The sequence below is a fragment of the Acinetobacter sp. CIP 64.2 genome, assembly GCF_000369645.1.
Lineage (GTDB): Bacteria > Pseudomonadota > Gammaproteobacteria > Pseudomonadales > Moraxellaceae > Acinetobacter.
In genome coordinates, this window is record NZ_KB850122.1 from 1,732,256 (window position 1) to 1,789,926 (window position 57,671).

The window sequence follows — 57,671 nt, forward strand, 5'->3', positions numbered from 1 at the left end:
TGTCCAAACCTCAACTCTCACTCAGTGACTATCTATCAACCGTACAAGAAGTCATTCGCCTGTCTTTTGATGAGCCTGTTTGGGTTAAAGCTGAGATACGCAACCTGAGTATCAAGGGTGGGCATTACTATCTTGAGCTGGCTGAAAAAGAAGAGGATACCGACAAGGTCATCGCAAGCTGCAAGGCAACAATTTGGAAATTCACCGCCGTAAAAATTGTGCTCAAGTTTGAGCGTGAAAGTGGCATTGAGCTTTCAAAAGACTTAAATGTTCTCATTAAAATCAAAGCCCGTTTTGATCCTCAGTACGGGTTTTCTGTCAACATAGAAGAAATCGACTCTAGTTTCACACTAGGTGATATTGCCAAACGCTACCAACAGATTCTTGCTCGTCTAAGCTCTGAGGGTTTGGTGAATCTGAACAAGTCACTTCCTGTCCCTTTTGATATTGAAAATGTTATGGTGATTGCACCAGAAAAGGCTGCTGGTCTGGGTGACTTTAGGAAAGATGCCGATGCCTTGGACAAGGCTGGCGTATGCCACTTTGTATATCACACAGCTACTTTTCAGGGTAATACTGCTGCAAATAGTATTATGGAATCTGTAAGTTCAGGACTACGCCAGTGGGCCAAGGATTATGTTATGCCGCCTGACTTGATTGTGGTGATTCGTGGCGGTGGTGCAGTAAATGATTTGGCTTATTTAAATGACTATGATCTCGCTGCCCTGCTATGCAAACGGAAAGTGCCGATTTGGGTGGGCATTGGTCATGAAAAAGATCGAACCATTCTGGATGAAATCGCTCATCGTTCCTTTGACACACCGAGCAAAGTGATTGCAGGTATTCGCAATGTGATTTCAGAACGTTCTCAGGATGTTATGGATTTTCTGCAAACTATCAAGCTACTGTCACAGCATCAAATCACAGCGTATCAAAGCCAGAATGAACAGTTGATGAATGCCATCAAGACTCATGCCCAGAATCAGGTGAATACAGCCAACAGAAACCTTGACCTAGCTAAATCAACAACGCAGTATTTTGCCCAGCAGCAGCTTAAGCTTGCCATTACACAGGTTGAGTCTTTAATGCGTGAGACTTTATTACAGAATCCAAGGAATGTGCTTGCCAAGGGCTATGCTATTGTACGGAGTCAAAACAAGGCGATTCGATCTGTACAACAGGTCGGTTCAACTGTTTCAATTGAGATGCAGGATGGCTATATTAATGCCAGTGTAAGTGAGGTAACGGATCATGAGTAAAAGTAAAAATGAGTTAAGCTTTAAAGACGGTTATGAACTGCTGAAGAAGAATGCCGCCCTGCTGGAATCTCAGGAAGAGCCTGACATCGACAACCTGATGAAGATTGTGGAAGAGTCAATGATCGCTTACAAGGCATGTAAGTCACGAGTGGATGCAGTACAACAAGCATTGAATGAAACTTTTAAAGAAAACTAACCTTCATCGTTATGATTCAAATATCCCAACTTACTACGGAACAATTACCTAAAGCACTCATGCTAGCCATGCGGCATAAAACGACTCCCACTATTGATTGGGAGCTATGTGGCAATATACTCGAACATGAAAAGATTAGTTTAGTATTCTTTGGAACACATTGGGTTGCCATGGAAATTAATCCGTTTGGTAACCATCCCAAAGCAACTCAGAAATCTGTCTCTGCATTAGATGCAGTTATCAAATGCTATATACAGATTAAACTTGGTGACGCTATCAATTTAAACTTGAATGAATAATTTTCTCATGATCCATATACTGAATTGATTTTTACTAACACAACAGAATATAAATCTTTAATAACCAATAAAATCAATATATTGAAAAATAAAACTGCTACTTTGTTATTGATTAATTCCCTTTAATATTTCTTTTGATATAAGAAATCATTTCTTTGTATTTGTCCTTTTAATTTTTAAATGTAATATATTAAACAAATAAGTTGATTATATTACATGAAAATATCCTTACTCATATCTTCACTGCCTACGCAGAACACAACCACACGTATGAGAGTCTGGCGATCACTCAAAGCAAGTGGTGCAGCAATTCTAAGAGATGGCGTTTATCTACTTCCTATTTCTCATAGCGAGAAATTTGATCCTATTGCAAATGATGTTATTTCAGAGCAAGGAACTGCTTATGTGTTTCACGCTGAGCAACCCTTAAATCTTGAACTTGTTCATTTTTTCAGTCGGAAAGAAGAATACGACGCTCTCTATAAACAACTTACTGAATTAAGAGAGCGTCAAACTAAAGATAAAAAGAAGGAACTACTCAAGCAAGTCCGTAAATTAAGAAAAAGTATCGATGCACTTGTAGAAATTGACTATTACCCTGATGAAACTCAAGCACAAGTTTTAAATGAGCTTTCCTCTTTAGAACTTTCAATTGCACGTCTGGGCGAAGCAAATGAACCTCAAGCAATACAAGCTCATATTCAACTTCTAAATAAAAGTAATTATCAAAACAAAATATGGGCAACTCGTAAAAGACCTTGGATTGATCGTCTAGCCTCTGCGTGGTTAATCAAGACATTTATTGATACCTCACCAACATTCATTTGGTTAGAAACACCAAGTGATTGTCCTAAAGACGCATTGGGATTTGATTTTGATGATGCAACTTTCAGCCACATCAATCACTGGGTAACTTTCGAAGTTCTTTTACATAGCTTTAATTTAGAAACGCCCGCTTTAAAGAAAATCGCTGAAATTGTTCATTACCTTGATATAGGTGGTATTGAACCTCCCGAAGCGATTGGGATTGAGAAAATTATTCAAGGCATTCGAAGCCAAATTAGCAATGATAATCAACTATTTGAATTATCCAACCATATTTTTGATGGCTTATATGCCAACCTCTCAAGAGAATAATCATGGAACAAGAACTGATTACACCGCCAGAACCTGAGATACAGCCTGTTTCATTTTGGCAGGCTTTTCTATTCTGGCTTAAACTAGGATTTATTAGTTTTGGTGGGCCAGCAGGTCAAATCGCTGTCATGCACCAAGAACTGGTTGAACAAAAGCGTTGGATTTCTGAGAAGCGTTTTTTACATGCTCTAAACTATTGCATGTTGTTGCCAGGACCTGAAGCCCAACAATTAGCAACATATATTGGCTGGTTAATGCATAGGACAGTCGGCGGATTAGTAGCAGGGATTCTTTTTGTACTACCATCCCTTTTTATTCTGATTGCCCTTTCATGGATCTATGTAAAATTTGGTGATGTTCCTATTATTGCAGGGCTTTTTTATGGGATTAAACCAGCCGTTGTTGCTATCGTTTTCCATGCAACACACCGTATTGGTAGTAGATCATTAAAGAATAAATTTTTATGGGCAATTGCCGCTCTTGCATTTATTGCTATCTTTTTCTTCAATTTGCCTTTTCCTTTAATTGTTCTCTCCGCTGCTATTATTGGATATCTAACCAGTAAAAAATATCCGACCCTGTTTTCTGGTGGAAATTCACATAAACAAAGTAAAAAGGATTATGGTCGGGCTTTAATCGACGATGATACACCTACACCAGAACATGCAATATTTAGTTGGAAACGATTAGGCAGTATTTTACTCATCGGTGGTCTACTATGGTTTATTCCTATCATTAGTTTAAGTTTAACTCTTGGATGGGATCACTCGTATACACAAATGGCTTGGTTCTTTACTAAAGCGGCTCTTCTAACATTTGGTGGTGCTTATGCAGTATTACCTTATGTTTATCAGGGTGCTGTAAATTTTTATGGTTGGTTGAGTCCAACACAAATGATTGATGGTTTAGCCCTTGGGGAAAGTACCCCAGGTCCTCTAATCATGGTTGTAGCATTTGTTGGCTTTCTAGGTGCTTTTAATCAGGCATTATTAGGCTCAGAACATCTCTTCTTAGCAGGGGCTATTGGGGCAACGATAGTTACATGGTTTACATTTTTATTTTCTTTCATATTTATTCTGGCTGGCGCGCCTATCATTGAATCAACTCATAATGAATTAAAATTTACTGCCCCATTAACTGCAATCACTGCTGCCGTTGTTGGTGTAATTCTTAATCTCGCACTGTTCTTTAGCTATCACGTATTATGGCCAAATGGGTTTAGTCATCCCTTCAACTATGAAGCTGCTTTAATCGCAATTGCTGCCTTTATTGCTTTATTTCATTTTGAAGTCAAAGTGATGTATGTCATTTTTGCTTCTGCACTATGCGGTCTGATCTTGCACACAGTCATATAACGATTTTATATTTTGAAAAATTAAAGAGTAAGCTTAGGCTTACTCTTTTTTATTAGTGGCAGTGACGATCCTCTGTTTTTACTATTGGTCTGACAGCCTGAATAATCTGTACTGCCTAAATGAACGAAAGCATTAAACACTCTAAGCCATTAGTCGAAAAGAATTATTTAGGCCATTTTTGATGGTAGTCATCAATCACATATGCATGCACATGCACACCATCAATCTGATGTTGAACTAAATGCTCATGATCTGCGGGCAAGTCATCATGACTATGCGGTAGAAAATCTTCATCATTTTTTGGCCATAAGCGTAATGCAAGGGTTAAAGCAATCATTGCTATTACAGCCATAGGAATAAAAGTCTGTAAAGTTCCGATGTTGGTGCTTAGCCATCCAACCAATGGATAAGTGATCAACCAACAGGCATGAGAGAAAGCAAATTGAGCAGCAAACAATGACGTTCTATTCTCACTTGATGCAGACTTGCGAATCAAACGACCTGTAGGTGTTTGTGAAACTGAATATCCAATGCCAAGGACAAACCAAAGTGCTAACAAACCATTATAAGATGCAATCAAAGAACCACTGAATAATCCAATGACAAGAATTGTAGTTCCCGTCAACATAACAGAACGATCAGAAAACTTATCCAAGATTCTTGGCAAAACAAAAGCGGATAACATTGACCCAAGCCCAAATAAACCAAATGCCCATGTCGTAGCATTTTCAGTAAGTTTAAATGTCGATTGAACCAATACAACAGTATTTACAATCACAACCGCACTCGCCGAAGCAATGGCTAGATTGAGAGCAAGCAATGCTTTAAGTCTTGGTGTATTAAAATAAATTTTAGCTCCCTGCTTTATACGACTATAAACACCTCTAAACTCAGGCACTTTGGCAACTGGTAATTTTGCACTCACCACAAACAAAGCAGAACCGATAAAACCTAATACTGTTCCTAAAAACAGATTATGGTAGCTCATCACAGTAAGTAAGAAACCTGCCAGCATTGGACTGATAATATTTTCCAAATCATAGGCTAAGCGAGACAATGACAAAGCATTCGTATAGTCTTTTTCTTCAGGAAGAACATCTGGAATCATTGCTTGAAATGTTGGCGTAAATGCAGCAGAAGCAGATTGCAAAATAAAAATAAGAATATAAATTTGCCAAATTTGCGTCACAAACGGTAGACACAATGCTGTTAATGCTCGAATAACATCTAGTCCAACCAATACTTGTTTTCTTGGTAATCGCTCTGCGAATGCCGATGCTATAGGTGCCACTCCAATATAAGCAATCATCTTAATTGCCAATGCAATACCGAGAACTTGGGCTGCTTCCCCCTTTGCAATATCGTATGCCTGTAAAGCTAGGGCAATTGTGATTAACCCCGTTCCGATTAGTGCTATTACTTGGGCTAAAAACAAATGCCGATATGTTGTGTTTTTTAGTACTTCTAGCATCTTATGGATTCCTTTTAGAACCTGACTTCTTTAGCAATTGAATCTCCTTGGAATAATATTCCAAGGAGATTGATCAAAACTTAAAAGACTTTCTTCATTTCACTAAACTGCCCTTCTACAAGTAGAGTTACAGTTACGGGATTTTCCGTACGGTTACGCCAGAACCAACCATGTTTGCCATCAAAAGCTGCCTTTAAGACACCCTGCTGAGTTGTCTCATTCTTTCCTTTTCCATAGCCATGATAGAACCCTTTAGGAGCATTCACTGGATCACCATGAGTATCATAGTTAAGACCACCTCCCACAGCTTTCCAATCAAAGTTGACACTTGCACTTTGCGGCATCGTCAGTTTCACTTCCGTTGCTTGATCTGGTTTAAGCTCAATACTAATACTTTCTTTATTAATAGCAGGCATAACCATTTGAGTATTATCAGTTGCCGTTTGAGTCGAAGTTTTTACTGATATTTGTTCAACACTATTCACTGTCTGTTCAGCATTGATACCATTTTCTGATTCTTGAGCGAGTGATTGTTTGATTTCACCCATTTTCGTTAGGCCAAGCACTTTACCCATACCTGTCAGATCAATGGCATACTCCGCAGGCATGACACAGGTAACTAGCACAACAACGGCACTTACGGCAGCAATTGCTGTTGATTTAATTAACTTTTTTGATGAAGGTAATTCGATATCTTTTGGAATTTCAGCGTTATACATAATTTAGATCCTTATTGAGTAATGAAGCCAGTGAGTTGATAGCCAACAAGTAAAAAACCGAGGAACATGAGGAAGACATTGCTTTGATAAGCTGTTTTAAAGAAATAAGGTGTCTTTCTCCAAAACGTCATTAATAACAAGATAATGCACAGAGCCATAAACTGACCTAATTCAACCCCAATATTGAAAGAGATTAAATTTGCCAACAGTCCATCACTCGGAACTTCATATTCCTGAATTTTTACTGCGAGTCCAAAACCATGAATCAGACCAAAAATTAAAGTCGCGATTTTCGTGTTTGGTTGAAAACCAAACCAACGCTGATAAGCCCCCAAGTTATCTAGAGCCTTATAAACAATCGAAAAACCAATGATTGCATCAATGATGTAGGTGTTTATCGAGATATTGTAATAAACACCCACCAGCATCGTAATCGAATGCCCAAGTGCAAATAGGCTAACGTACAAGCCGATATCTTTCATTCGGTATAAGAAGAAGATAATGCCAACAAGAAATAGTAAATGGTCATATCCAGTGACCATATGCTTCGCACCCAAATAGATGAATGGAATCACATGAATGCCATAAATTTCTTGAATATAGCCCTTATCACCTTCTGCTACTCCATGAGCAAAAAGTGTAGGACTTACCAATGTAATCAATAAAGCAAGTAGTAGCTTTATGTAAGCACTTAATTTCACAATGTGTGAAGCAATAATTTGCATGTATATCAAACTCCAAAATTTAAAATGAATTGAAAATCCATTAACTTTTTTGGCGGTTTAAAAATACGACTCACCATCAGATAAACATATTCTTTTGATCTATCTAGAATCGATATCCCCTTGAAGAGATGTGCTAAAGCGGTCGATTTAAGTACGTCATAGCCAACAAAATGTTCATAGTAATTATCTTGGTGACTATGTGAATGTTGTTGACTTATCTCATGATGGTGAGAGTGAATTGAATCAATTGAAACGTGTCTCTGAAATTCATTTACAGTTACATGCTCATTAAAGTGCAAACATAAAGCGAGACTGATCATGCAGACTAGCCACATCATCACAAATTTGCTTTGTTTATCTCGCAATATATTTGTCATTAAAGATGCCCCTAAACCACCTGTTCAGCAGCATCGTTTGATTTTCTTGACCTACCTTGGTTAAACCACACATATAAGGTTGGCAAAATAATCAAAGTCAGTAAGGTTGATGAAATAATCCCACCAATAACGACAGTTGCAATTGGGCGCTGAACTTCAGAGCCAATGCCTACGTTTAAGGCCATCGGAATAAAACCTAATGAAGCGACCAAAGCTGTAATCAACACGGGACGGAGTCTTTCCATTGCACCATGTCTCACCGCATCAATGACACTTTCCCCTTGCACTCGAAGCCTTTGAATGGCAGAAACAAGAACTAAGCCATTCAGCACAGCCACACCTGACAAGGCGATAAAGCCGACGGCAGCAGAAATTGAGAATGGAATATCACGTAGTGCTAAAGCAATCACACCACCTGTTAGTGCAAATGGTACACCTGTGAATACCAAGACACTGTTTCTAACATTACCTAAAGCCATGTAGATCATGGCAAAGATCAGAATTAAAGCGATTGGAACAACAACCATGAGTCGATTCGATGCAGACTCCATTTGTTCAAACGTACCGCCCCAAGTCAGCCAATAACCATCTGGTAATTTAAAATCAGCATTCAACTTAGATTGTGCTTCTGAAATGTAACTACCAATATCTGTACCTCGGACATTTGCTGTGATGACAATACGACGCTTACCATTCTCACGAGAAATTTGGTTTGGTCCTTGAACATTTTTTAACTCGATCAATTCTGATAAAAGTACACTTGAACCATCAGGCAGATTCACAGGAACTTGATAGAGTTTTTCTAAATCTGTGACAGAGTTTTGATCCATTCGAACAACAATATCGAACTTTCGATCACCTTCAAATACCTTACCTGCTGTCTCACCAGTAATGAGGCTAGAAACCTGTTGCTGTACATCCTCAGCATCAAGTCCATAATTGGCAATCATGTCTTTTTTCAGCTCGACAGATACCATTGGTAAACCCGTCATCTGTTCAACTTTCAAGTCAGCAGTACCATTAACCCCCTCTAAAATTTTAGCGGCAGCGTTTGCTGATTCGAGTAACTGATCGAGATCATCGCCATATATTTTCACAGCGACATCGGTACGAACACCTGAAATAAGTTCGTTAAAGCGCATTTGAATCGGCTGGGTGAACTCGTAATTATTTCCATAAACACCTTTAGCTACTCGTTCAATATCTGCAACGACTTCAGCTTTTGGTTTCTTTGGATTTGGCCATTCACTACGTGGTTTCAACATGACAAAATTGTCAGCTACATTAGGTGGAACTGGATCAGTGGCGATTTCTGCTGTTCCGACTTTGGCAAACATGGTCTGGACTTCAGGAATTTTCACAATTTCTTTTTCAAGCGTGTATTGCATTTCAACGGCTTGAGTTAATGAAGTGCCTGGGATACGCAAAGCATGTAATGCCACATCCCCCTCATCTAAAGAAGGTATAAATTCTGAACCTAAACGAGTTGAAAGACCTGCACTGAATATAAAAAATATTGAGACAAAGGCGATCAGTAAATATCTGTGATTTAAAGACCAATCTAAAATTGGGCTATAAAACTTCTTAATAAAATAAACAATCTTTGACTCTTCTTCTTTAATTTCGCCTGTAGTAACTAATGCCACCATTGCAGGGACAAAGGTAATTGACAGAATCATTGCACCAACTAAAGCCATAACTACCGTTGCAGCCATTGGTGTAAACATCTTGCCTTCAACACCAGTCAAAGTCATCACAGGCAGATAAACCAAAATAATGATCAATTGACCATAAAGAATCGCTTTTCGAGATTCCTTTGTTGCTTCAAACACAGTCGTAAAGCGTTCTTTTTGAGTCAGAATACGTCCTAACTCTTTTTGCTTCATGGCTAATTTAGCGAGAGATGCCTCGACAATAACCACAGCACCATCAACAATAATTCCGAAATCGAGTGCACCTAAACTCATTAAATTGGCACTGATCTTTTGGTTCACCATACCTGTGATTGTCATCAACATGGATAATGGAATCACTATCGCAGTAATCAGAGCTGCACGGAAATGTCCAAGAAAAAGAAAAAGTACAACAATGACTAGAATTGCACCTTCAAATAAATTCTTCTTCACTGTTTGAATCGTTGCATCAACCAAAGTTGTTCGGTTATAGACTGCTTTTGCTTCAACACCTTCAGGTAGCGACTTTTGAACCTGTTGTAGCTTTTGATCTACAGCATGAGCAACATTTCGAGAGTTTTCCCCAATAAGCATGAACGCTGTACCCAGTACAATTTCTTGCCCATCTTTGGTCGCAGCACCTGTTCGTAATTCATGACCAATCGATATTTTTGCAACATCTTTCAATCTGAGGATATAACCATTGCTCGTTGTGATCGGAATATTCTGGATCTGCTCAATCGAGTTAATTTGAGAATCAGAACGGATTAAATACTGCTCACCATTTTTCTCAATGTACCCTGAACCTTTGTTCATGCTGTTCTTAGAGATCGCCTCTAAAATCGCCTTCTGATCCAGCCCTATGCTACGCAAATAAGCATAATCAGGTTGAACAACAAATTGTTTTAGATAACCACCAATGGTATTGATTTCATTCACACCCTCTACATTTCGAAGCTGAGGTTTAATGACCCAATCCTGTAAAGTTCTTAATTCAGTGGGTGAAAGTGGGTTTAGACTATTCTTGGCATTTTCAACGGTATACATGAAGATTTCGCCAAGCCCTGTAGAAACAGGTCCCATTGAAGTCGATATGCCGCTTGGTAGTGTTGGTGTCACGCCTTGCAATTTTTCATTGACAATTTGACGGGCAAAATAGATGTCCGTCCCCTCCTTGAATATCGCCGTGACCTGAGATAAACCGTATCTCGACACTGAACGTGTATATTCAAGATTAGGGATACCTGCCAAAGCTGTTTCAATCGGGTAAGTGACTTGTGACTCCATCTCCATAGGAGACAAGCCTTGTGCTTCACTGTTGATTTGGACTTGTACATTGGTGATATCAGGAACAGCATCAATAGGTAGTTTAAAATAGTTATAAACACCCAATGCACCTACGAATAGAAAGACGATCAGTACAAGCCAACGATTCTTAATCGAAAGCTTAACAATTTGATCAAACATGGTGCTACCCCTTAATGATCATGAGTAGCGCCAGATTTACCTAGCTCTGCTTTTAATAAATAAGAATTGCCTGCCGCATAAACCTGACCTGCTTTTAAGCCTGACTTAACTTCAACAAACCCATTATATTTTTCACCCAACTCTAAAGGACGTGCTTCAAAGTCATTACCTACACGAATGAACACCACATCCCAATCACGGAAGTTCTGTAAAGCATCTTCACGAACCACCATCGGCTTCAAGCTTTGATTTTCAAAAATATGTGCGGTGATCAATTGACCTGAACGCCATTTAAATTGGTTGGCAATTTCAACAAAGACTTGAGCAGTACGTGTTTTTGGATCAATGACATCACTGATGTATTTGATCGTCCCCAATGCTTCTTCTGTGCCTGATTGAATTTGAGGTTTTACAGTCACCTTAGCATTCGGGTTAATTGTATTCAGCTTATCCGCAGGAACGTTGACTACTGCAAGTAATTGAGATGTATTGGCAATTTTAAATAATGGTGTAACTGGTGTAACGTTTGATCCAACAGCCGCTAGCACTTGTAAGACTGTGCCAGACATCGCAGCCCGAACTTCAATTGTACCGTTGCCTGAACCACCATAAGAGCTGATTAAATTGTTCAATTCATTGGCACGAATCTGAGCATCATCAAATTCACGTTTTGCATTAATGTAGTCAATTTCAGGCGATACTCGTTTTTGAAATAGCGTTCGCTCTTGCTCCATTTTTTTACGTGCAAATTGCAAATTATCCACTGCAATAGAACGCTCAGCATTTAAGCGGATCAAGTCTTGGCTTTGTACTGTAGCTAATAAATCACCTTGACTTACTTTATCGCCAATCGTGCGATATGTTTTGATGAGTGTTCCACTTGCTTTCGGTGTGATAAAACTTTCAAAATTATCAGGGAACTTCAATTCTCCTTTTAACTCTAAAGCATTTTCAAACATCATGGATTCAACTTTTAAAAGCTCTAAACCGCTGCTCTTGATACTACTGTCCAACATGGTGACACGACCTTCTTTGGTGTCCCATTTCCACGTATGTTTTTTACCTTGATAATCAACGTTGATAATCATTAAAAATGAATGTGGTTCATAGACAATTTCTTTACCGATCAAGTAGTCACTCTCTGGTTTAAATTGAATATTTTGCTCAGCATCCAAACGTTTGATGTAAACATTTGCCGTTAATGCTTCAGGTTTAAGCGGTTTATCTTTGAAATACCCATAAACACGGAGATGTGGTTCTACGCCCTGCTCAAAGATTTTTACTTCTGCTGAGAAATCCCCATCACGATATAAACGTCCACCATAAGGTCCTTTCTCGTCACCTGCTACTGCAACTTTTTCTGCTATTGCTTCCCCATGTGCTGAAGAAGACTGAGTTTTTTGACCTGTCTTGTACCATGCGACAGCGCATAACACGACAAGCAAGGCAATAATGCCCGTAGCAATTAAAGTATTGGTTGGTTTATTCATATTCTTGCCCTTATTCTTGGTCTAAATGAGTAATGTAGTTGCGCTCGACTTCTGCAATTTCAGTCTGCAAAGCCAACCACAAATCGAATCGAGCAAGATGTTTGTCTAACCAAATTTGCTTAATGCTATTGAATTCAAGTAACGAGTTTTTCCCTGCTTGGTATCCCATCTCTGCAATGCGAAGACTTTCATTGGTTGCGGGCAAAACGGTTTGATCATATTGATGGATTACATCAATTAAGTTAGAAACCTCAATAGATTTGTTTTCCAATTCAATTTTAGAGTTACGACTCACAAGCACAGACTGCGTTTCAGCTTTCATCTGTTCCGCTTGGGCAATCGCAATATTGCCTTTATTTCGGTTGAAGATATTGAGTGGTATTGAGGTTGAAACTTGGAAGACTTTGTCATTGGTTTCTTGATAGTTTTTGACCCCAACACCCAAAGTGATATCAGGTATTGCCTCTTTACGAGCGAGTTCAAATTGTGTCTTTTTCAATTGTGAATTCAGTATCGCTTCTTGCTCAGCCAAACTAATTTTGTCTGTGAAATTAAAACTTAGAGGAACTTCTAAGGCGTTACTTGGTAGATTTGATGTGAACTTAGAGCACAGATTTTTTTGAAACTGCCCCTTTTTCACTTCATTTTGATAACGTAGTTTTGATTCAGATGAAAGTGCTGCACTGAGCTGAGCATCCGAAGGAATGACTCGCCCAAACTTGAGCCTTCCCGAAAGAACGTTGGCTTGTCTTGCATTCAACTTGCTTTCTGTTGAATAAACTTCAGCACGTTGAGTTGCCACATACCAGTTCGCCATACAGATTCTTAAATCTGCTTTGAGTTCAGCCTGTCGCTTTGCTATTTCGAACTGATTACGATCACCTTGAAAATGCGCAACTTGTTTTCTCAAGGAGAGTTTATTACTGAGAGGAATCTCTTGTGACAACCCCAATAAGGCTGTTGGACCATCCAAATCCTTCAATTTGGAATTACCAAGATTATCCAACTCCACATTGAAAGTCGGATTATTTAATTTGCCAGCAAACTTTTGGTTGATTTCATAAGCTTGCTCGGACTGCTGTAGGCTATTGAGTACAGCATCACTTGCGATAACCTGCTTTTGTAGTTCAGCATAATTCGTTTCTGCAAATGCGTTTGCTGCCGTTACTACAAAACCACAGGTCAGAAATATCTGATATTTTTTAGACATGACTTTACCTATACAAAAAAATGAAAAATTATTTTTTGTATAGAAAGATCAATTACGCAGAACGATTAAGTCTTTGGAGTAAGTATAAGAGTTACTAAATACGAGAGGGGGTCGCCGTTTTAAGAAAGCTCGATAAACGGGCTTCTCAAAAAAATGAAAAAAGAATAAAACGAGTGGAAGTGCAAAACTAAGAATAAAGACAGGATCTATGCTTAGATCGCTATCAGAAGAAATAGGCTTCACCGAATGATGATAAATTGGCTCATCAAAATTCTTCCAAGTATGTGTTTCTACATCATGATCAGTCGTACTTGTAAAAGAATCATCTAAGTGCAGCAAAGACCAATGACTAGATGCATCATCTTCCACAACAATACTCAGTTCATGTTGATGTTCAATATTTTCAAGTAAGACAGGCGCCCACGCATGAATCCCCGTAATTGTTATTGTAAACAAAAACAGGATAAATGCGAGTATAAGCTTGGTCGTCCCACTTGAATGCATATCAAAGAACATACATCTAACTTGCCAACAAAATACTAAAAAGCTCTATTAAAGTAAATCTAATTTAGCCTCACATTTACACATGAATCAATTTCAAACCTCCTACCCCAAATTTGCAAAAAAAAAGAGTACAAATACTCTTTTCTAATTAAATTCATTTTAATTCAAAGCCTGAACCGACTGCTGCAACCCTTTCTGAATATCCTGAACATGAGTGAGATCATGCGTTTGCTGATGCTCTGATTTGGAATCCTCCGTGTAAAATTCCTCCACAATTTCCAAGCCCTCTTCCCCACCGACCTCAAAGCAGGCATTGCCATAGCCCTGCCGTGCCACATGATCTAAAGCTTCCTGATTAAAACCACACAACTTACTCTTCTGATTAATCTCCTTAGCAGTTTGAATCGCTTCTTGTAAATGAATGTCCTCACGTAAAGTTAAATCTACGTAATAGATCGGAGTACGATAACTCTGAGTAGTACTTTTGCCTCGTAAAGTCAGTTGCAATGGTAGACATGAAAGTAAGCCACCCGATGCAGCAATGTAATAACGTAGCCGTGCTGCTAAGGTGCGAATGCTATTAAAGCCAGTGGTTCTAAAGATAAATGTGCCAAACTCATCCGATTCATCTAAATTCATATATAGCCTGCCATAAGGCTTACAGAGTCCTCCTTGAGCAAGTGAGCATAAATCAGGGGATGGACAGGGATGATGCTCAACCCCTTGATTAGTCAGTCGCTGACAGGTTTCACCATTACCTGAGCAGATTAATCGTCCAGTTTGGCGGTCAAATAAGCTGTACTCTGCCCGTAGGTTCAGTTCAGGATCATTGAAGATCATACGGACTGGTATGGTTCTGAGTTTTTGGTTTTGGTTCGGTGCTTTAGCTCTAAGTTGTTCATCGAGTGGATGTTTGACCCATCCATCCTTATTTTGGATTTGGCTAGTAATGGTAAATTGATCATCTTTTTCAGGCAGACGTTTGCCATTCTTTTCGACAATTTTTCCAATACTGATACGACCGAGTACAGGTGGTGTAATGGCTAAACCTTTAATCATGGTGATGTCCTCTATATAGATGTATAAATAAAAATTGAATAGGTTCAATAAAATTTTGGGCATAAAAAAATCCCAGACCTGTTGCGGTATGGGATCGGTTGGGTTGGGTTGGGTGCTGGTTAAATCGAAATGGGTTGCTTGAGTATCAGCCTTATCCACCATTGGGATAAATCTGAAATCTTCGTGTTCCTGCTTTGGTTTGTGGAAATTGCTGTAAATATTCAGGGTATTGTTTAAGCAGTGATTTACTGAACCGTACCGGGTTTGTCGGAGACTTTTTTATTTAAGTTAGGCCACCTGACCTAACGGGTTAATCTTATCATAGTACATTGCTTCAAACTCAAAAGGCGATACATAACCCAGTGCACTGTGTACACGCTTTTTATTGAACCAATCTACCCAGTTTAGTGTCGCAAGTTGTACATCTGCTAAACCTTGCCAATCTGCTTTTAAATATTCAATCACCTCTGTTTTGTATAAGCCATTCACCGTTTCAGCCAGAGCATTATCGTATGAATCACCTGTCGTACCGACTGATGCTCGTAAATTTGCAGCATCTAAACGATTGGTATAGCGAATAGAAAGATATTGAACACCTCTATCGGAATGATGAATCACATTCTTTGGCATGCCTCGATCGTGCAATGCTTGCTCCAATGCATCGAGCACCATATCTGTATTCATCCGTGTAGATACTTTCCATCCAACAATTGCTCGTGAGAACACATCAATAATAAAGGCGGTATAGACCCAGCCTGAATGTGTTTGAATATACGTAAAGTCACTGACCCATAATTGGTCAGGTCGATCAGCACTAAAATTCCGTTTCACTAAATCATCTGCTCGTTTTTGATCATCTCGGCTACGGGTGGTTTGTTTATTCTTACCACGCCAAACACCTTGTATACCTAGCTTTTGCATCAATCGAGCAACTGTACAACGTGCAATAACATAACCCTCACGTTTCAATTTTTGCCAAACTTTACGTACACCATATCGACCTGAACTTTCTTTCCAAATACGTTTGATTTGCTCTGCATGATGTAAATCATGCAGAGCACGTTTCGCTCGATGTTCTGGGTTATCAACGAAATCTAAAGCCCGATAATAGGTCGAAGCTGCAATCGGTAAAATTCTACAAATCGCTTCAACACCATATAACGCCTTATTGTTATGGATAAAATCCACCATTATTTGTGTGGGCGGTCGAGCTCCGCCTGGGCGAAAAAAGCGGCTGCTTTACGTAGAATTTCATTGGCACGTTTTAATTCTTTAATTTCACGTTCCATTTGCTTCATTTTTTCTTGGTCAGATACCTGTTGTACTTTGGCGGGATTTTGTTGATCTAAGTATTTTTGATACCAAACACGAAGTGTTTCAGGAGTACAGCCAATTTTAGGAGCAATTGCGGAAACTGCTGCCCAATTCGATGGATAATCTTTTTCAGATTCAATTAGTAATTGAACCGCTCTTTCTCTAATTTCGGGGGTATAGTTTGGTTTTTTCATCGGAATAGTCTCTCAGAATATTGAGTCTCCGACAAACCCGGTACGGTTCACTTGATAATGATCATGAATCATTTGCTGAACATAAGTCAAAAAGCTGATTTGATTATCTGATTCCTGCTGCCTGAATAAGCGAATCTCATCTAGAATCAGACTACGGTGATCTTTCAATCTTCGCACTAACTTTAATACTTCAATTGGTGATAGCTGCAATAAATAATCCTCAATACATAAAGTCCCTCTTACTGCCTCGATGACTTGAGTCATATCTTTAAAAGCCTGAATGGATGCACTGTACTCAATATCGTCTTGATCAAAGATCTGAAATGCAGGAATCAGTGAGCAAAGATGTATGATAAAGGAAGATTGATTTAGCTCCAGATTCAGCACCCAGTCAACGAAGCCATCTACGGCTTTGATGACGCCAGCTTGATGAGTTAAGTCATATTGCATTGAGATGCTCCTTTGTTATGTTTGGTACATAACTAAGGAGAAAACATTATTTTTTTATGTATAAAAAAGCTTACATGGCGAATCCTACACCAAGATCCAGATCGATCTCAGGGTTAATCGTGATAAGTTGAATTTAGGGATAGTAGCGAATTAATTGACTGTTACAAGATTCCATAGACATCCCTATTAAGTCTCTAATTTCACTATGAGAATATTAGTGAAGTGTTTATGATTGAATTCATTAAGTATTTATTAATATTAATTTAATAGTATTATTTACCGACTTATCACAAGACTCAGTAGTTGCAAAATCAATCGATTCATAGATCAATCTATTTTCCGCCACCCTATAAACCCTGTATTTTCAGAGAAAATCTCATTTACGAGAGTTAAGGCAGAAATTAGCATTTCTCATACAAAAGTCACTCAAATTTATCACCCAAGCATTTTTCGTTGAGTAGACCTAACTCGATTTGTTTCTTTAAATCGTAGTCTATTTGCTTGATAGAACGTTTATATGCCTTAATGACTGCTGATTCATAAATTTTAGGATCTGTAATCTTTGCCTCAGTGTATTGAATACAAAACAGCTCATCATGCTTAAGATGAGAATCAGAACTAAAGTAAATTTTATGAGACATTGATTTGCCAACGCAACCTAGCGGCACCACTTTATTGTCATGTTTACGATCCGTAATCTCAGCCAGAACATCCAAAATATGGCTCAGCTCACTTCTATAGACATATTGTATAAGTAAAGACAGAATTTGCTGTTTCAAATGATTTTGAGCCATCATGATATCAGACAGCTTTATAAGAAGAGTATTGGCTTTTCGCTCTATCTGTTCTACAACCCTAACCTCCTTAAACGACTTCACCATCATAAGTTTTACATTTTCAGGCACCAAATGACCCTGTAGTTGGTGAATAGTTAAAGTGATATTAGGACAATGAGATGCAAGATAACAAAACATATATTCCAGTCTTTTAAAATTTAATTCTTCTGTGTTTAACAATAGTTCTTTTTGTTCGGAAGCATGGCTACGTGATAGCTGAAACTCCTGATGAAACTTTGTATTAAATATTTCGCCTGTTTGCAGGATATTCGGGATTGAATATTCATTAGATTCGAGAATATAAGCATTTTCTACAGAATCTGATGTTTTATTTCGGTTTAGAATAAACTCTGTAGTTTTAAATTTACTCAAGGGTTCATTAGGATCCCATCTATCAACTGATTCAAGAAGCTGTTTTAAAATAGTGGTCTGTTGAGGGCGATTGAAAATTAAATATCTCCCAAAAATTCGTTTCTCGCCCCAAATCGCGTGAGAAAGGTTGAGAAAATAGATCGCAGAAACAAAACTCAAATATACATTGTTTAATGTCCCATCAAGTTTAGTTCGAAGAATCCCCATGCTAAGTAATTCTGCAATCGCGCGTTGTAATGCATTACGGCTCATTCCTGTCCAATTAGATAATTCATAAGTTCCTACATTTAAAACAACTCCATTAGAATCACTTGACAACACGATGTTCACTAACACAAGCCACTGCTTATAATTAAGCTCTAATAATTGATCAGCATTTTTTTGTTTATGGCTTATTTTGACATCAAATATTAGTCCAAACAGAATTTCTAAAAAATCATATCGCGGATAGCGAGCGACAAGTTCAGAAGCCGTTTTTTTACCCCCGATTATTTTATGACTTTTTTTTGCCGATTTATTCTCTTTTAACTCTGCTGTAGATTGATCACCTTCTTTTGCTTTTTCCAAAGTAACAATCAACCGATCAGATGGCGTCCACCTCCATCGATAGCCCACTTGTCTGGGTAGAAGTCCTATATTCAACTTAAAGGATTTTTCATCTACCTGCTCACATAATCCTTTTTCGGCTAAAGCTTTTAATGATTTTTTTAATGTTAACCAATTCACCTTAACTTCTTCAGCTAGAGTTTTTAGGTCCGCTAATGAAATTTTCCGACCTCCATAACAGATCAATAATCTTAAAAAAATAATACGATCAATAGGAGCTAAATTGATTTCCATCTGCCTGAGCATAAGTATTGCAATCGCCTTTAGTTCTTCTTGTCTATTTAGCGATTTTTCATATGTTTTCATAAAAACAACTATTAAAAATAAATAATAGACTTCCTTCATAAATCATTTTTCAATCAATTTAATTGTTTATCTTTCACCCAATCTAAATTGTATATGCCAGCAAGTAAATTAAACCGCAGGTTTAATCTTTTACGACGATTTCTATATACACAAGATAAAATCTTAAAACATTTCATCCTTCCAAATACATGCTCTACTTGAATTCGTCTACGACCAATCTCTTTATTTAACTTTTTTAATTCAGAATCTAGTTTTTCAGTTTTCTTTGCTTTAGATGGCATGAGGCATCCAAAACCCAATTTCTTTATCCCTAAATAACCCTTATCAACGATAAAAAAGGGCTTAAATTTTAATTTCCTCATGCTTTTTTTAAATATTTTAAAATCATGCATGCTTCCATGACTTCCACATACACTCAGTATTTCACCTGTTATATAGTGCATAGATAGCTGAAATTTAAAGGTATGTCGCTTTTTTTTACCGCTATACCATTTCTTCTGTTTTTTTTGGACGTTGAACTAATATTTCAGTGGCATCAATCACAACAACTTCCCAATCCACTTCATCTCGATTAGGAAGTTGTTTTGGCAAGTTGAATTTTCCAGAACGGATTAAGGTATCTTCAATAACACGTGTGATACGAATTGCACTCGTTTCAGATACACCGTAACTCATACCAAGATGGAAAAATGTTCGATATTCTCTCCAATATTCTATACATAAGAGCAAACGATCTTCCAACGGTAATTTATGCGGTCGTCCTTTACCAATATGACGAGGTAAATGCTTATTTAGCTCGGCCAACATGAGGTTAAATGTAGCCCAACTAACACCGGTAAGCCTACGAAACTTAACGTTTGATAATTTTTGAATATCTTTGAATTTCATCCAAGGATTATCTCTTGAATTAAATAATTTTGCTGATTAATTTAAGATCAAATAAATTGTACGTTTTTTGATTTATGACGGAAGTCTAATGATTAATTTAACTTAATATATAATGTTTATTAACATAAATAATCAAAAATCGTTTTATCCTTAGTTTTTAAAAAATAAAATCGGTTTATTAGATATTTGAATTGGAGCTAAAAATGGGTCGACCTCAAATTTTTTTAAAAGATTGGTGCTTAGAAGACAGTCTGCTTAAAGCAGAATTTCTAAAAAAGGAAAGTGAAAATCAGGAAGGTCTTGTCAGAAGAACAAATGGAGGCTACATACCAAATTTGGATATCTATCCTCAATTCCAGCTGCAAGACTCAATTCATGGAATATTAAGTAATGGCATGCAAATTTGGCTCTCACCATCCTGTTACGAAAAGTTAAAAGCTAAGTTCCGAACTTTCAAGAAAAAAGTAAAAGACAAAAATAAAGTCAAAAAGCAATATCAACTAAACAAAGAAACTGCAAATTTTTTATCTGCATTTAAAGAACAGAATCATTATGATCGTGAGGAAGTTGTTGTTGAATATTTGGTCACAAAATATCAAAATCAAAAATTACAATTCGAGCATTTCGATAAGTTAGATAGATCTTCTATTCGTGTTCAACATTTAAAAAATGAACTAGATCATTGCAAAAAATTATGTGCGCAAAATGAAAGTGATAAGTTGTTTTTACAAGTTCATGTCAATGAGTTGAATGACCTCTTAGCTAGAGCTTACCTTTTTAATGAATTCCTTAAGGAAACACTAAAAGAACATGAAATAGAATATTATCAGCCAGTAATCAAAGATGATGATGTTGAAAAGTATAAAGCTGAAATAAGAAATAATTTACGAACCTATCTGAAATGAGATGCTGCATATACTTGTATTAATGTAATGTATCTCTAGATGCCCCGAAAGCCCCCCTATTTGGAATCTTTTTCAATAATCTCTGCAAGCAGCTCTGGACAATTCCGTACATGATTAAGAAGTGTTTGTTCTTGATCATTCGAGTTAAAAGCGATTTTTTTCTTCAAAATATCTGCAACATTGTACGCTTTTAAAGCTTGTCTAAATTCCCTGTTTTTTTCTTCTAAGCTTTTAATGTAGTTGATGTATGTTCGATCCTGAATTTTGATATCACCAGCACGCTTATATCGCTTTTTATTATTTTCTAAAGCCTCCTGTAATTTTGCAATTTTGCTGGTATTTTCTGCTATACGATTTTTAACCCAATTTTGATCAAAAGCTTTGAGTTCTTTTTCCAGTGTCGGGTAAACATCATTAATTGCAGCCGTTACAGATTTCCAGCGTCCATTTGTATTTGCACTTTCTCGCAAAACACGGTAAATAATTTCTCGCTTTTCGTAGAGATTACCTTCGTAACGCTTTTTCACATTTTTTATGCCATTAATTCGGCGTTGTAACTTGGGATGCTGAAAAACATGCTGATCGAAATCAAGTTCTAGGTATGCATAAAGTATAGGTTTATAGCCAACCACGCTGTGTTTATTTTTTTGATTATCTTCCATATCCAATAATTCTTCTTTTAGTTGAACAATCCGATCTAGTAACCGATTCAGCTCATAAAACTGTGAGAATTGAGCTTCTCCTCTGAGTGAAATCTCATCAGCCATACATTTTTTTATAAATTCAATTTCTTCAGCGGAGAATGCCTGTTGCTCTTCTAAATGCCCTACACCACCAATATGGTAAAGGTAACAATTAAGCATTTCTGCTTCTAGAATATTGATGTCTTCATTAGTAATCTTCATCATACTTAAAATTAAAATATTATAATAATTATAAATTTAACACATATTCTAGTATAATATTTTTTTATCTTTGTAGTATGCTAAAAAAAAACTCACTGAGTCACTACCATTAGGTCATGGACAGTCATTAAGTCGGCATCACATCAAAAGTCTGATTGAATCGAATTGATGATTGAATAAAGTTTGGCTCAATGGAAAATAGTAAAATGTTAGAGTCCCGTTATCGCGTAAAAGATTTAGTGAACTACCCTGAACGTCCAGCAAAGGACTATGTGGATCGTAGTGGTCGTAGACGCAGAGTTTCATACAAACCTGCAAGTAAAGGCTTGTTGAATATCGCAGAATCTACTTTTTGGAAGATGATTCGTCGTGGTGATTTTCCTGCACCAACCTACCTAACTGCAAGTATGCCGACCTGGACTGAAAGTCAAATTAATGCTTGGCTTGAACAGAAAGTACTACAAGCGGCATAAATACAAACAGCCTGTCATCGACAGGCTGTTTTTCTTATACGTTCACATCATGTACAAAATATTGTCTGTACAGAAAATTGACATTTTCACACGAGAGTTTTATAGTTACTATGCTTAGTCGCAATTGTAAGAGTAATAAGCTAACTAGTGTCCATCTAAGTATCTAAATTTAATGCCCAAAAGTGAATGACGAAAATACAGCCAGCCATAGTGTCCAAATGTAATGATCAATGTATCTAAAGAAGTGACCAAAATAGTGCTAAATGAAATGTCAAAATATAGTGGCGAATATCCTACAGATCGTAATTAATGACTTGTAATGCTTGAGTAATAGGAAAATTAAGACTATGCAAATTTTCACTTATACCGATGCTCGCAATAATCTGAAAACGGTTTTAGACCGTGTTATTGATGATTCAGATGTTGCAGTAATTACGAGGAAAGAAGGTCAACATGCGGTTGTAATGGGACAAGACTATTACAACAGTATAATGGAAACATTGTACCTCATGTCTTCTCCAAGTAACGCAGCGCACCTGGCGAAATCAATTGCAGAATTACGGGCATCTAAAGCAATCGAAAGAGAACTTTTAGATGAAACGGAAGACTAGTTTTACCCCAACCTCTTGGGAGGATTATGTCTATTGGCAAAGCCAAGACAAAAAGACTCTTAAGCGCATCAACATATTGATCAAAGAATGTCTCCGTACACCCTTTGAAGGTATTGGCAAGCCTGAACCATTACTCGGTGATTTATCGGGTTTATGGAGCAGGCGAATAGATGAAAAAAATAGATTAGTTTATGAAGTAACTGATGTAGCGATAACTATTATTTCTTGTCGTTATCACTACGAATAAATGAGAAGCCCTGACTTAGTGTTGGGGCTTTTTGGCTTCAGCATAAATGACTTTAGCAACGCCAACAGGGTTTAGTTTTCCATTTTCTTTTTATCATTGTGGCACTAGCAACGATTCCAAATAATCAGCCCACTCCTGCATCATCGCCCGACGATTATTTAGAAACTTGGTTCGGTTGTAGGCTGTGCCATTGTTGTCTTTTACCTTATGAGCTAACTGATGTTCAATAAAGTCAACTCGCTGCTCCAAAATCTCATCCAGCATGGTACGTGCAGTTGCCCTAAAACCATGTGCCGTCTGTTCCCCACCATAGCCCAAGCGTTTTAAAGCGGAGTTAATGGTATTGTCAGAAATAAAGGTTTTACCATCCCGCCCCACAAAAATGTATTCGCTGTATGGGTGCAGATCAATAATTGACTCAATCAAGTCAAAAGCTTGATCTGATAATGGCACAATATGAAGTTGTTTGGTTTTACTGGCTGTAAATTTAAAGCAACGCTCTTCACGATAGAAATACTCCTTTTTCAGTTTGCGTATCTCCCCAGGTCGCTGAAAGGTCAGCACAGAGATTTTTAATGCTACCTGTGTGGTCAGTAAACAGCGTGTATAAAGCTGAGAATAGTTCCAAATTTTATTGAGCATCGGAGCCAAGTTCTGCTCTTCTGTAACGGCTGCAAAGTTTCCACCCTGTGGTTTTGGTAATTCAATATCTTCAATTGGATTATATTGGATGAGCTTTTTCTTACGTGCTGATTTAAAGATTTGGTTCAAGTCAGATTTAAGCCGTTTGGCAACAGACAAGGCTCCACGCTCAATAATGCGCTTAAAGACCTTAATCTCAAGCATTTCCAAGGTAAGCTGTGGAAAGGTTAAATCACCAATGTAGGGATAGACATCATGCTTTAAACGACGGATCGTCTCTTCATCCTGTTTTTGCTCTAGCTCACGTTTATATAGCCATGCTTCAGCAACAATACGAAAGGTGTTTTCTGCTTCTTTCTGTTTCTGGGACTTGGTTTCAATCCGCTCCATCGCGGGGTCTATGCCCTGCTTGATGAGTTTCTTATATTCATCACGAATAGTGCGGGCATCATCCAGTTGAACCGTACCGGGTTTGTCGGAGACTCAATATTCTGAGAGACTATTCCGATGAAAAAACCAAACTATACCCCCGAAATTAGAGAAAGAGCGGTTCAATTACTAATTGAATCTGAAAAAGATTATCCATCGAATTGGGCAGCAGTTTCCGCAATTGCTCCTAAAATTGGCTGTACTCCTGAAACACTTCGTGTTTGGTATCAAAAATACTTAGATCAACAAAATCCCGCCAAAGTACAACAGGTATCTGACCAAGAAAAAATGAAGCAAATGGAACGTGAAATTAAAGAATTAAAACGTGCCAATGAAATTCTACGTAAAGCAGCCGCTTTTTTCGCCCAGGCGGAGCTCGACCGCCCACACAAATAATGGTGGATTTTATCCATAACAATAAGGCGTTATATGGTGTTGAAGCGATTTGTAGAATTTTACCGATTGCAGCTTCGACCTATTATCGGGCTTTAGATTTCGTTGATAACCCAGAACATCGAGCGAAACGTGCTCTGCATGATTTACATCATGCAGAGCAAATCAAACGTATTTGGAAAGAAAGTTCAGGTCGATATGGTGTACGTAAAGTTTGGCAAAAATTGAAACGTGAGGGTTATGTTATTGCACGTTGTACAGTTGCTCGATTGATGCAAAAGCTAGGTATACAAGGTGTTTGGCGTGGTAAGAATAAACAAACCACCCGTAGCCGAGATGATCAAAAACGAGCAGATGATTTAGTGAAACGGAATTTTAGTGCTGATCGACCTGACCAATTATGGGTCAGTGACTTTACGTATATTCAAACACATTCAGGCTGGGTCTATACCGCCTTTATTATTGATGTGTTCTCACGAGCAATTGTTGGATGGAAAGTATCTACACGGATGAATACAGATATGGTGCTCGATGCATTGGAGCAAGCATTGCACGATCGAGGCATGCCAAAGAATGTGATTCATCATTCCGATAGAGGTGTTCAATATCTTTCTATTCGCTATACCAATCGTTTAGATGCTGCAAATTTACGAGCATCAGTCGGTACGACAGGTGATTCATACGATAATGCTCTGGCTGAAACGGTGAATGGCTTATACAAAACAGAGGTGATTGAATATTTAAAAGCAGATTGGCAAGGTTTAGCAGATGTACAACTTGCGACACTAAACTGGGTAGATTGGTTCAATAAAAAGCGTGTACACAGTGCACTGGGTTATGTATCGCCTTTTGAGTTTGAAGCAATGTACTATGATAAGATTAACCCGTTAGGTCAGGTGGCCTAACTTAAATAAAAAAGTCTCCGACAAACCCGGTACGGTTCAAGTGAAACTTCAGGATAAGTACCTAAAGATAAATCATTACGTTTGCCTAAGAATGGACGGGTGTAATTGTAGATCCAGTACTTGCTACCGCTTTGGTCAATACGCAGATACAAATTTCCACCGTCTGACAACTTATACATCTTGTCAGGATCAGGTTTGGCTTTTTTGACTTGTAAAGCACTAAGCTTATTGATTCCACGAGTTGCCATAATTCAGACATAAAAAAATGCAGTAAGAAATAATCTTACTGCATTTTTTACTACTTTATAACCACCGATTGGCGTAGTGCGTCACGGCTTGTCATATCGTATATTTCTAACTTTAACCTTATAAATCATAAACTTATATAGTGTTAAACAGTGTCAGAAATTTGAATTTGGCGGAAGCGGTGAGATTCGAACTCACGGAGGACTCACACCCTCGTCGGTTTTCAAGACCGGTGCATTAAACCGCTCTGCCACGCTTCCAATGGCGGCTATCATATAAATAAAAGTTAGACTTGGCAAATCTTTTATTTAAAAACATGCATCAAATGCTCAAAATAAACTCAACAACCTGTTTTTTTATGCATTTTCAGGCTTTTCATAGCGAATTGAGTTGATATACCACAGTTTTTTACCTAATGGTGTATGCACTTCTACTTCATCATCGACCTGTTTACTCAGTAGTGCACGTGCCATAGGTGACTCAATCGAGATATGTTGGGGGTGGTGGTCATAAATTTCATCGACACCAACTATACGCAAGCTTTTTCGCTCTCCAGCCTCATTTTCGATTTCAACCCAGGCACCAAAATAGACCTTGCCCTCTTGCTCAGGTACATAATCTACAATTTTTAATTCTTCTAAACGTTTTCCTAGATAGCGAACACGACGATCAATTTTTCTCAGTAATTGTTTATTGTATTGGTATTATAACCCCATGACTAAACATACTATTTACAACCCAATCAAATTGACAATTGATCAAATATTGTTAGCCTAATAATTAAACACCCAATAATATGTACTAAAAATTATATGCCTTACGTTCGAAAGATTTATGTAAATTACACTGACTGTACTACAAAACGAGTATTAACTTTACCATCGATTCTTACTGAAAAAGGTGTGGTGATTTCTCACTTAAGGTATTTGGCTTGGTTCAACTCAAAAAGTGAGGCTTGGAAAGAACGCTCAAGTTTCGCTTTGCAGCTTTTGCTGAAATATATCAATGCCGTTCCGAATATTGAAAGTGCTACGATACTACTCAAATCATTTACAGAATCTCTAGCTACAGGGACAATCAATTATAAAACCCTTACTGATCCTCTCGATCTTTATTGGCGACCTAGAACTATCACTGACACTAATAACTTATTATTTCACATCACACACTATACTGACTTCTTAGCTCTACAAGATGAATATAACTCTCCAAGAGTTAACCCTTTTCGTAAAGCAACCAGCTATGAGGAACGCCTTAATTGGTGTGCCTATTACCACAAACAAGCAAATGTATTCCTAAACCATTTAACAAATAAAGACAAAGTAAATATTACCCAACAACAAGTACGTTTAGTTGGTTCATTACAAGAAAATCAATATGATACGGAATATGCAATCCGTTTCCCTGAAAACCAAATCGAAAAGCTTCTCTATTTAGGTTTTGAGAAAAATGGGCTATTCGACTATAAATCACAAGCTATTACAATGCTTATGAATTATGGAGGGTTAAGAAAAAGCGAGGTTTTTCACCTTTTCATTTCTGATATTACTTTACACCCGAATCACTCGAAAGAAGCTTTGGTTCGTGTTTATCATCCAATTATAGGAAGTTCACCTGATCCTAATTATAGAAATAGGCAAGAGTATCTTCTTTCCAAAACATTATATAAGCCAAGAAACACTTACTCATTTTCTGAACGATTATACTCCGGCTGGAAGACACCGTTATTAACTTCTAAAGATGGCTACTTTGAAGTACTTTTTAACCCACCCGAAAAAGCACGAGAATTTCTAGTAGTTTGGATAAACTACTTAAAATATCAACGTATTGAGCCGCCAAAAAGTAATCCTCACCCTTTTGCATTTACTAATAGCTTAGGAGCACCAGAAACAATTAAAAACTTCCAAAGACTTCATAAAAATGCAGTAGAACGAATCGGCCTAGAATGTAAAAAAGAACTTGGTACAAGTGAGCATGGCCATAGGCATGCTTATGGCTTCAGGGCTAGAACAGCGGGTCTAGATCAAGTAGCAATTCAAAAAGCAATGCATCATAAAAGTCCTATCTCCTGTTTGGTCTATATCAAACCAACGCTAGAAGAAGTTAAAGAAAAATTAAGAGGCATAAAATGATAAAACACTTCAATCTAAGAAATATTAGTGAGCCAGGACTTGCAACCTCTTATTCACCTTTTCCAAATTTTGAAGACTTGAAAAAAACTTGTAAGCAATTAGGGATTACAAATTCTGTTATTTATAAGAAAAGCTATCGTCAGCATAATTTACCAGCACATCCTGAACGTATTTATGATGAATGGATAAGCTATAAGGACTTTTTTGATATTCCAGAAATTATTACTTATCTAGATTTAAAGAAAATTATTCATGCACAAAACCTAAAGAATGCAAAAGAATATAAAGACTTTGTTAACAAACAAAATGATTCATCAATACCACTTGATCCACAAGGTAGCTACGGAGATGAATGGGAGAATTGGTTTAAATTCTTAGGAAAAGAGGAGCCCTTTAAACCCGAATTTATTTCTTATGAATATCATGACTGGGCTACTAAAATAATTGAATTTATGAAAGTAGCTCGAGGTGGTGGTACAAAAGAAAGTCATTTATGTCGATTTGTACGTCTATATATAGAAAGATTTGATAAAAGTAAATCTCCTCATATTTTTCTAGTTCAGGAAAAGTTCGACGTTAAACCCTTTCGAAATATTCTTGAAAATTTCGAATCAGATCATATGAGAAGAAAACTTGTGATTGCGGTAAACGAGTTTCTTGATTATATCATTAATAATGACTTGACTATTGAAGATGAAGATACAGGAGAAATTGTACGCGTTGATAATGCGCGTAATCCCTTTACTCTATTATTAGCTCAACAGAATATTTCATCTTCCTCTTTACGCTCTGAAACAACTAAACCTTGCTTACAGTATCATTTTGTTAAAAAAGTACAAAATTGGATTATTCCCGTAACAGCAAAGAATTTCAGAGATCTTACTCACTTACAAAAATTTGATGTTGACTGGGTTAAGATTAATTCCAATTTGATTGACCCTAATGATAAGGATTGCATCTACAAAAAAATAGATGATCAATACTATTTGTGGTGTCCAATTGATTGGATACATACATATGCTTTAACAAAGGTGCCATTAAGGGGTAGACAAATTGCTTATAACGACTCAGGTGAAGCCGATAAGTACATTGCTGATATTGATGAACATAATCAAATTATCTGGATAGAAAATCCGTCGTTATTTGCAGGCTTGACCAAAGAGCAATCCTTTATTAAACGTATGCCAGATGGACAATTGGGTATGTTCACTACGACCAATAAAACCAATAATAATGGATTAGGTTATACCGTTCCCTGGATTCCAGAAGATCTTGCATATTGGCTAATAAAATTAAGAAAATGGCAGCAAAAGTATAATGCTATTAAGGCCCCTAGCACTTGGTTAGATTGCCAAAGAACTAACTTAAATGAGTTACAAAGAAAATCTAAAGGTATAAATTGTTTTTTATTTAGAAGATTTGGGGATTTTGAACCAGCAGCGGTGTCTAATGCATTAACACCTCGATTAGCAACCGCTCTTTACTATATACAACCGACTAATCTTAACTTATCAACTCTTGAAGGTAATCCAGCAACAATAGGTGCATATAAATCAAAATATACCCCACACAGTATGCGTGTAAGCCTCATAACAGCATATGTCATAGAGATGGGCATGCCTATTGAGATAGTTATGAAAATTGTTGGGCATAGTTCAGTAATTATGTCCATTTATTACTGCAAAGTTTCTCAACAGGACATAAGGACGAAGCTAGAAGAAAGTGAAAAAGTTATATTAAAGAATGAAGCTGAAGCAATTCAACATACAATTGAACAGAACAAAATTGAAGATATCAAAAATCAACTAGTTGGCAGTAACGCTGAACTATTACAAGCATTAAATAATGATATACCTGCTGGAAATTATATTTTTAGAGACTATGGTATTTGCCCTTTTGCAGCATCAAGATGTCAAGATGGTGGAGAATTAATTCAAAGTAGCTCATTCTATACCCCGACCCCTCAAGGTTATTTGGGGATTCAAAATTGTATTAGATGCAGACATTTTATTACTGGACCAGCATTCTTAGGTGGACTTCTAGCGATTGCAAATGAAATTTTACTACAAGCAAATACACAATCAAATGCATGTAGCCAATTACAAAAAAAAAATTACTTCACTAAATCATGAAATTAATAAATTAGAGCAAGAAGAATATATAGCAAATCTCAAACAACAAGAGTTCTTAGGTAAGACACAACGCCCTAAGCTCGAAACTGAATTACGCAATTTTGAATCCGAATATGAGTTAACAGCGAAGAAATTAGATATGTTGCTATGTGATATCCAAGCAACATATGGGCATATAACTCGTTGTCATAACTTAATAAATAGTACTCCCTCAGATACAAGTACAAACGAGCTATCTCTCATTACGATGAGAGATGCAGAACTCATTATTGAAATGGAGGAGGTCAATCATTATCAGCAACTTCAGGAAGTCTGTGAGAATGCAGTAATCTATAAATCATGTAATGCTGATCAGGCAATTTATCCTAGAACGCAATTGATTGATAGAATGGCTATGTTTAATGAAATTATGCCTAGCCTTTTCACTCTCACTAAAGAACAGCAACTCATGGCAGGAAACCAAATTTTTAAATTATTAATGAACAGATTAAAAACTTGGGATAAAGTCCAACAGGTAATAGACTGCCGTATCAAATTCACAGAATTAGCAGACACTGAGCAAATTTCGAAGTCAGATATTGAACTTATCATGACGAACTCAAAGAATCTTATTGAGGGCTAAAAACATGAGTCCTGAAAAACTACTTGAACATTTAAAAAGCGATGCTTCAAGCAAAATACAGCAATCATTGACAGCTATTTATGATATTTGCATGGAACAACAAGAACGAGGAATATATGACTTTTCTATTTCTACAATTGCAAAATTAGGATGCAAACGTGGAGTTCCCCAAGCACAAAGTATTCGCAATAAAACAGGTGAAAAATACCGAGCTTTGATTCAAGCATTTGCTGATTCTACATCCAGCAAGAAGAAACTTAAAAAACTTTCTAAACAAGAAACTGATTGGATTTCCGAAATTGACAATCCTAAGCATCAATTATTGATTAGGGTCATGGCCTCAGAGCTCAAAGAAGCACAACAGATGCTCCGAGAAATTATTCCTCCAAAACAAAGAATTGATATTTATGACCATAAGCATATGATATCAGACCAATCATTTAAATTAACAGATCAAGAAGTACGAGCTTTGCAATATTTACTATCATCAGACTTCCAAAAAAAGTGGAACTTGAAATCTACTGAATACGGAGCTTTAGTAGATGAAAAGAACCTGCCTGTTTTTAAGGTAGCAACTTTAGATGCATTGCGTAAAGCTTTGGAATATTTATCATGAATCGCAAATTACTGACTGCTGAAGGATATCAACGTTTACAAGATGAACTTAATGACTTGGTTCGTAAAGAACGCCCTGAGATTACAAAAATTGTATCTTGGGCAGCAAGTTTAGGCGATCGGTCAGAGAACGCAGATTACCACTACAACAAAAGAAAATTGCGAGAAATTGATCGTAGAATTAGATACCTAACCAAACTATTTGAAGTCGCGCATAAAGTTGAATATAGCCCTGAACAAGACGGGAAAGCATACTTTGGGGCATGGGTTGAACTAGAAAATGATGAAGGTGAAACTATTAAATTTCGTATTGTGGGAGATGAAGAAATTTATGGTCGTAAAGACTATATTTCTCTCCAATCACCTATGGCGAAAGCCTGCTTGGGTAAGTCCGTAGATGATGAAGTTCGAGTACAGACACCTAATGGTTTAAGGAATTGGTATATCATCTGTATTAAATATAACTAGATATGAGCTAAATAATACTTAGAAAAATAGTAAACTAATTAGCTTTGATATTGTTTTAAGACGAAGATCTGCATGTCTAGAAGCAATGATAAGTCCATTCTTAGATAATTCAATTATATAAGTATGCTCATCAAAGTAAGAAATTTTTACTTTTGATAGATCATAATAGACGTCACCAAAAATTTTTTCAAAATCTAAAATTGCATTTTGAGTTGATGTAACCTCTAATGAACCCTTAGAGTTCTTTGAAAGAGACAACTCATTAAATCTTGCCTTTAATATCTGAAATTGATTTAAATTTTTTGCTTTACTTACAAAATCTTTAAGGTTTATTTGTTTATTTTTAAATAAAATTTTCATTCTAAGAATATTATTAAAATATTCAAGTAAATATTTAGTATACTTACTTGGTTCACTTATAACAAGAAAAAACCTACCATTAATATGGTGAAATGAGAAATCTTGATAAAGATAGTAGTCAAAAGAGATTAAAAGCTCTTTACCATTCTTATCAATAGTCTTTTCTGCACGTTTAACTTCTTTATAAAAAGTAGCCACCAAAGTACTTTGATCAAATTTAACATTTAGAAAATCATTAAAATTTTTATTAGCTATAACAGAAAACAGCTCATCGAATGTAATTTTTAAGTTACACTCAATAATATGAAATTTCATTATCCATCACTCCCATTTGATTCAAGATTGGAGTTTTCACCCTCATTAATTGGGGCCAACAATCTTAAAGGTTGCGTTGTTAAACTTTCTATCAAGCTGATCCCTTTAGTAAAAACTATTTTATTAAACTCTAAATCCAAACTATTAGGAATAGGGTTAAGTGTTTTTGAAAACCTACCATCTTTATTTTTATAAAACCCTTTAGAAATAAATGAGAAATTGCTTTTCCCATTTTCATCATATGTAACTTTAATTGATAACCGATATTTATCTGAGTTAGTTATATTAGAGTCCACACAATCCCAATTAAATCTATATAATCTATAGCCTTCTTCTAGCTTCTCCATAAAATCTGCTGACATATGGAGTTGATTACCTCTATAAGATGCACTTATAAGCTTATAAGTTCCTTCATCATCGTCATCACTATTACTACTATTAGGATCTTTAAATAGTATTTCAACAACATTTGTACGAGTATATCTATCCAAACTTGATGTTAACTCATCAAAAAACTGCCAATATAAGCTTGGTTTCGTTAATCCTATTAAATCAATTTTATCAACGCCTAACGTAGAATCTTGCTCCTTTAATATATTTATAACAGACTCACTCCACAATATCATTTCAGGTGTAGCGGGATGCTCTAAATAGAATTGCTCTTGGCCATCTATTTTTTTAAAAGTTAAAACAGACTTTTTATTTTCTATTTGAGCAAAAAGTTGCTTTTCTGGATGAAACTTTTCATAGTCAAACTCAAGAGATAGAACGTTATTATTCATCTTTTGTGAAACATTTTTAAGCTGTATATTACCAATATTTAGATCCAAAGAAGATTTTATACTTGAAATAATAGGTACAACATCAGTAATTTCTAACTGTGTATTCAAATTTGTAGAAGATGTATATTCAGATCGTTCTACTTTACTATGTTGTGCTGAGATTACCTCAAAATCCTCAAAACCATGCATAAATGAAGAAAAATAATCTGCTTTATTCTCTCTAGTTGTTTTACCACCTAAAATTATCCCTCTTTTAAAAAAAGAGTATTAATAACAGAATCTGAAACTTTACCAGTACTTAATGCACTATATATATTGTAATCATTAGGTATATTATAAGATTTGCTCATAGCTTATTCCTGAACTGGAGATCTATCAATTTTTTGATTACAAAAGATTTTTTGGATTATAGTAACTTCAGCAAACTCAATCCTATTAAATATATTTTTCATACTGTCGCTGTAATCCCACATAACACAATATTTTTCTATAGCCGCATGAAAGTTCTGCATAGCCGTACTTGCTTTATCTCGCGCACAATGACGTATGCGAGTCTCACAATTTTCAGAAATTAACTCGTACATCATCAATGTTTCAATTAGATAAATAAATTCATCAACCGTACTACCACTTTCTTTGTAATATATAATATTACCTCTACTCTTTTGTATAATGGTAGGGTTTGCTGGTTCTAATGGGTTAGGCTCAAAATCTGTATAATTATCATAATTCATGATAAAAAAAGGTCCGCTTATCAATTCTATTGTTGCTGGACACTCTTGTGGCGTGATTCGACTTTTAAACCGTTGTCTATTTGGATAAAAAAATGAAATAGGAGCATAAGCATCCGACCGTGGAACTTTTTGCTCTGTCCTTAAAACATTTAAATCATGCTTAATTGATAAGATACTATCTATTAACAAAGGTTCAATGATATGAATTTTAATATTTGCAGGTACATTCAAATCCTTTAAATGAAATCTTGCAGGCGCTCTTCCAGGCCCGACATGTGGGGGATTTGGATAATCATGAATAAATGAATAAAATGGTTTATCAAAACGCCCATCATGGTTATAGACAAACAAAAGTCCCCTTATATCATAACTCCCCTCTATACCATATCGTTGTTTCCATTCCGCACTTGCTAAGCTACATACAGTCCCCTTAGTAATACTAATCAACCATTCTTTAACAACTTTATAACCAATTGAATCAGAGGCATAACTTTTTAAATCAGTATTTAGGAATACTCTTTTATTTTCATAAGGATCATCATAAAAAATAACTAAATCTGTAGGATGGGTCTTATCAGCCGTTTCAGCAGCACCTACGAAATGTTGAGGTTTCATTAAGCAAGGAAAATCTAAATCATTTTCAGGATGGATCGTCCATTTGAGAAAGTCACCGATCTCTTGAGTGATTAAATTAGCTAATTCAGCAATTCTTATCGTTTCTGACACGCGTCCCTCTACAATTTATTAAGTTGAAAATTAACTCTTCTAAATTATAAAGCGAAGAGCAAAATTAATAATATCTCTATATGCTCTTTAAGTGTATGGTTTTATAAAATAAAAATCTATAGTTTTAATATAAAGGCGTCAGTCTGTGACGTTTAATATTAATTTAATGGTTTTTCATATTTCTAACCTAGCCTAATTAGCGCTTTTCTCATTTCATCCAGTCTAAGACGTTGCCCCTCTACACAACTTTTATGACGCTCAAACATTAGTTGCTCTTTATCTTTCCAGTTGTTAAGAATTTCTTGACCATGTTGAAGTTCGTTTTCTAATTTACCAATCCTTATTTTAAGTGCTACTTTTGCATTCCATTGCTGCAATAACTCAGCTTCCACCTCTGCGTGTGTAACCTCTCCCCTAACCATTCTCTCAAAGTCTTCCTCAGATCGCTTTTCTGCAGCCTCTATGACATTCTGAGGGTAAGAGTGACCCATGATACTTTTTGCTAACATATGGGCTGTATGGAGCTCTACAGCTTCTTCATCTGTATATACATGTCGCTCTACATTCATTTAGATTCTCCAAACCTCTTCGTAATATCCTACCTCTATTAAAAAAAACATGGAACACTTGATCACTCTGATTTTATTGATAGTTTACTCAACCATGTAGAAATGATTTCTCTTGTGCTCATTCCAGCCCAATTATGTTGATTATCAAAAAGACTCAAGCTTACAAATTGCTCGATTCGTGAGAATTGCCAATTATCTGGTAATTTTTTAGGATAGTTTGGTTTTTTTTGCGAATTAACTAAATATTTGATATAAGAAGCAATTTTGTTCGAGTACTTGTTTTTGTGCTTTTCACGATCAATTTCATCTTTAATTTTTTCTCCAAACAATTCCCCTGCTAACATTTGTGCCTGATAAAATAAAAGGCTATATGAGTGTTCTAAATCAAAGTGTTCCGAAAGTTCGAATAAATTAGTTTCTAAATTTAAATTTTCTTCATATGGAATTGGAAATTTCGAGTAGATCCCTAGAATTAAATAATATATTTCTCTCAGCCTAATATTTTTGACAAAATCTTCTATTTGTTTAACATTAGCTATATCTAGTTTAAAAGTATCAATAAAGCCGCCAATAAATATTTTCAACTCATAATTACTAACATCCTCATCTATAGCTAAATAAATACCATTTTGCACTCTAACTTGCATAATTCTTACCAATGAGCCATATTGTTCTCTACTAATATTAGAGCTATTTTCTTGCAAGAATAACTTATTTGCTCTTTTAAATTATTTAAATCTTTGTACTTATCAATTATGGCTCTTTTATCAAACAAGGATTGAAGCACAATATTTGCCTCACCTCTTTCTTCTTCATAAAAACTATCCCACACTTTCTTATTGATAAATCTTTCTTCTTTCATTGTGTCAAGAGATAGGAATAGAAAAAGGTATATCATTTCAAGATAGCTAAAATCGAATTCAGAAAAGGTTTTTTCCTGTAATATATTTTTATAATCATCAACAAAATCCTTAGCTTTTTTATTATTCTTTTTTAACTCACAATTTACACATAAATAACCTTTCTTAAAAAACTCTTTATAAATACTCCTATTCTTAAAACCTACTCTTGAGTGACATTTTCTACATTCAAAATTAGTATCTATAAGTTCCAAGCAGCTATGTAATTCAATAAAATTTGATAATTCTTTTGTATTTGTAAATTGATATTGTTCTGTAATTGTTTTAGCACTAATTGCAAATTTCAGATCACCAGTAGTTGTGTAAGTTAGTAACCAATAATCTTTAACTATTTGAAGATCTTCGCCATGTAAGTTGCTCAATAATTTTATTTCAAAAGACTCAGGTCTCATAAGGATCACCCTAATGTTTGGATTGAGTAGTTCTAGTTGTTCGTTTTAATCGTTAAATCTTTTTATAGTATATTTTTTAGTATATGTACTATCTCTAAGGTTATGTTTTTGTTATTTTAAAAATAAAATAGTACAAATCATAGGGTTATAAAATCAAGTCCGCATTTTCAGAACGATCACCTAAACTTGCTGCCCAATTTACCTTCTTGGTAATTTCAGGTCGCTCCTCATGCCAAAGTCTCTTCAACTCAGCAACCAATAGATCATGTCCAGTACGCGTAATTAAATTCGATTTCATAAGCCCTAATACGTGAATACAACAGTCCATTTACAAGTTTTTGCATTGTATTCCTTATTTCACCATGACTAAAGTGTATAAATTTTATTCTTTTTCGAATCATAGGTTTGTGATGCAATTCTCGCTTTTTTATTGAGCAAAATTTGACATTCTTTATTTTGCCGCTTAATATGCGCCCCTAAGTTTGTTTTTGTTTATTTTTTATACACTTTGTAAATATTGTGAAATATTTGCATTATTTTCCCTTTAATTAATGTCATTTTGAATGACGTTCATGACTTGCCCACCCCTTATTGAATTTATCAACTTTTAAAAGTTAAGGCATTGTTTTGCTGAAATTTTTGGGCATAAATTACCTGTAGCGGAGACAACATGCACAGTAATTCAAGTTCTGGGTCGAGGCCTAGCCTTAACTCTTTATCTTCCAAACGACCTTTTCAAGCTTTGGCCTTAGGCGTTGCAATCCTGCCGTTCAATAGCTTGAATGCTGAGAAATCACATCAATACAATACCGTTGTGAACACGAATGTCCTAACCGTAGTTGCTGTTGAAAGCCCAACAACCGTCTTCCAGGAAGATAAATTCCTACATGGTTTTGGATACGATTTAACGCGCAAATATGCACAAAGCTTAAATGTAAAACTCGATTTCAAAACCGTTCCAGACAATGCCACAGCATTAAAGTGGGTTGCACAAGGTAAAGCAAACATTGCGATGACAACCGCCAATCTGGCTGCAATTGAAAATAAACAACTGGTTTCATTTTCGGCAAGTTGCGGTGATCAGGCAAGTTTGAGCAAAAATGGTTTAAACCCTCAATTGAATTGGGTATTTAAACAGGCCGATGATCCACTCACACTAACTGCCAGTGGTTTTATCTGTCAAAGTAAACAATCTGGTATGACACAGCAACTGGCCTCATTCTATAACCGAAATGTGGTTAAGCCTGAGTCTTGGTCAACTATTCAAAGAGATTTGAAGCAACGTTTACCAATTTACAAGGCCAGTTTCAAACAGAGTGCTTCTAAATACAATTTAGATTGGCACTTGCTTGCAGCCATTGGCTATCAAGAGTCCTATCTGAAACCGACTTCAGTTTCTCCCACTGGTGTCCGTGGTTTGATGATGTTGACCAATAGTACAGCACAAGCGATGGGAGTAAGTAATCGATCCGATCCTGTTCAAAGTATTCAAGGCGGTGCCAAATACTTTGATCTGATGTTAGATCAGTTTTCTAACGTACCTTATCCGGACCGTAACTGGTATGCATTGGTTGCCTACAATATGGGACCAGGTGCAGTCAGCCAGATTCAAAAAAGAATCCGTGCACAAGGTAAAGATCCGAACCAATGGGTTAACCTGTACGATCATTTACAGCGTAATCAAGCACGTAACGGTCGTTATAAGCAAGCTGTTCAATACGTTACCCGTATTCGTACCTATTTAGAGCATCTCAAAACCAACAACCGTGTAGATGTCTAAATTAAATGAAAAAAAAGCTTACCTCAGGGTAAGCTTTTTTTATGAAGAAAAAAATTAAGCAGTTTGCTCAAGAACTTTCTTGAATAAATCTTTTTGCTCTTGGCTCGGCTTAGCGGTTTGTAAAGCCATGAGCTGAGACATATCACCTTGTACTTTGATTTTGCCTGTCATGAATGCCTGCATTGCAGCAGCCATATCAAACTCTAAAAATACTTTACGTAGTGTTTCAGCATCCATGTTCAAAGTCGTTTTAGCATTTGAAGATAAACCTTTTTGGATTTTACCCGCATCTAAAGCCAACTCTGTATTACCGGCTGCATCTGTTACAACCAAGTTAATCGCTAAATTCGCAAGTGCAGGTGGCAAGTTTAAATCACCAGCTTCAGCAGTCAGTTTTTCAACAGTTGCAAACCAATCATCAGTTAAAAATGCAGCCATGATTATTCCTCAAATGTATTTGTTCAATTTCTTGTGCCATCTATCCAGACAACATCACATGAAGCAATTTGCTTGTGCCCTGTTATAGCATGTAATTTTTATTTTAGGCTATGATTTTTTGTACGCAGGATTCAATTTTTAGATTTTTTATAAAAAAAAGGTACTTAACAAGTACCTTTTCAAAAAGTTTTACACTTTACTCAGCAGCAAAACTCAGATTGACCACATCCAGACGGTTTTTCATCTCTTCTGGATCTTTCAGATCAAATTCACGTTGGCCATCCAACGCTTCGAAATCAAATAATTCACGATCCGCCAGTTGTGATGGAGAAACGTTCTGTAGTGCACCAAAGATACTGTGTAAGCGTTTTGGATGCTGCTTATCCCACTCACGTAACATGTCGTTAATGATGGCGCGTTGCAAGTTCTCTTGTGAACCACATAAGTTACACGGAATGATCGGGAACTGGCGTAACTCAGCATATTTAATAATGTCTTTTTCTTCGACATAGGCCAAAGGACGAATCAAAATATTCTTTTTGTCGGAAGAAAGCAGTTTTGGCGGCATTGCCTTCAAACTACCACCATGGAATAAATTCAAAAAGAAAGTGGCCATGATGTCATCACGATGGTGGCCTAGCGCGACTTTAGTTGCGCCAATCTCTTGAGCGAAACCATATAACGAACCACGACGTAAGCGTGAACACACCGCACAATAGGTTTTACCCTCAGGGGTTAGGCGCTTAGTAATGGTATAGGTATCTTTTTCCAAGATGTAATATGGAATATTGTTTTCTTCCATATAGCGTGGCAACACATCTTCAGGGAAACCTGGCTGTTTTTGATCCAGATTCACCGCCACAATATCAAAATTGATCGGTGCAATACGTTTAAACTGCAACAAGATATCCAGCAAGGTATAGCTGTCTTTACCACCAGACACACATACCATGACCTTATCACCATCTTCAATCATGTTGTAATCACGAATTGCATGCCCCACCTGACGACGAAGTTTCTTCAACAGGCGATAATACGCCGAACTTGTCGGAAGTTCTGGCTTGAAATTAAATCCTTGATTGGACTCCACTGGCGCGTACATAGACGTGATTTACTCATAAACAAAAATACCGCAAGATTTTATCTCATTCCGAAAAGATGCGCATCTAAAGAATTTTTCAATTTCTTTCAATCGTCATATTTGAGTTTCATACTGGTAAAATTCTGATCAAAATAATCCTAGATGCGCTGGATTGCTTATAATTCAAACTTTTCCACAGTTGTCCACAAAAGCTGTGGATAAATTTGTGGATTTCTTAGCTATTGACAAAGTGTTTTTATCTTAAAATAAGGCTTCCGATTAGATTGATCATTTTTTAACCACCTATTTTATCAAATTAAAAACAATGACTTACATAAGTCAAGACTTAGTTTTTAAAATTTTTTTTTAATTTTTTTTTGCTGAACATTCGAACAAATTGACTTGATTTTTGTCTGACAGTGAAAAATAAAAAAATTGTAGCAAAAGTTCTTTTCTTACTTTTTTTTGTTAAACTTCGGAATAGAACTTATGCTCATCCTTTCGTGAATATTATAACGATGAACAAAACAACTTATTTTTTTGCTCTTTGTCTGGGATCAATCGTTTTTTTTAATAGTACAGCGTCTAGTCATGCTGGGCAGACCATTTACCAATTTAAAGACAATAATGGCACCACCCTACTCACCAATAAGAAAAAAGCCGAGTACAGTCACTTAAAAGTGATTAAAGCGACTTATTACCCTGACAGCAATATTCATAGTTATAGTAACTGGGGCACAAGTGAAGCTTCTGTCTTACCCAGCTATAGTCGAAATAAAAATGCCTTTGATCACCTGATTCGCCAAGCAGCACAACAACACGGTGTCTCGGAAGGGTTAATTAAGGCAGTGATGCATACCGAATCGGGTTTCAATATTAATGCGCGCTCCCCTGTGGGTGCTCAAGGCTTGATGCAATTGATGCCTGCAACAGCACGCCGCTTTAATGTCAACAATGCCTATGACCCACAGCAGAACATCTTTGCCGGCGCACGTTATCTCAGTTGGTTAATCAAACGTTTTAATGGCGATACCCGACTTGCAATCGCAGCCTATAATGCAGGCGAAGGCAATGTTGATAAATATGGCGGCATTCCACCATTTCGTGAAACACAAGATTACGTCCGTCGCGTCACTAGCCGTTATCAAAATCTCTATGCCTCGGGTCTCGGCACTTCGCTCAACAATTCAAACAATGCTGCGACTAATGGCCAAGTCTTAGCTCAATCGGCAAATTATAGCGCCCCTGTCAATGAAGCTGTAGAAGCAGCACCTCCTGCGCCAAAACAATATAATCGCCAAATTATTACCTTGGCGGATGGTACCTTTACCGACGCGCCATCAGGCACTTACACCACCACCAATGCCACCGCTTCAGCCCGAATACATTTCAGTAATTAATAATTCTGGGGCATTATTCTCACAGGATGATTTTAGCTGATATTTTTTGAACAAAATCCTCTTTAAGTCCCTGTTTCACATTCAATTCACTGTTTTATAGGCTAAATGTATCTATGCCTATTTTTTGCTTGAATTTTTAGGGTTCGCCCTGCATATTAGCGTTATGATTTATAATTTATAAATCAGATCAGTTTTAATTTATAAGAGGATTTTCTCAATGATGCGGATTGGTTTGTTCTTGCTTACCAACCTCGCGGTACTGGTTGTAGCTGGCATTATCTTGTCACTCTTCGGTGTCGGTAGTTACCATGGCGCGGGTGGCTTGAATCTAGGCAACCTATTAGTCGTCTGTTTTGTCTTTGGTATGGTGGGTTCTTTAATTTCCTTATTCATGTCGAAGTGGATGGCTAAAAAAACCACTGGAACTGAATTAATCGACCCAAATGCACCTCGTAGTCAAGCAGAAGCTTGGTTATTACAAGAAGTGGCTCAATTATCCCAACGTGCAGGTATTAAAATGCCTGAAGTAGGTATTTTCCCTTCTTACCAATCCAATGCATTTGCGACAGGTTGGAATAAAAACGATGCGCTAGTATCCGTCTCTACGGGTTTACTTGAGCGTATGAACAAAGATGAACTTCGTGCAGTACTCGCTCACGAAATTGGTCACGTTGCTAATGGCGACATGGTCACGCTTGCCCTGATCCAAGGTGTGGTCAACGCCTTCGTCATGTTCTTTGCACGTATTGCAGGTGACTTCATCGACCGTAATGTCTTTGGTCGTGAAGATGGTGAAGCACCAGGACTTGCTTATTTTGCCATTACGATTGTACTTGACATCGTCTTTGGTATTTTGGCCTCTGCCATCGTGATGTGGTTCTCTCGTCAACGTGAATACCGCGCAGACGAAGCCGGTGCACGTTTAGCAGGTAAACAAGCAATGATCTCTGCCCTGCTTCGTTTACAAGCTGAATCAGAAATGCCAGATCAAATGCCAAAAGAAATGAAAGCATTTGCGATTGCGGAAGGTAAGGAACAAGGCTTTAGCTTAGCGGCTCTTTTCCAAACCCACCCAACTATTGAACAACGTGTTGCAGCATTACAGCAATTAAACGTTCAATAATCAGTATCAGATAAATGATAAAGCCTCCATCTTGGAGGCTTTATTTTATTCGGTATATCTTAAGGAGCTTGGAAAGATCGATAAAAATCCCACATATAACTCAAACCTGCCCAGACCGCAACCACCAATAAAATCAATACCGCGATTCCTAATAAATCGGGAATACGCAACCAGATCCAGCTCACCACTGGATTACGCCAAAATGCGGATGTTTTCTGCTTTTGTTCCAGTGACTCGTGTAAAAACGGATGAACCACATGGATATCACTGTGGACCTGATATTCCTCACGGATATGCGCATGTACAATCTCAAGCGTCTTTCTGCTAGGTCGGATAAACACGTCAAAGACCGTACCAATAATCGGGATAAAGCCGACTAACATATCCATAATCGCCAGTTTCACCACCCCCTTGAGTTTGTGCTGTGGAACACCGACTTCTCGGGCTTTTTTAAAAGCGTATAGCGTTAAAACAAAACCTGCGACATCACCGGCAAAAGGAATGGTACTCAGTGCGGCATCCGCCCCCACGCCTTGTTTGGTAAATGGAATCCGAACCAGACTGTCCATGGTGTTGGCGAATTTTGCTAAATCACGCTCAATAGCAATGGCTTGCTGTTGAGTTAATTTTTTTTGTTGTGATCGATCAGTCATTCACTTAACCTAAAACAATGTTTATGCTTGAGAATAAAGTAGTTTTGAACTTTTGTCGGTACAATTATTATTACGGTCTAGAATAAAATCATCGATGCAATAAACAAGTACACAATCACCCCTGTCGCATCACATATCGACGTCACCAAAGGTGCAGAAGCACTGGCAGGGTCTAAACCGACTTTATTCAGAATAAAAGGTAAACTCATGCCTATCAAACAGCCCATTAACACAATCCCCATCATACTCAGGGCCAGTACCAAAGCGACCAATTCGTCCCCACGGAAATAACCCAACAAGGAAACCGCAACGGCCATCGTTCCGCCAAGACATAAAGCCACCAGACTTTCGCGCCCAAGTAGATAGAACCAGTCTTTAAACTGGACATCCCCTGTTGCCAACGCCCGAACCATCAAGGTAGAAGATTGAGAGCCTGCATTACCGCCACTTCCCACCAACAAAGGCAAGAAAAACACCAACACCAGATGCTGTGCAATCACATCTTCATAGTGTGCAATCCCAATTCCTGAAAATAAACTTCCAAAAACCAGAAAGACCAGCCAGAATACCCGCTTCTGATAGAGTTGCAGAATAGGAGCCGATTTAATGCTTAGTTTGGACGATGCATTGACCGCACCAACCTTCAAGAAGTCTTCGGTTGCTTCTTCACTCGCCACATCCATGGCATCATCATAAGTCACAATCCCGACCATCATCTGTTGATGATCAATAATCGGTAAGGCCAGTAAATCATAACGGGCAATGGTTTTGGCCACCTCATCCTGATCGGTATCGACATAGGCTGTCAGGACATTGGTTTCCATCAGTTCATTAATATTTTGCTCTTCAGGTGCAAGAATTAACTGCTTTAAAGTCAAAACACCCAAAATTTTACGTGCTTCATCCAGCACATAGGCAAAATAAATCATTTCGGTATCTGGTGCTTCTAGACGCAACATTTTAATCGCATCTTTGACCATCATATCGGGTTTGAGCGTGGCATATTCCGAGCTCATGATGGCCCCAGCGGTTCCTTCCACATAGGATGAAAGCTGACGAATATCTTCTCGTTCCGCCTGCGCTAATGCGGGCAATAGTGCATTTTGCTGCGCTTCATCCAGACGCTTGAATACATCGGCCCGTTTATCCGATGACATTTCCCCAATAATTTCAGCCAAAATATTTCTTGGCATGGTTTGAGCAAGTTTGGCTTGTTCATGAGGGGGAAGATAAGAAAAAACATAAGCGCGTTCTGGTAAATGCGTCAGTAGTAATTGACTTTGTTCTACCGATAATTGTGTCAATACATCCGCAATATCAACAGCCCGAAAAGTTTTAACCGACGCCAGTGCAAGTTCAATATGATTATTCTTTAACGCATCATTTAATAAATATAAAAAATTGTTGTAGCTCATATCCGCCTCTTCACTACAATTATCTGCAACGAAGAGCCAAATACAACAGATTATTTTACTGTCGAGTAACGGTCTTCATTCAGATTTTGGGAAATATAAAAACGTGTAATTCTTGAAAAATTACAACTCTGGGTGTCCATGTAGGCAATCAATCCTCATTCAACCGCTTATACGGCACGGCAATACTACAAATATTTTTTTATCTTCTCAACTTAGACAACAAAAATGAACAATTCGAACCGTTATGCAGGGCACGAATTGTTCATTTCTACTGCTAATTTTACTGCCTTTAAGCAGTTTCTATTTTCGCTTTTGGTTTAAATAAGGTTCTGACCAAGACATACATAAATGGAATAAAGATCAGTACCAGAATGGTGCCAAACACAACCCCACCAAATACACTATAACCAATCGCCTGTCGGCTTAAGGCGCCTGCACCACTCGAAAACATCAAGGGGATCACACCCGCACCAAAGGCAATTGAGGTCATCAGAATTGGTCTGAGACGAAGGCCTGCTGCCTGTAATGCAGCTTCCAGCGCACTTCGTCCCTGTTGTTGCAAGCTTGCTGCAAATTCAACCATCAAAATGGCATTTTTACAGGACAGACCAATAGTAGTCAGCAGTGCAATCTGGAAATAGATATCATTGGCGAAACCAAACCAATAACTAAATAAAATTGTTCCTCCAATCCCGAGTGGAATCGCCGCCATCACCACTGAAGGAATTGACCAGCTTTCATATAGTGCTGCAAGGCAGAGGAAAATAAAGGCAACCGAGATTAAATATAACCAGATCGCCTGATTGCTGGACTCTTGTTCCTGATAAGACAAGCCACTCCACTCCAACCCTACATCAGGCATTTGATCAACTAAGCCACGAATGGCTTGCATCCCTTGTCCACTACTAAATCCATTGGCTGCGTCTGCTTCCAAACTGATCGCTGGATAGCCCATGAAGCGCTCTAACATTGGTGGGGCACCTTGCCATGTAATCTGGCTAAATTGTGAGAATGGCACCATTTGACCATTGGTATTTTTTACATACCAATAATTCAGGTCTTCAGGCTTAGAACGATATGGCGCATCACCCTGTAAATAGACCCGTTTAATTCGTCCACGATCAATAAAGTCATTGATATAGCTGCCACTCCACGCCGTCGAGAGAGTTCGGTTAATTTCACTGACATTAAGACCATGAATCATCGCCGCCTTATGATCAATTTTGATATTCAGCACAGCCTGGTCGTCATTGCCTTTTTTGTCGAGATTTGCGACTGGGCCTAGCGCATTGCCCTGCTGTTGTAGCAATTTGAAAGAGTTCAATAAACTTTCTCGGCCTAGGCCCTTGGTGTCCTGTAACCAGAACTCCATTTTGTCAGAATTACCTAAACCACGAATCACCGAGGGCATCAACACCATAATACGTGCTTGATTATTTTGTGAAAGATATTGCATAGCCCGTGCACGAATCTGCTGTGCGCTGTTTTCTGCACCTTTGCGCTCATTCCAATGTTTCAGTGACACAAAGGCTTGACCAAGATTCTGTCCTGTTCCAGAAAAGTTACGACCATGAATCACCATGACACCATTCAGGTTGGCTTTTTCATGTTCAAGAAAATAATCTGAGATTTGTTTGCCTACCTCTTCAGTCTTGCTCATCGGTGTTCCTTCCGGTAAACGGAATTGAACGCCTAACAAGCCCTGATCTTCTTGTGGTAGAAAACTGGTTGGCAGATCACGATAAACCCAGATAAAACAGCCAATCAGCAACACAATACCCAACAGTGAAATGGCTTTTAAATTAATGACTTTTTGTGAAACATTCAAATAACGCGTTTTTATATAGTCCAGTCCATGATTGAACTTGATCGCCCAACGCGCCTGTTTTTGCTGTGGTTTCAATAAAATGGCACAAAGTGCCGGGGTTAAAATCAACGCCACAAGTAATGAAAGTCCCATTGCGACCACGAGGGTAATCGAGAACTGACGATAAATAATGCCTGTCGCGCCGCTAAAGAATGACATTGGAATAAATACAGCTGTGAGAACCAAGGTAATCCCGACTAAGGCTCCACTAATCTCATGCATGGACTGAATTGAAGCTTCCTTGGCACTGAGTTGCTGCTCATGCATCAGACGTTCAACGTTCTCTACCACCACGATCGCGTCATCGACCAACAAACCAATCGCTAATACCATCGCAAACAAGGTCAGAGTATTGATACTCATCCCTAAAACGGCTAATACGGCGAAGGTTCCGAGAATGACCACAGGAACCGTGACTGCTGGAATCAAGGTTGCTCGCCAGTTCTGCAAAAAGATAAACATCACCAAGACCACCAGACCAATGGCTTCAATCAAGGTAGACACCACTTGTGACATCGACTCTTTCACGAAAGGTGTATCATCACGTGGGTAAACCACAAAATAACCTTCTGGTAATGCTTTCTCTAAACGGGCAACTTCCTTATAGACCGCATCGGCCACCTGCATCACATTGGCCCCGACGGTCAAGGACAGTGAAAGTCCTGAAGCAGGATAACCATTTAAACGGTTAAAGACCTGATAATTTTCAGCACCGACTTCAACCCGTGCGACATCTTTTAAATAGACAAAACTGCCATCTGTATTGGCTTTGACAATAATATTTTTAAATTGTTCAGGTGTTCTTAACAACGAACCCGACGTTACCTTGGCATTTAAATACTGGTCATCCGCTGTTGGTAAATCTCCAATTGCACCAGCGGCGACTTGCGCATTCTGATTTTCAAGTGCCGTACGGACATCACTCACTTGTAATTGATAACGTTCCAGACGCTGTGGATCCAGCCAAATACGCATGGCATATTGCGAGCCAAATACGCTCACTTCCCCAATGCCTTCAATTCGGCTGAGATTGAGTTCAAAGTGATTGGTGAGATAATCTGAAATATCCAAATTGGTTGAACGCCCTGATTTATCCCCCAGACCGATCACCATAAAAGAATCACTTAAGGATTTACGAACATTAACTCCCTGACGCTGTACATCTTCGGGTAAACGGTTGATCGCACCATTAATTGCATTTTGGACTTGTACCTGTGCTTGATCGGGATCGGTCCCCTGATCAAAGAACAGACTAATTCGGCTATTACCACTGGCATCACTACTCGAATTGAAATAGAGCAGATGATCAATACCTTTAATTTGTTGTTCTAAAACCTGAGTAACACTGTCTTCTACCGCTTGAGCATCTGCTCCACTATAGTTTGCAGCAACAGTGATTCGGGGTGGTGCAATATCGGGATAACGTTCTACAGGTAACTTTAAAATTGCAAATAAGCCAACAGCCATAACAATAATAGCGAGAACACTGGCAAAGATTGGGCGATGAATAAAAAACTTAGATAACATGGCTGTTCATTCCATTGTTGAAACAGTCAATTTTTTCAAAAATACGATAAATACAAATACGCTCAGTCCATGATCATTACCGAGCTTTCATGCAAACGCCATCCCTCTTAACATATCATTTCAAAAAGCGGGAATTGAGGAGAAATGATGGATTTTGAACTGCTTCAGCACAAATCATTGCGTTGAATTTTCCCGATTTAAACAGTTTAGCTGTAATGTTTACTTTAATTTGCTGTGCAATCAAATACTTCTCAATTTGTAATTGACAGGTCTGATACTTAAACCGATATTAGCACGCTCATTTCCCCTCCCGATTTTATTAGGCACATATGAAGGCCAGCTTAAAAAACTTAAATATTCTGCTGTTAATTTTGCTACCCGCCCTCATCACAGGTGGGGTACTCATTATCGCAGGTAATTTATCAGATGGTTTGAGGCTCGGCTGTTTATCTTTGCCAGGTGTATTGCTCATTTATTTAGCGATTACTCGCCAAAAGGGATATTGGTATGTGAGCACCGTTGCTTGGTGGTTTATTGCTTGGCTCGATGCCTTGCTGCGTTCGAGTACCTGGTTTTTATTCAATAGTGATAATGAAGCCTATTTTATTATTGAAGCGATTGCCAATACCAACCATCAAGAAATCTGGGAGTTCTTACAGCTACATCTGCTGAGCATTGCTGCTGTAATTTTTGCTTTACTCTGTGTGCTGACACTATATAGTTTATCCGTGTTTAAACTTGTGAAGCCCATCCACTTCAAGCAGCTTTGGGCCAGTCATTTTTATCGTGGCTGCATTATTCTGCTTATGGTACTGACTGTAACCAGCTACCTGATGAAACCTTCACGTAAGGTACATCCTGTAATCTTCTGGTCAGAGTTCCAAACAAAAATACAGGATTTCAAAGACCGTATTAAACAGCATAAAGATGTTCATCAGCAGTGGGATGTCAGTGCTCGTCAGAATCTTGAACTGACCCAACACGCTGCAGGCAAACAGACCCATGTTTTAATTCTTTCAGAAAGTCTCACTAGCTTAAATTTAGGGGTGTGTGGTTATGCAAGAGATACCACGCCGGAACTGGCTAAACGACTGGCTGAAATCAAGGTATTCTGCAATGCCTTTTCTCCATCCCCCTCAACCATTAACGCCTTGCGAGTCTTGTTGACAGAAAGTCCAGCCGCTGAACATGACAAATATTCACCAGAAAGTATTTTGGCTTATGCACGTGCTGCAGGTTATAAAATCTATTGGCTCAGCAACCAAGATGATACTTATTTATCGTCATTATTTGGTTCCTATGCAGACAAAGCCATTTATAAAAATACCCGTTCCGGCCGAAGTAGTACCTCTTTAGACGAAAGCTTAATTCCAGATTATCAGCAGGCACTTGCTGATCCAGATCCCAAAAAACTAATTATTCTGCATTTGATTGGTGCACATCCAAACTACCAAGAGCGATATCCTGCAGCATTTAATAAATTTAGCAGCGCCAGTAATGATCAAGTAGAGAGCGAACTAAAAAGTCGTAAGATTGATCCATGGATACGTTCGTTACGGAATGATTATGATAATGCCGTTTTATACGAAGACTCGCTACTCGCCAAATTTTTAGATGCATTGCAAGCAGATGGCGCACCAGATTTTAGATCTTTCACGGTTGTGTCGGATCATGGCAATGAAGTTGGACACGAAATTGACTATGCTGGACATAGTCCAAATACCAAAGCAGGTTATCAAGTGCCTGTAATTATGTGGTCCGATCACTTACAGGTCACGGGTGTCAATAAAGACAAAATTTTGAATACTGCTGAACTGGATAATAACCTCATGCATATCATGGGACTAAAAGATAAATCATCTCCTCAGCAATCGTACTGGCAAGATAAAAATTATCAGTTTACCCCAGAGATCAATTGGCCTTATTGGAAACAAAAAACTTAATCTGTGCCATGAAAATCCGGTTTTTACCCAAAGAAGACTGGATTTTTTAATGGCAAATCCCGTTTCACTATAAAATTCTTGATATTTTCACAAAAGCATCATCAAATTGTCATTTATTTGAGAACTTTAGCTTTCACACTAAGGGCTTAAATAAAAACTGATGAGTTTATACATGTTTAAAAAAGCTGCTCTTTGTCTCTGCCTAATCAGTCTTGCAGGTTGTAATGATGACAATAATAACCAAGGTAATACCACTCAACCTGAATACCAACTTCCAAAAATACTAGTGATTGGACACCGTGGTGCAAGTGCTCTTCGCCCTGAACATACGCTTGCGTCTTATCAAAAAGCCATTGATGATGGCGCAGATTTTATTGAACCAGATTTGGTTTCAACCAAGGATGGTGTTTTGGTTGCTCGTCATGAAAATGAAATTGGTGGAACCACTAACGTTGCCACCCTGCCTCAGTTTGCCGACCGTAAGAAAACCAAAGTCATTGATGGCGTGACATTAGAAGGCTGGTTTACCGAAGATTTCACCTTAAAAGAATTACAGCAGCTTAAAGCACGTGAACGTATTCCACAATTTCGACCTGACAATCAAAAATACAATGACCTCTATCCTATTCCAACCCTAGAACAAATTATTGAACTGGCAGAAGCCCACTATAAAAAAACAGGAAAAATCATTGGTCTTTATATTGAAACCAAACATCCAACCTACTTCCAGCAACAGAATTTGGCGCTGGAAGACCCGCTGCTTAAAACACTGTCTAAGTATCAATATAGCCGCGATATTGCGCCAATTTATCTACAATCATTTGAAGTCAGTAATTTAAAATATTTAAAGAACCAACTCGATCTACACAAAAGTGTTAAACGCGCTCAATTGATTCAACTCTATGATGCGCCAGAAACAAGACCAGCAGATTACGTCGCACAAAATAATCCTAAAACCTATGCAGATCTGGCAACGGCACAAGGTCTCAAAGACGTTTCAACCTACGCCAATGGTGTCGGCCCTTGGAAAGTCTATGTCTTTAAAGATGCGGCAATGACACAAACCACTTCTTTCATTACAGATGCACATAAAGTCAATTTAAAAGTGCATCCTTACACTTTCCGTCCTGAAAACAACTTCCTGCCAGATACACTGAAATGTAGTACAGATAAAGCCAAAGCAGCTGAACGTTGCCCTACAGGATCGCTCAAAGAAATGCAACTGTATTTCAAAGCGGGTGTGGATGGTGTCTTTACCGATGACCCTGCTTTAGGTCGCCAAGCGGTACAAAACTATCAAGCGACCTCGAAATAACCTATGAGCTATAAATAAGGGCAGCTCAGCTGCCCTTTGAATCAAGAGGCTAACTGTTTCCCCTTGACCTGCGTCCATTGCCACCAGCCATAAGCGGCTAATCCAACAAAAGCAGCGTAGAGTCCTGCGGTCAGGAAAACTTCTTTGTAACTAAACATCCCCACATAGATGATGTTGACAAAAATCCACAGAATCCATGTGGCAATATGCTTACGGCTCGTCCAATAAGTTGCAAGTAAACTAAAGGCCACCAGTTGTGAATCCAACATCGGGACAGCAGCGTCGGTAAAGTGCTTCAGAATCAAACCAAACAGCACACCAAAAATTAGCGCTAAAGCCATTTGTGCCAATACCGTGGTCTTGGCAATCGGCTCAATCCGGATATCATGCTCTTGACGTTTACCTTTGAGCCAGTAATAAAACCCATACACATTCATCGCAATAAAGAAAAATTGCAGGATCGTTTCACCATATAACTTGATGGTAAAGAAAAAATAGGCGTATAAGCTACAAGCGAGAAAATTAAACCACCAGCACCACATATTTCGTCGAATGGTTAAGGTCACACCAATCAGGCTAATGATCACCGCAAAAATTTCTAAAGCAGACAAGAGCTAACTTCTTTCAGAATTTGATCGCATCATTATGGAAAAATCTGCAATTTAAGCAATGCCCAATTGTTTATTCTCTTGACTGATATTTTTATCTTAATTTGAGAAAACGACTATTTTTCACCCAAAGCCTATGCTATAAAAATCTAAACCGTATTTAAGATTTTTGATATGTTCAGCAACAAAGTTTCTTCAGCACTCAACATGATTATTTTGCATGGCATTTCTGCCCATGCAGCGTGGCGACGTGTCTGCATTTCCTTGCAAGGAGACTTTGCCCCCATTCATCCGATGACTAATTAAAACATCATTTGAACTGCAAGGTCGCCACAACAGCGACCTTTTTTATTGTCTAAATTTTTTAAACCGATCTACCGTTGCTATAACAGGAGTCTCAGCATGAGCCAGTTACCCGAGAAGAATCTTATTTCCAGCACACAGATACAACCGACTGTGGCCCTCGTTTCCCCTCGCCTTGCTACAGTCGGTCAATTTATTGCAGTGGTACTCATTTGGTCATTCACACCGTTGGCCGCAGTTTTGACAGTGCATGAAATTCATTGGGCTTGGGGACTGTTTTTTCGCTTCAGTATCGCCATTCCATTGGCATTGATTTGCCTATTTTATTTTCGACAAAAGCTTATTTTGACACCTCAAGCTTTTATTAGTTATAGCGCGGGTGCAGTGGGTTTATTTGGTTCGATGACCTTTTGTTATATGGGCGCAACCCGTGTTTCCTCAGGCATGATTTCAATTATTTATGGCACGGCACCCCTCTGGTCAGGTCTAATTGCAGTCTTTATTTTAAAACGAGAACAGTTTGTAAAACGTCAATGGTATGGACTAACCGTAGCAATTTTAGGTTTATCCCTGACACTGGGGATTGGTGCTGATCATATTCAACTGGATTTGCTTGGTCTGCTTTATGAGTTCATTGCAGTTTTACTGTATGTGCTTTCAATGTTTGCCGTTGCCAAAGTTGGTGCCGAGATTCATCCCATTATTCAAACCACAGGCTCAACTTTGATTTCATGGTTCGGCTACTTGTGCTTATTACCCTTTTTCCTTACAGAAATGCCGACACAACTTCCCAGTCTGCAGACCTGTCTGGCATTGTTATATAGCGCCTTATTTTCTTCTGTGCTGGCCATGATTTTTTATTTTCATTTAATCCAGAAACTTAATCCAACCACCGTGATGCTGATTACCATTCTGACACCCGTGTTTGCCACCTGTTGGGGGATCTGGCTGAATCATGAGCCTATCAGCTCACATTTGGTCATTGGTTTAATATTGCTGTGCCTCGGCCTATTTCTTTATGCCTATCGCAATCGACCACGCCTACAATAAAATATGCAAACGGATTGGTCAGGCAACACGACCAATCCGTGATAGTAACTCTAGATTGACTCAAGTACACTGTAGCAACACTCCGCACGACGTCTCATAGATTTGATCAAGGATGAAATAATCGATGCGCTCTTACGTTTTATGGCTTTGCTGTAGTCTAATCTTGCTCTTACAGGGTTGTGTATATGCGACAACACCGCCCGTTTCGATGACGCTTAAAACCACAGAACTCAAACAGCGCTATTACCAAGCCAAAACCACGGCATCCGACGGTACAGTCATTGCGTTTACGGTGTATCAACCACAGTTAAAATCAGATCAAACTGCCCCATTATTGTTACATACCCATGGTTTCGGTTTGTCTCGGATGAAGCGCCCAGAACTCAGTTTATATGGTTTTTTATTACCCACAGGGCAAGTTGCAAAAACAGCGTGGCAGAAGGGCTATTGGGTAATTAGTTATGATCAACGTGGTCATGGCGATAGTCAGGGAAAAATTCGCCTCACCGATCCAGAAAAAGAGGCACAAGATGTCATCACGATAATGAACTGGGCTGAAAAAAATCTACCACAACTGGCCAAAAATCAGAACGGCGTCCGTACCGGTATGATTGGTGAGTCCTATGCGGGTGGTGTGCAGTATCTTGCTTCAGCAATAGATCGACGTTTGCAAGCCATTGTTCCGATTACCACCTGGTATGACATCGTGGATAGCCTTGCACCGAATGGCGTGCCGAAAAGTAACTGGATTGGCTTTCTTAATCTGATTGGAGACTGGTGGAACTGGAATAAATTTGATCCAGCTCTCAAACAAGCCTACTTGGATACCCAACAAGGGCAGTTAAAGCAGTCCACCTATAATTTTCTCAACACCCATCAAGCCAGCTGGTTTTGCAGTCATAATCAAGCGCCGCAAGCAGATGCCCTGATTATTCAAGGTTTCAGAGATGTGCTCTTCCCTTTCAATGAAGGAGTTAAAGCAGCGCAATGTATGCAACAAGCGCAGCATGAAGTACATTTGATCGGGGTACAAGGTGGACATTTACAGCCTTTTGTTCAGCATTCACCCCATGGAAGTACCCCATTTTGGTATATTGGCCAATCCGTACATTGTGGAAATCAACAGCAGTACAATCTACAAAGCACGATCTTGGCGTGGTTTAACCAAAAGTTAAAAGATCAATCCCCAGCTGAATCATTACCAGCGTTATGCGTCGATCAAAGTCCCGTCAATCATTTTAGCGATCTTCACCCCATCAGCAGCTATGATTTGAAAAAAACATGGATCGCACCCACAAAAGTCCAAGCTGTCTTTGTACCCATCCATACTGCCCAGCAGCCAATCTCAATCACTGGCTCAGCGCTGCTGAGTTTAAACATGGAAACAACATCGAAATATGCAGACTCGACCATGTTTATCTCCATGGCAATTAAATCAAAGAGCACGGGAAAATATACCATTTTAAATGACCAAACCGCCCCATTTAACCCAGTAAAGAAACGGAGTTATGATCAGATTCGACTAAACTCAGCAAGTCATAATGAAAAAACGCAAACTATCGAATTACCAAGTGTTTATGGACAACTGAATCAGGGAGATACACTAGGCTTGTTGATCAACAGCGAAAGTGTGTATTATCAGAGAATACAACAGCCTAAAATCGAAGCATGGATTTCAGGGCAAATTGTTTTGCCAAAATTCTGGAATAAAGTTGCTACGAAATAGTTGTACTTATTATAGAAACCAATCGAGAGTGTAATTTACCACTCTCGATTGGCAATCAATTCTTCCATTTCAATGTCGAGATAACCGACATCTTGCACCACCATCATCATGGCTTCCGCAATATAATCTGCGGCAGTATCGTCTAAACTAGACTCCAAATCTTCAAACTGAGGTTTCATTTCGTTAATTTCGCTCAGGGTCTGATGTGCATAATGATAGATTTCAGTTTCAGATAAATCGGTACGACTGACCTTTTTAGAAAACTGTTGAATATGCTGCTTCACTTCAGCAACGAGAATATCGGGATAATATTCATCGTCAAACATGGGGAGGAGTAAATCTTCAAACATAAAAAATAATATGCCACTAAAACGCCATGCTTATAACATAATCTCACCAAAATCACGATATTTAGCCATAAAAAAAGCGGCCTTTCCGACCGCTTTTTAAAAAATATAGCTTAATCTTTTTTCGCACTTAAGCTTTTAGCAATCTTGGCAAGCTCTACGAATTCTTCACGCATTTGATAAGGATCTGGTTGTGCAGATTGCTGTGCCAACTGAATAATTTGATCCCAGCCCATCGCACCATTGTATTGCCCACCTTTTAATTGCTGCGCATAAGCAGCCACTGCAATCGCAAAACGGGTATCCGAATTGGCTTGGGCAAGTGTTTTGCTGTCGGCTTTCACCGCTTGATTGAGCAAAATACTTTTTTCCTGATTTGGCAATTTATAGCGCACATTGACAAAAGCATATTCAGACTTTTTCGCTGCATCTGTTTTTGTTGTTGCTTGATAACGCGAGTCATTCAGCCAACCTTGTTGACCAACTGGAATGATTTCATAAAGTGCGGTGACATTATGTCCTGCACCAATATCACCAGCATCGACTTTATCGTTATTGAAATCTTCCTGTTTCAACATCCGGTTTTCATATCCCACCAAACGATATTCTTTCACTGTAGCAGGGTTAAACTCGACTTGAATTTTAACATCTTGTGCGACCGTGGCGAGAGTCGATGAAAGCTGGCGCTGTACTACTTTTTTCGCTTCATTTTTATTATCGATATAACTATAATTGCCATCTCCAGCATCTGCCAGTTGCTCCATCAACTGTTCATTATAGTTTCCTGTTCCAAACCCTAAAGTCGTTAACGAAATCCCACTTTTGCGTTTCTCAGCCACCATCCCCTTTAAAGTATTAAAATCGGTAATCCCGACATTAAAGTCGCCATCGGTCGCTAATAAAATTCTGTTAATCCCGTTTTTAACAAAGCCTTTTTCAGCTTGCTTATAGGCCAGTTGAATCGCCTGCTCACCAGCAGTTGCTCCGCCCGCTTGTAAACTATTAATCACTGCGAGAATCTTGTCTTTCTGATTACCCGCAGTCGGCTCTAAAACTAACTTTTCACCACTGGCATAAGTAATAATCGTAACCTTGTCTTGGGCTCTTAATTGCTCAGTGAGTAAGCGTAACGTTTGTTTGACCAAGGGGAGTTTGTCTGCTGAGTCCATACTGCCAGAAACATCCACTAAAAATACCAGATTAGCAGGGGGTAATTGCTTGGTGGTGAGATCTTTGGCCTGAATCCCAATTTTGATCAGCTTGGCATTTTCTTTCCATGGTGAATCGACTGTTTCCGTTGTGACCGAAAATGGATGTACGCTATTCGGCTGCGGATATTGATAATCAAAATAATTAATCATCTCCTCTGCACGGACCGCATCAACAGGAGGTAAACGGCCATCATTTAAAAAACGACGGGTATTGGTATAACTACCTGTATCGACATCAATACTAAATGTTGAGACCGCTTCATTCGCAACACGATGAACAGGATTGACCTCATTCTTTTGGTACTTTTCAGTATTCTGCTCTAAGCGTGGTCGCTCCATACTCGGCATAATAGCAATATAAGATGCTGGTGCGATCATTTTTCGTGTCTGAGCCAAGCCCTGATTTGACATGGTCATCGGGGCTGGTGACACAGGCATTGTCGTTTCAATCATTGCCTGATCATTGTGTTTAACCGGCAGACTACAAGCCATGATCATGCAACTGAGCAAACTAAGTGTGAGTATTTTTGTAGATGGATGCATGCTTAAATTCCCAAATTCTATTTTGTCTTTTCAAATGAAATAAATATGCAAAGATTGTATGCAAAAAAATAAAGCGACATCGTATTTGTATGTATCTTTCTAAGACGGCTTATCAATGATTTAAAGCTAAAGCTTTATTCAATCGCATAATTGATCGTCACCACCACACGGGCAATTTTGTTGATGGTGGCCTTGTCATAAGCTCCTCCATAATCACTGTCATCGTCAGAGCCACTTTCAGGCAGAATATAGAATGCCCCTTGGCTGGCTGAACGCATCATCCCGACTTTGGCTCCACCGACCTTGGCAAATTCATTTGCGCGGCTATAGGCATTCTTGGTCGCATTGGCAATTAACGACATTTTGATTTCTTCAAGATTAGACACCAGATACTCTGGCTTCTGTTCAATGGCAATTCCTTTTTCATCAAGCAAATAAGCATCACGGGCTGCCTTTTCAATTTTCTTGATATCACGACTGCTAATCACAAAAGACTGCATGGCTAAATAGCCTTTAAACTCACGATTGATGCGTCCCTCCCCCATATTCACTTCCTCATAATACGGCTGTGAACTTTTATTCCCCAATTGCATATCAGCAGCCTTAAAGCCATGTTCAACAAAAAAATGCTGCAATGCCTGCATATGCTGATCCAGTAACTGATAGGCTTGTGGAATCGTGTCAGAAGTGTGGTTGGTTTGTAATTTGATTTCCCAGCGCGCCGAGTCTGCTTGAATCGGTTTTTCAGCTAATCCTTTGACTATAATTGAGTTTTTATTGTTATTTAACTGTTTAAGCGCATAACCCATCACCGCAGCCGAGATAATAAAACCAAGACTTAGAATCAGTGCGCACAGCCATAGACTTCTATATGTAATTGTTTTAGCTTCCATTTTATTATATTACCCATC

General features: G+C 38.1%; 49 protein-coding genes, 1 tRNA gene, 6 pseudogenes and 2 other annotated features (1 of these 58 cut by a window edge). Of the genes and pseudogenes, 21 read left to right on the top strand and 35 right to left on the bottom strand.

All coding sequences use genetic code 11. The features are described from left to right. The 5 genes from xseA to chrA all read left to right on the top strand — a co-directional run. Positions 1–1,259: the 3' portion of an exodeoxyribonuclease VII large subunit gene (gene xseA, locus F895_RS03005; RefSeq protein WP_005243573.1), read on the top strand. 1 nt of this gene lie to the left of the window's left edge; only the last 1,259 of its 1,260 coding nucleotides appear in the window; the start codon is cut by the window's left edge — 2 of its three bases fall inside, at positions 1–2; the stop codon is at positions 1,257–1,259. Then, positions 1,252–1,455 carry an exodeoxyribonuclease VII small subunit gene (gene xseB / locus F895_RS03000; RefSeq protein WP_005243575.1) on the top strand — a complete coding sequence of 68 codons (204 nt, stop codon included), beginning with the start codon at positions 1,252–1,254 and terminating at the stop codon, positions 1,453–1,455. Before xseA ends, xseB begins: the two co-directional genes overlap by 8 nt. Positions 1,456–1,523: 68 nt before the next feature. Further along, the gene (locus F895_RS02995) at positions 1,524–1,754 is read left to right on the top strand and encodes a phage protein NinX family protein (RefSeq protein WP_227501377.1); all 231 of its coding nucleotides are present in this window, start codon (positions 1,524–1,526) and stop codon (positions 1,752–1,754) included. A 216-nt stretch (positions 1,755–1,970) separates the two neighbouring features. Further along, on the top strand, positions 1,971–2,891 hold the full coding sequence (locus F895_RS02990) for a chromate resistance protein ChrB domain-containing protein (RefSeq protein WP_005243591.1): 921 nt from the start codon (positions 1,971–1,973) through the stop codon (positions 2,889–2,891). Between the two features lie 2 nt (positions 2,892–2,893). Next, positions 2,894–4,246, top strand: a complete 1,353-nt coding sequence (gene chrA, locus F895_RS02985) for a chromate efflux transporter (RefSeq protein WP_005243607.1) — start codon at positions 2,894–2,896, stop codon at positions 4,244–4,246. Between the two features lie 163 nt (positions 4,247–4,409). On the opposite strand, the gene F895_RS02980 is transcribed toward chrA, so the two are convergent. The 14 genes and pseudogenes from F895_RS02980 to F895_RS02910 form a co-directional block, all read right to left on the bottom strand. Beyond that, complete coding sequence (locus tag F895_RS02980; RefSeq protein WP_005243609.1) at positions 4,410–5,717, bottom strand: MFS transporter; 1,308 nt, start codon at positions 5,715–5,717, stop codon at positions 4,410–4,412. Positions 5,718–5,797: 80 nt separating this feature from the next. Further along, positions 5,798–6,436 (bottom strand): hypothetical protein, encoded by a 639-nt coding sequence (locus tag F895_RS02975; RefSeq protein WP_005243610.1) that lies wholly within the window; start codon positions 6,434–6,436, stop codon positions 5,798–5,800. 11 nt (positions 6,437–6,447) lie between these two features. After that, on the bottom strand, positions 6,448–7,161 hold the full coding sequence (locus F895_RS02970) for a HupE/UreJ family protein (RefSeq protein WP_005243612.1): 714 nt from the start codon (positions 7,159–7,161) through the stop codon (positions 6,448–6,450). A 5-nt stretch (positions 7,162–7,166) separates the two neighbouring features. Further along, positions 7,167–7,538, bottom strand: a complete 372-nt coding sequence (locus F895_RS02965) for a hypothetical protein (protein ID WP_005243615.1) — start codon at positions 7,536–7,538, stop codon at positions 7,167–7,169. 11 nt (positions 7,539–7,549) lie between these two features. Beyond that, positions 7,550–10,678, bottom strand: coding sequence for an efflux RND transporter permease subunit (locus tag F895_RS02960; RefSeq protein ID WP_005243616.1), 3,129 nt, complete (start codon positions 10,676–10,678; stop codon positions 7,550–7,552). Positions 10,679–10,689: 11 nt separating this feature from the next. Then, on the bottom strand, positions 10,690–12,168 hold the full coding sequence (locus F895_RS02955) for an efflux RND transporter periplasmic adaptor subunit (protein WP_005243618.1): 1,479 nt from the start codon (positions 12,166–12,168) through the stop codon (positions 10,690–10,692). 10 nt (positions 12,169–12,178) lie between these two features. Next, positions 12,179–13,378 carry a TolC family protein gene (locus F895_RS02950; protein WP_005243621.1) on the bottom strand — a complete coding sequence of 400 codons (1,200 nt, stop codon included), beginning with the start codon at positions 13,376–13,378 and terminating at the stop codon, positions 12,179–12,181. A gap of 48 nt (positions 13,379–13,426) precedes the next feature. Next, on the bottom strand, positions 13,427–13,882 hold the full coding sequence (locus tag F895_RS02945; protein WP_026040215.1) for a hypothetical protein: 456 nt from the start codon (positions 13,880–13,882) through the stop codon (positions 13,427–13,429). 159 nt (positions 13,883–14,041) lie between these two features. Continuing rightward, positions 14,042–14,941, bottom strand: a complete 900-nt coding sequence (locus F895_RS02940) for a recombination directionality factor (protein WP_026040216.1) — start codon at positions 14,939–14,941, stop codon at positions 14,042–14,044. A gap of 288 nt (positions 14,942–15,229) precedes the next feature. Beyond that, positions 15,230–16,449 (bottom strand): IS3 family transposase gene (locus F895_RS02935; protein ID WP_107114716.1). Its coding sequence is split into 2 segments (ribosomal slippage): positions 15,230–16,173 and positions 16,173–16,449, totalling 1,221 coding nucleotides; the frame shifts between segments, so codons are not numbered across the junction. Further along, positions 16,058–16,174: a sequence feature (AL1L pseudoknot), on the bottom strand. Its footprint overlaps the gene before it by 117 nt. Positions 16,450–16,461: 12 nt before the next feature. Beyond that, complete coding sequence (locus F895_RS02925; protein WP_005243632.1) at positions 16,462–16,899, bottom strand: hypothetical protein; 438 nt, start codon at positions 16,897–16,899, stop codon at positions 16,462–16,464. Between the two features lie 422 nt (positions 16,900–17,321). Continuing rightward, complete coding sequence (locus F895_RS02920; RefSeq protein ID WP_005243634.1) at positions 17,322–19,058, bottom strand: hypothetical protein; 1,737 nt, start codon at positions 19,056–19,058, stop codon at positions 17,322–17,324. A 14-nt stretch (positions 19,059–19,072) separates the two neighbouring features. Beyond that, positions 19,073–19,465, bottom strand: a pseudogene (locus F895_RS19685) (transposase family protein); the annotation flags it as partial. 37 nt (positions 19,466–19,502) lie between these two features. Continuing rightward, on the bottom strand, positions 19,503–19,907 hold the full coding sequence (locus tag F895_RS02910) for a transposase family protein (protein WP_000669095.1): 405 nt from the start codon (positions 19,905–19,907) through the stop codon (positions 19,503–19,505). A 203-nt stretch (positions 19,908–20,110) separates the two neighbouring features. Between F895_RS02910 and F895_RS02905 the strand changes: the two genes are divergently transcribed. Further along, positions 20,111–20,812: a hypothetical protein gene (locus F895_RS02905; RefSeq protein ID WP_005243637.1), complete on the top strand. Its 702-nt coding sequence runs from the start codon at positions 20,111–20,113 to the stop codon at positions 20,810–20,812. Positions 20,813–20,868: 56 nt separating this feature from the next. On the opposite strand, the gene F895_RS02900 is transcribed toward F895_RS02905, so the two are convergent. After that, entirely contained in the window at positions 20,869–21,720 is an 852-nt protein-coding gene (locus tag F895_RS02900) for a hypothetical protein (protein WP_005243639.1), read from the bottom strand. Positions 21,721–21,923: 203 nt separating this feature from the next. On the opposite strand from F895_RS02900, the gene F895_RS02895 reads away from it, so the two are divergent. The 3 genes from F895_RS02895 (at position 21,924) to F895_RS02885 (ending at position 23,048) form a co-directional block, all read left to right on the top strand. Next, entirely contained in the window at positions 21,924–22,190 is a 267-nt protein-coding gene (locus F895_RS02895) for a helix-turn-helix transcriptional regulator (RefSeq protein ID WP_005243641.1), read from the top strand. Positions 22,191–22,537: 347 nt separating this feature from the next. Continuing rightward, a complete protein-coding gene (locus F895_RS02890; RefSeq protein ID WP_004671839.1) occupies positions 22,538–22,801 on the top strand; it encodes a type II toxin-antitoxin system Phd/YefM family antitoxin in 264 nt (87 codons plus the stop codon). Continuing rightward, on the top strand, positions 22,785–23,048 hold the full coding sequence (locus F895_RS02885; protein WP_005243644.1) for a Txe/YoeB family addiction module toxin: 264 nt from the start codon (positions 22,785–22,787) through the stop codon (positions 23,046–23,048). Before F895_RS02890 ends, F895_RS02885 begins: the two co-directional genes overlap by 17 nt. Before the next feature lie 93 nt (positions 23,049–23,141). On the opposite strand, the pseudogene F895_RS02880 reads toward F895_RS02885, so the two are convergent. Then, positions 23,142–24,152: pseudogene (locus F895_RS02880) on the bottom strand (tyrosine-type recombinase/integrase); the annotation flags it as partial. Between the two features lie 45 nt (positions 24,153–24,197). On the opposite strand from F895_RS02880, the gene F895_RS02870 reads away from it, so the two are divergent. Continuing rightward, positions 24,198–25,417 (top strand): IS3 family transposase gene (locus tag F895_RS02870; RefSeq protein ID WP_107114716.1). Its coding sequence is split into 2 segments (ribosomal slippage): positions 24,198–24,474 and positions 24,474–25,417, totalling 1,221 coding nucleotides; the frame shifts between segments, so codons are not numbered across the junction. Further along, positions 24,473–24,589, top strand: a sequence feature (AL1L pseudoknot). Its footprint overlaps the gene before it by 117 nt. A 17-nt stretch (positions 25,418–25,434) precedes the next feature. Here the strand turns inward: F895_RS02870 and F895_RS02865 are convergent. The 3 genes and pseudogenes from F895_RS02865 to F895_RS0119115 form a co-directional block, all read right to left on the bottom strand. Further along, positions 25,435–25,665, bottom strand: a pseudogene (locus F895_RS02865) (Arm DNA-binding domain-containing protein); the annotation flags it as partial. A gap of 168 nt (positions 25,666–25,833) precedes the next feature. Further along, positions 25,834–25,923: transfer RNA gene (locus tag F895_RS02860), tRNA-Ser, on the bottom strand. A gap of 96 nt (positions 25,924–26,019) precedes the next feature. Then, positions 26,020–26,367: pseudogene (locus tag F895_RS0119115) on the bottom strand (GreA/GreB family elongation factor); the annotation flags it as partial. Between the two features lie 108 nt (positions 26,368–26,475). Between F895_RS0119115 and gmtY the strand changes: the two are divergent. The 4 genes and pseudogenes from gmtY (at position 26,476) to greB (ending at position 31,632) form a co-directional block, all read left to right on the top strand. After that, positions 26,476–27,795 (top strand): gamma-mobile-trio recombinase GmtY, encoded by a 1,320-nt coding sequence (gene gmtY, locus F895_RS02855; protein ID WP_005243652.1) that lies wholly within the window; start codon positions 26,476–26,478, stop codon positions 27,793–27,795. Beyond that, positions 27,792–30,549: pseudogene (locus tag F895_RS0119120) on the top strand (VPA1269 family protein). The gene gmtY and the pseudogene F895_RS0119120 overlap by 4 nt, the downstream one beginning before the upstream one ends. Before the next feature lie 4 nt (positions 30,550–30,553). Then, entirely contained in the window at positions 30,554–31,165 is a 612-nt protein-coding gene (gmtX, locus tag F895_RS02850) for a gamma-mobile-trio protein GmtX (RefSeq protein ID WP_005243658.1), read from the top strand. Continuing rightward, the gene (gene greB / locus F895_RS02845) at positions 31,162–31,632 is read left to right on the top strand and encodes a transcription elongation factor GreB (protein ID WP_005243660.1); all 471 of its coding nucleotides are present in this window, start codon (positions 31,162–31,164) and stop codon (positions 31,630–31,632) included. Before gmtX ends, greB begins: the two co-directional genes overlap by 4 nt. Positions 31,633–31,650: 18 nt before the next feature. On the opposite strand, the gene F895_RS02840 is transcribed toward greB, so the two are convergent. The 7 genes and pseudogenes from F895_RS02840 to F895_RS19695 all read right to left on the bottom strand — a co-directional run. Next, the gene (locus F895_RS02840; protein ID WP_005243662.1) at positions 31,651–32,307 is read right to left on the bottom strand and encodes a hypothetical protein; all 657 of its coding nucleotides are present in this window, start codon (positions 32,305–32,307) and stop codon (positions 31,651–31,653) included. Further along, positions 32,307–33,278, bottom strand: a complete 972-nt coding sequence (locus F895_RS02835; RefSeq protein WP_005243664.1) for a hypothetical protein — start codon at positions 33,276–33,278, stop codon at positions 32,307–32,309. The genes F895_RS02840 and F895_RS02835 overlap by 1 nt, the downstream gene beginning before the upstream one ends. Before the next feature lie 164 nt (positions 33,279–33,442). Next, on the bottom strand, positions 33,443–34,549 hold the full coding sequence (locus F895_RS02830) for a PD-(D/E)XK nuclease domain-containing protein (RefSeq protein ID WP_005243669.1): 1,107 nt from the start codon (positions 34,547–34,549) through the stop codon (positions 33,443–33,445). A 182-nt stretch (positions 34,550–34,731) separates the two neighbouring features. Next, positions 34,732–35,118 carry a hypothetical protein gene (locus F895_RS02825; protein ID WP_005243672.1) on the bottom strand — a complete coding sequence of 129 codons (387 nt, stop codon included), beginning with the start codon at positions 35,116–35,118 and terminating at the stop codon, positions 34,732–34,734. Positions 35,119–35,180: 62 nt separating this feature from the next. After that, positions 35,181–35,765, bottom strand: coding sequence for a hypothetical protein (locus tag F895_RS02820; protein ID WP_010589991.1), 585 nt, complete (start codon positions 35,763–35,765; stop codon positions 35,181–35,183). A 5-nt stretch (positions 35,766–35,770) separates the two neighbouring features. After that, positions 35,771–36,430, bottom strand: a complete 660-nt coding sequence (locus F895_RS02815) for a hypothetical protein (protein WP_005243676.1) — start codon at positions 36,428–36,430, stop codon at positions 35,771–35,773. Positions 36,431–36,587: 157 nt separating this feature from the next. Then, a pseudogene (locus F895_RS19695) lies at positions 36,588–36,728 on the bottom strand (transcription elongation factor GreAB); the annotation flags it as partial. 372 nt (positions 36,729–37,100) lie between these two features. Here F895_RS19695 and F895_RS02810 point away from each other — a divergent pair. Further along, the gene (locus F895_RS02810; RefSeq protein ID WP_005243680.1) at positions 37,101–38,210 is read left to right on the top strand and encodes an MltF family protein; all 1,110 of its coding nucleotides are present in this window, start codon (positions 37,101–37,103) and stop codon (positions 38,208–38,210) included. Between the two features lie 54 nt (positions 38,211–38,264). Here the strand turns inward: F895_RS02810 and F895_RS02805 are convergent, their stop codons facing one another. Together F895_RS02805 and ttcA are read right to left on the bottom strand one after the other, a co-directional pair. Then, a complete protein-coding gene (locus F895_RS02805) occupies positions 38,265–38,648 on the bottom strand; it encodes an SCP2 sterol-binding domain-containing protein (RefSeq protein ID WP_004651955.1) in 384 nt (127 codons plus the stop codon). Positions 38,649–38,844: 196 nt separating this feature from the next. Further along, a complete protein-coding gene (ttcA, locus tag F895_RS02800) occupies positions 38,845–39,750 on the bottom strand; it encodes a tRNA 2-thiocytidine(32) synthetase TtcA (RefSeq protein WP_005243687.1) in 906 nt (301 codons plus the stop codon). Between the two features lie 497 nt (positions 39,751–40,247). Here ttcA and F895_RS02795 point away from each other — a divergent pair, with 497 nt between their 5' ends. Both F895_RS02795 and htpX read left to right on the top strand, forming a co-directional pair. Further along, positions 40,248–41,129 carry a lytic transglycosylase domain-containing protein gene (locus F895_RS02795; RefSeq protein WP_005243689.1) on the top strand — a complete coding sequence of 294 codons (882 nt, stop codon included), beginning with the start codon at positions 40,248–40,250 and terminating at the stop codon, positions 41,127–41,129. A 217-nt stretch (positions 41,130–41,346) separates the two neighbouring features. Further along, the gene (htpX, locus tag F895_RS02790; RefSeq protein ID WP_004660837.1) at positions 41,347–42,252 is read left to right on the top strand and encodes a protease HtpX; all 906 of its coding nucleotides are present in this window, start codon (positions 41,347–41,349) and stop codon (positions 42,250–42,252) included. A 59-nt stretch (positions 42,253–42,311) separates the two neighbouring features. Here the strand turns inward: htpX and F895_RS02785 are convergent, their stop codons facing one another. The 3 genes from F895_RS02785 to F895_RS02775 all read right to left on the bottom strand — a co-directional run bounded on the left by F895_RS02785 (position 42,312) and on the right by F895_RS02775 (position 47,714). Further along, entirely contained in the window at positions 42,312–42,905 is a 594-nt protein-coding gene (locus F895_RS02785) for a DUF4112 domain-containing protein (protein ID WP_005243691.1), read from the bottom strand. Between the two features lie 77 nt (positions 42,906–42,982). Then, positions 42,983–44,320, bottom strand: a complete 1,338-nt coding sequence (gene mgtE / locus F895_RS02780; protein ID WP_005243693.1) for a magnesium transporter — start codon at positions 44,318–44,320, stop codon at positions 42,983–42,985. Between the two features lie 289 nt (positions 44,321–44,609). Then, a complete protein-coding gene (locus tag F895_RS02775; RefSeq protein WP_005243695.1) occupies positions 44,610–47,714 on the bottom strand; it encodes an efflux RND transporter permease subunit in 3,105 nt (1,034 codons plus the stop codon). Between the two features lie 329 nt (positions 47,715–48,043). On the opposite strand from F895_RS02775, the gene F895_RS02770 reads away from it, so the two are divergent. Both F895_RS02770 and F895_RS02765 read left to right on the top strand, forming a co-directional pair. Beyond that, entirely contained in the window at positions 48,044–49,657 is a 1,614-nt protein-coding gene (locus tag F895_RS02770; RefSeq protein ID WP_005243697.1) for a phosphoethanolamine transferase, read from the top strand. 172 nt (positions 49,658–49,829) lie between these two features. Then, on the top strand, positions 49,830–50,972 hold the full coding sequence (locus F895_RS02765; RefSeq protein ID WP_005243699.1) for a glycerophosphodiester phosphodiesterase: 1,143 nt from the start codon (positions 49,830–49,832) through the stop codon (positions 50,970–50,972). A gap of 41 nt (positions 50,973–51,013) precedes the next feature. Here the strand turns inward: F895_RS02765 and pnuC are convergent, their stop codons facing one another. After that, on the bottom strand, positions 51,014–51,583 hold the full coding sequence (gene pnuC, locus F895_RS02760; RefSeq protein WP_005243702.1) for a nicotinamide riboside transporter PnuC: 570 nt from the start codon (positions 51,581–51,583) through the stop codon (positions 51,014–51,016). Positions 51,584–51,982: 399 nt separating this feature from the next. On the opposite strand from pnuC, the gene F895_RS02755 reads away from it, so the two are divergent. Together F895_RS02755 and F895_RS02750 are read left to right on the top strand one after the other, a co-directional pair. Further along, positions 51,983–52,933 (top strand): DMT family transporter, encoded by a 951-nt coding sequence (locus tag F895_RS02755; protein ID WP_005243704.1) that lies wholly within the window; start codon positions 51,983–51,985, stop codon positions 52,931–52,933. A gap of 124 nt (positions 52,934–53,057) precedes the next feature. Then, entirely contained in the window at positions 53,058–54,659 is a 1,602-nt protein-coding gene (locus F895_RS02750) for a CocE/NonD family hydrolase (RefSeq protein ID WP_005243706.1), read from the top strand. A gap of 35 nt (positions 54,660–54,694) precedes the next feature. Here the strand turns inward: F895_RS02750 and F895_RS02745 are convergent, their stop codons facing one another. From F895_RS02745 to F895_RS02735, 3 genes are all read right to left on the bottom strand, one after another. Beyond that, positions 54,695–55,009: a DUF5713 family protein gene (locus F895_RS02745; protein WP_005243708.1), complete on the bottom strand. Its 315-nt coding sequence runs from the start codon at positions 55,007–55,009 to the stop codon at positions 54,695–54,697. 110 nt (positions 55,010–55,119) lie between these two features. After that, positions 55,120–56,760, bottom strand: coding sequence for a vWA domain-containing protein (locus tag F895_RS02740; protein WP_005243709.1), 1,641 nt, complete (start codon positions 56,758–56,760; stop codon positions 55,120–55,122). 134 nt (positions 56,761–56,894) lie between these two features. Then, a complete protein-coding gene (locus F895_RS02735) occupies positions 56,895–57,653 on the bottom strand; it encodes an SIMPL domain-containing protein (RefSeq protein WP_005243710.1) in 759 nt (252 codons plus the stop codon). Positions 57,654–57,671: the final 18 nt, after the last annotated feature.

What these genes read in the sequence shown, in the direction of transcription:
- xseB (WP_005243575.1), top strand. Translation starts at nt 1,252, where the DNA reads ATGAGTAAAAGTAAAAATGAGTTAAGCTTTAAAGACGGTTATGAACTG.
- F895_RS02995 (WP_227501377.1), top strand. Translation starts at nt 1,524, where the DNA reads ATGCGGCATAAAACGACTCCCACTATTGATTGGGAGCTATGTGGCAAT.
- F895_RS02990 (WP_005243591.1), top strand. Translation starts at nt 1,971, where the DNA reads ATGAAAATATCCTTACTCATATCTTCACTGCCTACGCAGAACACAACC.
- chrA (WP_005243607.1), top strand. Translation starts at nt 2,894, where the DNA reads ATGGAACAAGAACTGATTACACCGCCAGAACCTGAGATACAGCCTGTT.
- F895_RS02980 (WP_005243609.1), bottom strand. Translation starts at nt 5,717, where the DNA reads ATGCTAGAAGTACTAAAAAACACAACATATCGGCATTTGTTTTTAGCC.
- F895_RS02975 (WP_005243610.1), bottom strand. Translation starts at nt 6,436, where the DNA reads ATGTATAACGCTGAAATTCCAAAAGATATCGAATTACCTTCATCAAAA.
- F895_RS02970 (WP_005243612.1), bottom strand. Translation starts at nt 7,161, where the DNA reads ATGCAAATTATTGCTTCACACATTGTGAAATTAAGTGCTTACATAAAG.
- F895_RS02965 (WP_005243615.1), bottom strand. Translation starts at nt 7,538, where the DNA reads ATGACAAATATATTGCGAGATAAACAAAGCAAATTTGTGATGATGTGG.
- F895_RS02960 (WP_005243616.1), bottom strand. Translation starts at nt 10,678, where the DNA reads ATGTTTGATCAAATTGTTAAGCTTTCGATTAAGAATCGTTGGCTTGTA.
- F895_RS02955 (WP_005243618.1), bottom strand. Translation starts at nt 12,168, where the DNA reads ATGAATAAACCAACCAATACTTTAATTGCTACGGGCATTATTGCCTTG.
- F895_RS02950 (WP_005243621.1), bottom strand. Translation starts at nt 13,378, where the DNA reads ATGTCTAAAAAATATCAGATATTTCTGACCTGTGGTTTTGTAGTAACG.
- F895_RS02945 (WP_026040215.1), bottom strand. Translation starts at nt 13,882, where the DNA reads ATGCATTCAAGTGGGACGACCAAGCTTATACTCGCATTTATCCTGTTT.
- F895_RS02940 (WP_026040216.1), bottom strand. Translation starts at nt 14,941, where the DNA reads ATGATTAAAGGTTTAGCCATTACACCACCTGTACTCGGTCGTATCAGT.
- F895_RS02925 (WP_005243632.1), bottom strand. Translation starts at nt 16,899, where the DNA reads ATGCAATATGACTTAACTCATCAAGCTGGCGTCATCAAAGCCGTAGAT.
- F895_RS02920 (WP_005243634.1), bottom strand. Translation starts at nt 19,058, where the DNA reads ATGAAGGAAGTCTATTATTTATTTTTAATAGTTGTTTTTATGAAAACA.
- F895_RS02910 (WP_000669095.1), bottom strand. Translation starts at nt 19,907, where the DNA reads ATGAAATTCAAAGATATTCAAAAATTATCAAACGTTAAGTTTCGTAGG.
- F895_RS02905 (WP_005243637.1), top strand. Translation starts at nt 20,111, where the DNA reads ATGGGTCGACCTCAAATTTTTTTAAAAGATTGGTGCTTAGAAGACAGT.
- F895_RS02900 (WP_005243639.1), bottom strand. Translation starts at nt 21,720, where the DNA reads ATGATGAAGATTACTAATGAAGACATCAATATTCTAGAAGCAGAAATG.
- F895_RS02895 (WP_005243641.1), top strand. Translation starts at nt 21,924, where the DNA reads ATGTTAGAGTCCCGTTATCGCGTAAAAGATTTAGTGAACTACCCTGAA.
- F895_RS02890 (WP_004671839.1), top strand. Translation starts at nt 22,538, where the DNA reads ATGCAAATTTTCACTTATACCGATGCTCGCAATAATCTGAAAACGGTT.
- F895_RS02885 (WP_005243644.1), top strand. Translation starts at nt 22,785, where the DNA reads ATGAAACGGAAGACTAGTTTTACCCCAACCTCTTGGGAGGATTATGTC.
- gmtY (WP_005243652.1), top strand. Translation starts at nt 26,476, where the DNA reads ATGCCTTACGTTCGAAAGATTTATGTAAATTACACTGACTGTACTACA.
- gmtX (WP_005243658.1), top strand. Translation starts at nt 30,554, where the DNA reads ATGAGTCCTGAAAAACTACTTGAACATTTAAAAAGCGATGCTTCAAGC.
- greB (WP_005243660.1), top strand. Translation starts at nt 31,162, where the DNA reads ATGAATCGCAAATTACTGACTGCTGAAGGATATCAACGTTTACAAGAT.
- F895_RS02840 (WP_005243662.1), bottom strand. Translation starts at nt 32,307, where the DNA reads ATGAAATTTCATATTATTGAGTGTAACTTAAAAATTACATTCGATGAG.
- F895_RS02835 (WP_005243664.1), bottom strand. Translation starts at nt 33,278, where the DNA reads ATGCATGGTTTTGAGGATTTTGAGGTAATCTCAGCACAACATAGTAAA.
- F895_RS02825 (WP_005243672.1), bottom strand. Translation starts at nt 35,118, where the DNA reads ATGAATGTAGAGCGACATGTATATACAGATGAAGAAGCTGTAGAGCTC.
- F895_RS02820 (WP_010589991.1), bottom strand. Translation starts at nt 35,765, where the DNA reads ATGCAAGTTAGAGTGCAAAATGGTATTTATTTAGCTATAGATGAGGAT.
- F895_RS02815 (WP_005243676.1), bottom strand. Translation starts at nt 36,430, where the DNA reads ATGAGACCTGAGTCTTTTGAAATAAAATTATTGAGCAACTTACATGGC.
- F895_RS02810 (WP_005243680.1), top strand. Translation starts at nt 37,101, where the DNA reads ATGCACAGTAATTCAAGTTCTGGGTCGAGGCCTAGCCTTAACTCTTTA.
- F895_RS02805 (WP_004651955.1), bottom strand. Translation starts at nt 38,648, where the DNA reads ATGGCTGCATTTTTAACTGATGATTGGTTTGCAACTGTTGAAAAACTG.
- ttcA (WP_005243687.1), bottom strand. Translation starts at nt 39,750, where the DNA reads ATGTACGCGCCAGTGGAGTCCAATCAAGGATTTAATTTCAAGCCAGAA.
- F895_RS02795 (WP_005243689.1), top strand. Translation starts at nt 40,248, where the DNA reads ATGAACAAAACAACTTATTTTTTTGCTCTTTGTCTGGGATCAATCGTT.
- htpX (WP_004660837.1), top strand. Translation starts at nt 41,347, where the DNA reads ATGATGCGGATTGGTTTGTTCTTGCTTACCAACCTCGCGGTACTGGTT.
- F895_RS02785 (WP_005243691.1), bottom strand. Translation starts at nt 42,905, where the DNA reads ATGACTGATCGATCACAACAAAAAAAATTAACTCAACAGCAAGCCATT.
- mgtE (WP_005243693.1), bottom strand. Translation starts at nt 44,320, where the DNA reads ATGAGCTACAACAATTTTTTATATTTATTAAATGATGCGTTAAAGAAT.
- F895_RS02775 (WP_005243695.1), bottom strand. Translation starts at nt 47,714, where the DNA reads ATGTTATCTAAGTTTTTTATTCATCGCCCAATCTTTGCCAGTGTTCTC.
- F895_RS02770 (WP_005243697.1), top strand. Translation starts at nt 48,044, where the DNA reads ATGAAGGCCAGCTTAAAAAACTTAAATATTCTGCTGTTAATTTTGCTA.
- F895_RS02765 (WP_005243699.1), top strand. Translation starts at nt 49,830, where the DNA reads ATGTTTAAAAAAGCTGCTCTTTGTCTCTGCCTAATCAGTCTTGCAGGT.
- F895_RS02755 (WP_005243704.1), top strand. Translation starts at nt 51,983, where the DNA reads ATGAGCCAGTTACCCGAGAAGAATCTTATTTCCAGCACACAGATACAA.
- F895_RS02750 (WP_005243706.1), top strand. Translation starts at nt 53,058, where the DNA reads ATGCGCTCTTACGTTTTATGGCTTTGCTGTAGTCTAATCTTGCTCTTA.
- F895_RS02745 (WP_005243708.1), bottom strand. Translation starts at nt 55,009, where the DNA reads ATGTTTGAAGATTTACTCCTCCCCATGTTTGACGATGAATATTATCCC.
- F895_RS02740 (WP_005243709.1), bottom strand. Translation starts at nt 56,760, where the DNA reads ATGCATCCATCTACAAAAATACTCACACTTAGTTTGCTCAGTTGCATG.
- F895_RS02735 (WP_005243710.1), bottom strand. Translation starts at nt 57,653, where the DNA reads ATGGAAGCTAAAACAATTACATATAGAAGTCTATGGCTGTGCGCACTG.